Annotated in this window: 50 protein-coding genes and 2 pseudogenes (1 of these 52 only partly in view); 23 read left to right on the forward strand and 29 right to left on the reverse strand. The window is 66.4% G+C overall.

Annotation, left to right across the window (positions count from 1 at the left end; genetic code table 11):
- The first annotated feature begins 569 nt into the window (after nt 1-569).
- A complete protein-coding gene (locus tag ACSFBL_RS29940) occupies nt 570-1,553 on the forward strand; it encodes a DDE-type integrase/transposase/recombinase (RefSeq protein ID WP_435519454.1) in 984 nt (327 codons plus the stop codon).
- Between the two features lie 160 nt (nt 1,554-1,713).
- Nucleotides 1,714-2,734 (forward strand): annotated as a pseudogene (locus tag ACSFBL_RS29945) (IS5 family transposase); the annotation flags it as partial.
- A gap of 210 nt (nt 2,735-2,944) precedes the next feature.
- Here the strand turns inward: ACSFBL_RS29945 and ACSFBL_RS29950 are convergent.
- Nucleotides 2,945-3,451, reverse strand: a pseudogene (locus tag ACSFBL_RS29950) (GntR family transcriptional regulator); the annotation flags it as partial.
- A 528-nt stretch (nt 3,452-3,979) separates the two neighbouring features.
- The gene (locus ACSFBL_RS29955) at nt 3,980-4,564 is read right to left on the reverse strand and encodes a hypothetical protein (protein ID WP_435519455.1); all 585 of its coding nucleotides are present in this window, start codon (nt 4,562-4,564) and stop codon (nt 3,980-3,982) included.
- A gap of 196 nt (nt 4,565-4,760) precedes the next feature.
- Here ACSFBL_RS29955 and ACSFBL_RS29960 point away from each other — a divergent pair, with 196 nt between their 5' ends.
- Both ACSFBL_RS29960 and ACSFBL_RS29965 read left to right on the forward strand, forming a co-directional pair.
- Nucleotides 4,761-5,735 carry a tripartite tricarboxylate transporter substrate-binding protein gene (locus ACSFBL_RS29960; RefSeq protein WP_435519456.1) on the forward strand — a complete coding sequence of 325 codons (975 nt, stop codon included), beginning with the start codon at nt 4,761-4,763 and terminating at the stop codon, nt 5,733-5,735.
- Between the two features lie 203 nt (nt 5,736-5,938).
- A complete protein-coding gene (locus tag ACSFBL_RS29965) occupies nt 5,939-6,688 on the forward strand; it encodes an SIR2 family NAD-dependent protein deacylase (RefSeq protein ID WP_435519457.1) in 750 nt (249 codons plus the stop codon).
- Here ACSFBL_RS29965 and ACSFBL_RS29970 read toward each other — a convergent pair.
- A complete protein-coding gene (locus tag ACSFBL_RS29970; RefSeq protein ID WP_435519458.1) occupies nt 6,661-7,608 on the reverse strand; it encodes an acetamidase/formamidase family protein in 948 nt (315 codons plus the stop codon). The two genes, ACSFBL_RS29965 and ACSFBL_RS29970, sit on opposite strands and share 28 nt — an antisense overlap.
- An 11-nt stretch (nt 7,609-7,619) precedes the next feature.
- Entirely contained in the window at nt 7,620-8,375 is a 756-nt protein-coding gene (locus ACSFBL_RS29975) for an SDR family NAD(P)-dependent oxidoreductase (protein ID WP_435519459.1), read from the reverse strand.
- A 146-nt stretch (nt 8,376-8,521) separates the two neighbouring features.
- Between ACSFBL_RS29975 and ACSFBL_RS29980 the strand changes: the two genes are divergently transcribed.
- Nucleotides 8,522-8,962: a CBS domain-containing protein gene (locus ACSFBL_RS29980; protein WP_435519460.1), complete on the forward strand. Its 441-nt coding sequence runs from the start codon at nt 8,522-8,524 to the stop codon at nt 8,960-8,962.
- Here ACSFBL_RS29980 and ACSFBL_RS29985 read toward each other — a convergent pair.
- The 9 genes from ACSFBL_RS29985 to ACSFBL_RS30025 form a co-directional block, all read right to left on the reverse strand.
- Nucleotides 8,959-9,558 carry a ligand-gated ion channel gene (locus ACSFBL_RS29985; protein ID WP_435519461.1) on the reverse strand — a complete coding sequence of 200 codons (600 nt, stop codon included), beginning with the start codon at nt 9,556-9,558 and terminating at the stop codon, nt 8,959-8,961. The genes ACSFBL_RS29980 and ACSFBL_RS29985 overlap by 4 nt on opposite strands.
- A 102-nt stretch (nt 9,559-9,660) precedes the next feature.
- On the reverse strand, nt 9,661-10,995 hold the full coding sequence (locus ACSFBL_RS29990; protein ID WP_435519462.1) for a cytosine deaminase: 1,335 nt from the start codon (nt 10,993-10,995) through the stop codon (nt 9,661-9,663).
- A 68-nt stretch (nt 10,996-11,063) separates the two neighbouring features.
- Nucleotides 11,064-12,311 carry a phenylacetate--CoA ligase family protein gene (locus ACSFBL_RS29995; RefSeq protein ID WP_435519463.1) on the reverse strand — a complete coding sequence of 416 codons (1,248 nt, stop codon included), beginning with the start codon at nt 12,309-12,311 and terminating at the stop codon, nt 11,064-11,066.
- Between the two features lie 175 nt (nt 12,312-12,486).
- Nucleotides 12,487-13,299 (reverse strand): ABC transporter ATP-binding protein, encoded by an 813-nt coding sequence (locus ACSFBL_RS30000; protein WP_435519464.1) that lies wholly within the window; start codon nt 13,297-13,299, stop codon nt 12,487-12,489.
- A gap of 139 nt (nt 13,300-13,438) precedes the next feature.
- Nucleotides 13,439-14,767 (reverse strand): ABC transporter substrate-binding protein, encoded by a 1,329-nt coding sequence (locus ACSFBL_RS30005; protein ID WP_435519465.1) that lies wholly within the window; start codon nt 14,765-14,767, stop codon nt 13,439-13,441.
- A 43-nt stretch (nt 14,768-14,810) separates the two neighbouring features.
- A complete protein-coding gene (locus ACSFBL_RS30010; protein WP_435519466.1) occupies nt 14,811-15,875 on the reverse strand; it encodes a branched-chain amino acid ABC transporter permease in 1,065 nt (354 codons plus the stop codon).
- 132 nt (nt 15,876-16,007) lie between these two features.
- The gene (locus tag ACSFBL_RS30015; protein ID WP_435519467.1) at nt 16,008-16,937 is read right to left on the reverse strand and encodes a branched-chain amino acid ABC transporter permease; all 930 of its coding nucleotides are present in this window, start codon (nt 16,935-16,937) and stop codon (nt 16,008-16,010) included.
- Nucleotides 16,938-17,053: 116 nt separating this feature from the next.
- Nucleotides 17,054-17,836, reverse strand: coding sequence for an ABC transporter ATP-binding protein (locus ACSFBL_RS30020; protein WP_435519468.1), 783 nt, complete (start codon nt 17,834-17,836; stop codon nt 17,054-17,056).
- A 25-nt stretch (nt 17,837-17,861) separates the two neighbouring features.
- Nucleotides 17,862-19,823 carry an AMP-dependent synthetase/ligase gene (locus ACSFBL_RS30025; RefSeq protein WP_435519469.1) on the reverse strand — a complete coding sequence of 654 codons (1,962 nt, stop codon included), beginning with the start codon at nt 19,821-19,823 and terminating at the stop codon, nt 17,862-17,864.
- A gap of 84 nt (nt 19,824-19,907) precedes the next feature.
- Here ACSFBL_RS30025 and ACSFBL_RS30030 point away from each other — a divergent pair, with 84 nt between their 5' ends.
- Nucleotides 19,908-20,648 (forward strand): Crp/Fnr family transcriptional regulator, encoded by a 741-nt coding sequence (locus tag ACSFBL_RS30030; protein WP_435519470.1) that lies wholly within the window; start codon nt 19,908-19,910, stop codon nt 20,646-20,648.
- 3 nt (nt 20,649-20,651) lie between these two features.
- On the opposite strand, the gene ACSFBL_RS30035 is transcribed toward ACSFBL_RS30030, so the two are convergent.
- Complete coding sequence (locus tag ACSFBL_RS30035) at nt 20,652-21,266, reverse strand: SOS response-associated peptidase family protein (protein WP_435519471.1); 615 nt, start codon at nt 21,264-21,266, stop codon at nt 20,652-20,654.
- 101 nt (nt 21,267-21,367) lie between these two features.
- Here ACSFBL_RS30035 and ACSFBL_RS30040 point away from each other — a divergent pair, with 101 nt between their 5' ends.
- The gene (locus ACSFBL_RS30040; protein WP_435519472.1) at nt 21,368-22,129 is read left to right on the forward strand and encodes an SDR family NAD(P)-dependent oxidoreductase; all 762 of its coding nucleotides are present in this window, start codon (nt 21,368-21,370) and stop codon (nt 22,127-22,129) included.
- Nucleotide 22,130: 1 nt separating this feature from the next.
- Here the strand turns inward: ACSFBL_RS30040 and ACSFBL_RS30045 are convergent, their stop codons facing one another.
- The 3 genes from ACSFBL_RS30045 to ACSFBL_RS30055 form a co-directional block, all read right to left on the reverse strand.
- On the reverse strand, nt 22,131-23,132 hold the full coding sequence (locus tag ACSFBL_RS30045) for an MBL fold metallo-hydrolase (RefSeq protein ID WP_435519473.1): 1,002 nt from the start codon (nt 23,130-23,132) through the stop codon (nt 22,131-22,133).
- Between the two features lie 54 nt (nt 23,133-23,186).
- On the reverse strand, nt 23,187-24,152 hold the full coding sequence (locus ACSFBL_RS30050) for a Bug family tripartite tricarboxylate transporter substrate binding protein (protein ID WP_435519474.1): 966 nt from the start codon (nt 24,150-24,152) through the stop codon (nt 23,187-23,189).
- A gap of 93 nt (nt 24,153-24,245) precedes the next feature.
- Nucleotides 24,246-24,509 (reverse strand): hypothetical protein, encoded by a 264-nt coding sequence (locus tag ACSFBL_RS30055; protein ID WP_435519475.1) that lies wholly within the window; start codon nt 24,507-24,509, stop codon nt 24,246-24,248.
- A 358-nt stretch (nt 24,510-24,867) separates the two neighbouring features.
- Here ACSFBL_RS30055 and kdpF point away from each other — a divergent pair, with 358 nt between their 5' ends.
- The 7 genes from kdpF to kdpE all read left to right on the forward strand — a co-directional run bounded on the left by kdpF (nt 24,868) and on the right by kdpE (nt 33,430).
- The gene (gene kdpF, locus ACSFBL_RS30060; protein ID WP_435519476.1) at nt 24,868-24,966 is read left to right on the forward strand and encodes a K(+)-transporting ATPase subunit F; all 99 of its coding nucleotides are present in this window, start codon (nt 24,868-24,870) and stop codon (nt 24,964-24,966) included.
- Between the two features lies 1 nt (nt 24,967).
- On the forward strand, nt 24,968-26,770 hold the full coding sequence (gene kdpA, locus ACSFBL_RS30065; protein WP_435519477.1) for a potassium-transporting ATPase subunit KdpA: 1,803 nt from the start codon (nt 24,968-24,970) through the stop codon (nt 26,768-26,770).
- 5 nt (nt 26,771-26,775) lie between these two features.
- Nucleotides 26,776-28,869 (forward strand): potassium-transporting ATPase subunit KdpB, encoded by a 2,094-nt coding sequence (gene kdpB, locus ACSFBL_RS30070; RefSeq protein ID WP_435519478.1) that lies wholly within the window; start codon nt 26,776-26,778, stop codon nt 28,867-28,869.
- An 11-nt stretch (nt 28,870-28,880) separates the two neighbouring features.
- The gene (gene kdpC / locus ACSFBL_RS30075; RefSeq protein ID WP_435519479.1) at nt 28,881-29,462 is read left to right on the forward strand and encodes a potassium-transporting ATPase subunit KdpC; all 582 of its coding nucleotides are present in this window, start codon (nt 28,881-28,883) and stop codon (nt 29,460-29,462) included.
- 12 nt (nt 29,463-29,474) lie between these two features.
- Nucleotides 29,475-29,819, forward strand: a complete 345-nt coding sequence (locus ACSFBL_RS30080) for a hypothetical protein (RefSeq protein ID WP_435519480.1) — start codon at nt 29,475-29,477, stop codon at nt 29,817-29,819.
- 146 nt (nt 29,820-29,965) lie between these two features.
- Nucleotides 29,966-32,716, forward strand: coding sequence for a DUF4118 domain-containing protein (locus ACSFBL_RS30085; protein ID WP_435519481.1), 2,751 nt, complete (start codon nt 29,966-29,968; stop codon nt 32,714-32,716).
- Between the two features lie 21 nt (nt 32,717-32,737).
- The gene (kdpE, locus tag ACSFBL_RS30090; protein WP_435519482.1) at nt 32,738-33,430 is read left to right on the forward strand and encodes a two-component system response regulator KdpE; all 693 of its coding nucleotides are present in this window, start codon (nt 32,738-32,740) and stop codon (nt 33,428-33,430) included.
- On the opposite strand, the gene ACSFBL_RS30095 is transcribed toward kdpE, so the two are convergent.
- Nucleotides 33,412-34,260 (reverse strand): DMT family transporter, encoded by an 849-nt coding sequence (locus ACSFBL_RS30095; protein ID WP_435519483.1) that lies wholly within the window; start codon nt 34,258-34,260, stop codon nt 33,412-33,414. The two genes, kdpE and ACSFBL_RS30095, sit on opposite strands and share 19 nt — an antisense overlap.
- Nucleotides 34,261-34,351: 91 nt before the next feature.
- On the opposite strand from ACSFBL_RS30095, the gene ACSFBL_RS30100 reads away from it, so the two are divergent.
- The 5 genes from ACSFBL_RS30100 to ACSFBL_RS30120 all read left to right on the forward strand — a co-directional run bounded on the left by ACSFBL_RS30100 (nt 34,352) and on the right by ACSFBL_RS30120 (nt 39,246).
- Nucleotides 34,352-35,119: a pseudouridine synthase gene (locus ACSFBL_RS30100; protein WP_435519560.1), complete on the forward strand. Its 768-nt coding sequence runs from the start codon at nt 34,352-34,354 to the stop codon at nt 35,117-35,119.
- A gap of 590 nt (nt 35,120-35,709) precedes the next feature.
- Nucleotides 35,710-36,369 carry a response regulator gene (locus ACSFBL_RS30105; RefSeq protein ID WP_435519484.1) on the forward strand — a complete coding sequence of 220 codons (660 nt, stop codon included), beginning with the start codon at nt 35,710-35,712 and terminating at the stop codon, nt 36,367-36,369.
- Nucleotides 36,366-37,718 (forward strand): sensor histidine kinase, encoded by a 1,353-nt coding sequence (locus ACSFBL_RS30110; protein ID WP_435519485.1) that lies wholly within the window; start codon nt 36,366-36,368, stop codon nt 37,716-37,718. The genes ACSFBL_RS30105 and ACSFBL_RS30110 overlap by 4 nt, the downstream gene beginning before the upstream one ends.
- Nucleotides 37,719-37,789: 71 nt before the next feature.
- Nucleotides 37,790-38,128 carry a hypothetical protein gene (locus tag ACSFBL_RS30115; RefSeq protein ID WP_435519486.1) on the forward strand — a complete coding sequence of 113 codons (339 nt, stop codon included), beginning with the start codon at nt 37,790-37,792 and terminating at the stop codon, nt 38,126-38,128.
- A gap of 83 nt (nt 38,129-38,211) precedes the next feature.
- Nucleotides 38,212-39,246, forward strand: coding sequence for an ABC transporter substrate-binding protein (locus ACSFBL_RS30120; RefSeq protein WP_435519487.1), 1,035 nt, complete (start codon nt 38,212-38,214; stop codon nt 39,244-39,246).
- A 111-nt stretch (nt 39,247-39,357) separates the two neighbouring features.
- Here the strand turns inward: ACSFBL_RS30120 and ACSFBL_RS30125 are convergent, their stop codons facing one another.
- From ACSFBL_RS30125 to ACSFBL_RS30155, 7 genes are all read right to left on the reverse strand, one after another.
- Entirely contained in the window at nt 39,358-39,693 is a 336-nt protein-coding gene (locus ACSFBL_RS30125; protein ID WP_435519488.1) for a hypothetical protein, read from the reverse strand.
- Nucleotides 39,694-39,808: 115 nt separating this feature from the next.
- On the reverse strand, nt 39,809-41,887 hold the full coding sequence (locus tag ACSFBL_RS30130; RefSeq protein WP_435519489.1) for an SdrD B-like domain-containing protein: 2,079 nt from the start codon (nt 41,885-41,887) through the stop codon (nt 39,809-39,811).
- On the reverse strand, nt 41,884-42,657 hold the full coding sequence (locus ACSFBL_RS30135; RefSeq protein WP_435519490.1) for a COG1470 family protein: 774 nt from the start codon (nt 42,655-42,657) through the stop codon (nt 41,884-41,886). The genes ACSFBL_RS30130 and ACSFBL_RS30135 overlap by 4 nt, the downstream gene beginning before the upstream one ends.
- 38 nt (nt 42,658-42,695) lie before the next feature.
- Entirely contained in the window at nt 42,696-43,181 is a 486-nt protein-coding gene (locus tag ACSFBL_RS30140; RefSeq protein WP_435519491.1) for a hypothetical protein, read from the reverse strand.
- Nucleotides 43,181-43,831 carry a hypothetical protein gene (locus tag ACSFBL_RS30145; protein WP_435519492.1) on the reverse strand — a complete coding sequence of 217 codons (651 nt, stop codon included), beginning with the start codon at nt 43,829-43,831 and terminating at the stop codon, nt 43,181-43,183. Before ACSFBL_RS30145 ends, ACSFBL_RS30140 begins: the two co-directional genes overlap by 1 nt.
- 28 nt (nt 43,832-43,859) lie before the next feature.
- Entirely contained in the window at nt 43,860-44,498 is a 639-nt protein-coding gene (locus ACSFBL_RS30150; RefSeq protein ID WP_435519493.1) for a hypothetical protein, read from the reverse strand.
- Nucleotides 44,499-44,523: 25 nt separating this feature from the next.
- Nucleotides 44,524-45,177: a hypothetical protein gene (locus tag ACSFBL_RS30155; protein ID WP_435519494.1), complete on the reverse strand. Its 654-nt coding sequence runs from the start codon at nt 45,175-45,177 to the stop codon at nt 44,524-44,526.
- A gap of 282 nt (nt 45,178-45,459) precedes the next feature.
- Between ACSFBL_RS30155 and htpG the strand changes: the two genes are divergently transcribed.
- Nucleotides 45,460-47,502: a molecular chaperone HtpG gene (gene htpG / locus ACSFBL_RS30160; protein ID WP_435519495.1), complete on the forward strand. Its 2,043-nt coding sequence runs from the start codon at nt 45,460-45,462 to the stop codon at nt 47,500-47,502.
- Nucleotides 47,503-48,046: 544 nt separating this feature from the next.
- Here the strand turns inward: htpG and ACSFBL_RS30165 are convergent.
- Entirely contained in the window at nt 48,047-48,304 is a 258-nt protein-coding gene (locus ACSFBL_RS30165) for a hypothetical protein (RefSeq protein ID WP_435519496.1), read from the reverse strand.
- A 191-nt stretch (nt 48,305-48,495) separates the two neighbouring features.
- On the opposite strand from ACSFBL_RS30165, the gene ACSFBL_RS30170 reads away from it, so the two are divergent.
- Nucleotides 48,496-50,436: an integrin alpha gene (locus ACSFBL_RS30170; RefSeq protein ID WP_435519497.1), complete on the forward strand. Its 1,941-nt coding sequence runs from the start codon at nt 48,496-48,498 to the stop codon at nt 50,434-50,436.
- A 119-nt stretch (nt 50,437-50,555) separates the two neighbouring features.
- A complete protein-coding gene (locus ACSFBL_RS30175; RefSeq protein WP_435519498.1) occupies nt 50,556-51,515 on the forward strand; it encodes an OmpA family protein in 960 nt (319 codons plus the stop codon).
- 47 nt (nt 51,516-51,562) lie between these two features.
- Here ACSFBL_RS30175 and ACSFBL_RS30180 read toward each other — a convergent pair whose 3' ends face one another.
- From ACSFBL_RS30180 to ACSFBL_RS30190, 3 genes are read right to left on the reverse strand one after another with little or no spacing between them, the layout of a single operon-like run.
- The gene (locus ACSFBL_RS30180; RefSeq protein ID WP_435519499.1) at nt 51,563-52,702 is read right to left on the reverse strand and encodes a CaiB/BaiF CoA transferase family protein; all 1,140 of its coding nucleotides are present in this window, start codon (nt 52,700-52,702) and stop codon (nt 51,563-51,565) included.
- Between the two features lie 17 nt (nt 52,703-52,719).
- Nucleotides 52,720-53,706, reverse strand: coding sequence for a Bug family tripartite tricarboxylate transporter substrate binding protein (locus ACSFBL_RS30185; RefSeq protein ID WP_435519500.1), 987 nt, complete (start codon nt 53,704-53,706; stop codon nt 52,720-52,722).
- Between the two features lie 45 nt (nt 53,707-53,751).
- Complete coding sequence (locus tag ACSFBL_RS30190) at nt 53,752-55,476, reverse strand: acyl-CoA dehydrogenase family protein (RefSeq protein ID WP_435519501.1); 1,725 nt, start codon at nt 55,474-55,476, stop codon at nt 53,752-53,754.
- Nucleotides 55,477-55,582: 106 nt separating this feature from the next.
- Between ACSFBL_RS30190 and ACSFBL_RS30195 the strand changes: the two genes are divergently transcribed.
- Nucleotides 55,583-56,166, forward strand: partial view of a LysR family transcriptional regulator gene (locus ACSFBL_RS30195; RefSeq protein WP_435519502.1) — the 5' portion only. Its footprint extends 307 nt past the window's final position; the window shows 584 of its 891 coding nt (coding positions 1-584); its start codon is at nt 55,583-55,585; its stop codon lies off the right edge, out of view.

A 56,166-nucleotide genomic window follows, 5' to 3' on the forward strand; every position in this document is an offset into this window, starting at 1 on the left:
GAGGTACTTCAGCCCTTCAAATCAACCTCATCCCTACAATCTCTTCCGCGCAACCCAGCATCCGACCGACATCGGTCACGTTCCCGAAATCATCGGTCACGTTCGCCGAAATACGCAGTCCACCCGCAGATGAGCCTGAACAGGCCCTGCGGAAGCACGTTTCCAACCGATGGTGAGCCTGGCGCGGCGGCAATCATTGCCGCCGCCCGACCGCAGGCGCTTTTTGGGGGCGCTGATCATCAACCGATGGTCATCTGCATGGACGAATCAAGAATCCGCACCGTGGCGCAAATGCGCGAGGTGCTTAAAGGCACGTACCCACTGGAATTCACTGCCGCAGGCGATGCGGTTGCGCGATGCGAATGGATTGCCGTGGTTCTCAGGCGCGTGTACTACCTCTCCTTGAGCCGCGAGGAACGCGGTGTCGTCTTGCAGTACTTGCGCCACTTCTGCGGCTTCAGTCGGGCCCAGATCACCAGGATCGTTGGACGGGCCCTGACCGGGCAGGCATTACGTGCGCCGAGGGGGCGCCGTCCAACGCCTTTGCCAGGCGCTACACGCCCGAGGACTTGGACGCCTTGGCGGACGTCGAGCGCGAGTACGGCCGGCTCTCCGGCCCGGCCACCGTCGCGGTGCTGCGCCGCATGCATCAGGTCTACGGCGACCGCCGATACGTCCGGCTGCAGCACCTGTCTTCATCGCACCTCTACAACCTGCGCCGCTCGGCCGAGTACCGTGCCCGACACACCGTGCGCACCAAGACGCGCAGCGATCGCAAGGCGGGTGCCATCGCCGTTCGGCGCGCACCGATACCAGAGAACCGACCCGGCTTCATCCGCATCGACAGCGTCCACCAAGGCAACTTCAAGGGTCGCAATGGCATCTATCACGTCAATGCGGTTGACTGCATCACCCAGTGGCAAGTGGTGGCCACGGTGCCCAACCTGACGCGCGAACACATGCTGCCGGTGCTGCGCGACATGCTTGCGCAGTTCCCGTTCAAGATCCTCGGCTTCCACAGTGATGGCGGCTCGGAGTACGTCAACTACGAGGTCGCCAGGATGCTCGAGGAGGAGCGCATCGACTTCACCCGATCGCGTCCTCGCCAATGTAGTGACAACGCCCTGGCCGAGTCCAAGAACGGCAACGTCGTGCGCCGCCAGTTCGGCTACTCCTACGTCCCGGCCGAGCGCGCGATCCTGTTCAACGACTTCTGCAAGGCCCACCTCAACCCATTCCTGAACTTCCACCGGCCCTGCCTGTTCGGCACCGAGGTGCCCGACCTAAAGAAGCCCGGCCGGCTGCGTCGTATCCATCGCCATGAGGACGTCATGACCCCGCTGGAGAAGCTTGCCATCCTGCCGGACGCAAGCAACTTCCTGCGTGAAGGCATCACCATGGAAGGACTGCATCAACTCGCGTTGAGCCAGACCGACATCGAAGCAGCGCGGCAGGTCCGAGAGGCGCGCGAGGCGATGTTGCACCAGGTTGCTGTCGAGACCCGGCCGCTCTATGGCGATGTCTGGAGCTTCGCTGCGAGCTGCGCAGCCTGATCCACCGCGTGGCTGACAATCCGATCTTCTCTAACCGATCAGAACCTCCAAAAGAACCAGAGAATCGGCCCGCTCCAGGCTTATCTCGGAATCGGAAAGTTCTTGCAGCAGGTTGCTGAAATGCCTCGTTCAAAAGTCCGCCGTAAGTGGGCTTGGGGCGTTGTCTTTGCGGAGACGGCTGGACGACTTCGTTCCTGCCGACCATCCGCTGCGCCGCATCCGAGTGATGGTCAATGAGGCGCTGGCCAAGATGGACGAGTTGTTCTCTCAGATGTACGAGGCCGACGTCACGGTCGGCCCGCCCAAGCATCGCGTCTGAGAAGCTACTGCGCGCGATGCTGCTGCAGATCCTGTTCAGCATCGTTCGGAGCGCCAGCTCATGGAGCGGCAATACAACATGTTGTTTCGCTGGTTCATCGGCTTGGCAATGGACGACACGGTGTGGGTGCCGACGGTGTTCACGAAGAACCGCCAGCGCCTGATCGAGGACGACGCGGTGGTCGCCTTCTTCAACGAAGTGCTGGAGACGGCCGAGGACAAGGATTGGTTGTTGGGAGAGCACTTCAGCGTCGATGCCACGCTGATCCAGGCCTGGGCTGGACACAAGAGCTTCGTTCGCAAGGACGGTGACGACGACGGCGGCAGTGACGGGGACTTCAAAGGGCAGCGACGCAGCAACGACACGCACAAGCCGAAGACCGATCCCGATTCGAAGCTGTACCGCAAGGGCAAGACGGCCAGCGAGCTGCGCTACATGGGACACACGCTGAGCGACAACTGTCACCGCTTGATCGTCAATGCGATGGTCACGCAGGCCGACGATCTGGGACGCGCGTCAGGCAGCCGCGAGCGCGGATGCCGAGGTCAGACTTGGCGCCGACAAAGGTTACGACGCAGCCGAGTTCATCGAAGCGCTGCATCGCATGAAGGTCACGCGGCACGTTGCGCAGAACAAGTCGGGGCGTTGCTCGGAGGTGGCCGACCAGATCGCCCAGAGCGAAGGCTATGCAATCTCCCAGCGCAAGCGCAAGCTGCACCGAGCAGGGCTTTGGCTGGGCCAAGTTCGTCGGTCCATCCGGCAGGTGATGGTGCGCGGCATCAAGACGGTCGACCAACTGTTCGTGCTGACGATGGCCGCCTACAACCTCGTGCGCATGCGGACCTTGGCAGAAGTCCGTCCGGTGGCCCCGTTGGGGGGCAGCGAGAGCCCCAAACGAGCCTCAAAGCGGGGAAGACAGCGATTAAAGCCCACCCCGAACGTCGAGATCACACAAGCGCCGTCTTCAGTGCGCAGGATGACTTCCGCGCGCTTGGTACTTCAGCAGCCTGCTAGCTACTCCGCCGCGTTTCGAACCGTTGATAAGCCTGGCGCAGCCCAGCGCCAGGGCGCGTCAAGACTCCCGGTGGATGGCCAGATAGGCATCCCGCGAAGGCGCCAGGTGGTCACGACACAGGCGGACCAGATCCGCGCGCCGACCCTCCTTCAACGCCTCGATCATTTGCCAGTGCTCCATCCGAGCGCGCTCCCTATATGTCTCGGAGGCAAGCGAAGAGAACCGGATGGGGTGCGTCTGCCGGGCGTATTCGATGATGGCCTCGCGCAAGATTTCGTTGCCAGCCAAGTCGAACAGCGCCTTGTGAAATTCCAGATTGCTCCGGAAGACCTGACGCTTGTCCGCCTTCTTGACGGCCGCGTCATGCTGGCGCTGGATTGCGACAAGGACCTTTAGATCCGAGGCTGCGACGGGAAAGGGGATCAGCCGCGCGGCCTCCGCCTCAAGCAGCATGCGAACCTGATATAGCTCTTCGACCGTCTTCGTGTCGAATGACCGAACGAGCGCACCGACGTTCTTGCGCCGCTCCACCAGCCCGAGTCGTTCGAGCGCCGAGAGGACATCCCATCTTCGAGGGAATGATGGTCTGGCCCTTGGTCAGCCGGTCCTGCTCGTCGAACCAGTGCTGCGCGGCCTTGAGGGCGAAGCCGAACCGGTCCTTCTCGGCGAGGTGGTCGAGGGTGCCGAGCGCGAGGGCGATCTCCTTGCGGCCCTCCTGGCGCTTCGCGCTCCAGGTCCCGGCGGTGCCGGGCGTCATGTACCGGAATCCGACGAAGCGGTTCGTCAGGACCTTGTGAAAATAGGGCTTGCGGCGCGGCGCGAGCTTCGCGCGGCCGGCGGGGGTGTCGATCTTGTAGGTGGCCATGTTTCTTCCATCGGAAGGGTTGAACATGGCGCAGGCCGGTATCCGTAATAGTATCGGTAAAGCGGGATAAAAACGTGGAATCGGGTGCGCCTCATCGAGAACGAAAATCGAGGTTTTCATTGGGGAAACTCGAAAATCCGTTCTCATCGAAACGCACTTTAGACCGCTTCTCGGCCCCCGGCAGGGGGTAGGCGAAGCGACACGAAGTGCGCGAAGCCTGGGGAGAGTCAGGCCAGTTGTTTGATGTCGATCCAATGGATGGCGCCGCCGAACTGCCGCACCGCTTCCATCATGTGCTGCGCGCCACCCGGCCCATCGCCGCCCTCGCCGTTCCACACGCAGACGAAGGAAACCTTGTCGCCGGCCATCCGCTGTGCCTCGTCGAGCATCCAGAGGTTGGTCCGCTCGTACGGGTCCTCGCCCTCGGCCAATGCGCCCAGCACGTCGGGCGCAATGAGCACCTCGGCTTCCGCCGCAACGATCCTGTACCGCTCCGTCCAGCGCTCGCCGGCAAAGCTGACGGATTTCGCGAGAAAGGTCGGTTCGTCGAAAGGCAGGTAGATGCGCAACGGCACGCCGGCATCGAGCACCGTTTCCGCGAAGAGGATGTCGCCGCCGCAGGCGCCGCTGCAGATCGCCACGTCGCCGGGACTCGCCTGCAGCCGGTGCACTTCGCTCTCGATCGCCCGGGCCACGGCGGGCTCCAGCGAGGGCGGGAAGCGCGGCTCGGGGCGGTCGGGCGCGTCGATCATGTGCCCGCTGAAAAGAAGAGCCCGGCCCGCGGTATTTCGGGCGGATGGATCGGATGTCACTCGCTACTCCGGTTGTCGCAACGCCGCTGCGAAGGCGGAATTGTGAGCGCCATTGCCGGGGCTGTCGATGGCGCGCGGCGGCCCCGCCCGCGGGTCGAGCGCCGCTCCGCGTCTTTGCAATTCCTTTAGGGCAATCCGGGATTCGTCAGCTTCCGTTCAGCCGATAAGATCGCGGCCATTTCAATTCGGAGAGATCATGAAGAAACTGCTCGCTTTCACGGCCATCGCAGCGGCCGTCGTGGGCGTCCACGCACAGGACTACCCCAGCAAGCCCATCAACATCGTGGTGCCTTTCGCCGCCGGCGGACCGACCGACCGCGTGGCGCGCGACCTGGCCGAAGCCCTGCGCAAGCCCCTGGGTGGCGTGAGCATCGTGATCGACAACGTGCCCGGCGCCGGCAGCTCGATCGGCGCCGCCAAGGTGGCGCGCGCGGCCCCCGACGGCTACACGCTGCTGCTGAACCACATCGGCATGTCCACCATCCCGACGCTGGTGCGCAACGTGCCCTTTAAGGTCGAAACGGACTTCGAATACCTCGGCATCGTCAACGACGTGCCGATGACGCTGACCTCCAAGCCCAGCCTGCCGGCGAACAACTACAAGGAACTCAGCACCTGGATCGCGGCCAACAAGGGCAAGATCAACCTCGGCAACGCCGGCGTCGGCTCCGCATCGCACCTGTGCGGCCTGCTCTTCCAGACCGCCACGAAGACCGAGATGACGCCCGTTCCCTACAAGGGCACGGCACCCGCCATCACCGACCTGATCGGCGGCCAGATCGACCTGCTTTGCGACCAGACGACCAACACCTCGCCGCAGATCGAGGGCAAGAAGGTGAAGGCCTTCGCCGTCACCACCGACAAGCGGCTGACCACGCCCCTCCTGAAGGACCTGCCGACGCTCCAGGAATCGGGCCTGAAGGACTTCCAGGTCACGATCTGGCATGGCCTCTACGCGCCCAAGGGCACGCCGCCCGCCATCACCAAGAAGATCAACGACGCACTCAAGGTCGCGCTGAAGGATCCGGCCTTCGTCAAGAAAGAGGAAGACCTGGGCGCCGTCGTGGCCGCCGACGGCCGCATCGAGCCCGAAGGCCACAAGAAGTTCGTCGCCGCCGAGATCGCCAAATGGAGCCCCATCATCAAGGCTGCTGGCGTTTACGCAGACTAGCTGTTGCTCGCCCCCAGGCTTCGCGCACTTCGTGTCGCTTCGCCTACCCCCTGCCGGGGGCAATGCCGGCGGACCGGCAGAGCCGGTTCCGCGGCATTTCCCGACTTTGTCGCTCGCGGCCGGCGGCAGAAGCTGGGGCCGCCATTCACGGGGGGATGGAGCGAGAATTCGTGCTCCTCTGTAGCTCTCCGCGATTCCGATCGATGAATGAAAGTAACGCGCCGCTCGACACAGCCATCGAGTTGCTGCGCTCGGCCCGACGCATCGTCGTCTTCTCAGGCGCCGGCTTGTCCAAGGCCTCCGGCATACCGACCTACCGCGATGCCGATGGCCTGTGGATGAACCAGAACGCGGTCCAGTTCTCCCATGCCGACGACCTGGCGCGCGACCCGGCGGGCTTCACGAAGTTCTGGGCGCAGCGGCTGGCCGTCGTCGAGGCCGCCAAGCCCAACCCGGGCCATCTGGCACTGGCGCAACTGCAGCGCCTGCGCCCGTCCACGCGGCTTATCACGCAGAACGTGGATGGTCTCCTGACGCTGGCCGGCGGGATGGACGTGCTGGAACTCCACGGATCGCTGCGTCGCTGGCGCTGCGACCACTGCGGCAACCGGCGTGGCCCCTGGCTGCTGCATCGCTGCAAGCGCTGCGGCTCGCGCGCCCGGCCGGACGTCGTGATGTTCGGCGAAATGCTGAACCAGGGCGTGCTGATGGACGCACAGATGGCGGCCGAGGAGTCGGACGTCTTCGTCGTGGTCGGCAGCACCGCCGTGGTCCATCCGGCGGCCGACCTGCCGCTGCTGTCGCTGGCGCGCGGCGGGCGGCTCATCACGCTCAACATGGAAGCGCTGCACCTGGATGCCTCGGCGGCCGCGGTGCTGCGCGGCGCCTCGGAGGACCTGCTGCCGCGGCTGCTCGCGGGGATGGGCTATTCGAGCACCACCCTCGGGAAATAGAACGAGACCACCCAGTTGGGAACGTCGACGATCGAGCTGATGCGCAGGTCGGCGCACACGCTGCACAGCATGTAGGCATCGATCGGCTCGTAGCCATAGCGCCGGCTCAGGAGTTCGACCATCTCCGAGACTGCCATGCGCGCGCCGGCCATCAGGTCGGGGCCGATGCCGGTCGTCACTTCGTAGCCTTTCACGTCGAAATGCCGGCTGACGGGCCCCGGCGTCACGTAGCGCGGCGAGCGCAGGCGGGCGTCCTTGACCAGCTCGAACTTGAGGGCCACGTCGATCGGGCTTTCGATCGCGGTACCGCAGACCTCGCCATCGCCCTGCGCCGCGTGCGTGTCACCGACGGAGAAGATCGCACCGTCGACCTCGATCGGCAGGTACAGCTCCGTGCCCTCGGCGATGTCGCGCGCGTCCATGTTGCCGCCGACGTTGCGCGGCGGAATGATGCTGTGCAGTCCCGGCTCGGCCGGCGCGACGCCGATGGTGCCGGTGAAGGGCCGCAGCGGCACGCGTCCGCCCGGTCCGTACATCGCGGGCGTCGATCCTCCCGCGTCGTAGTTCCAGTGGTGCAGTCTCGCCTTGGGAAACTGGTCGGTCAGCAGGCCGAAGCCGGGGATGTTGCCGGTCCATCCCCAGCCCGAGGGCCGCAGCGACAGCACCGTCACCTTGAGCGCATCGCCCGGTTTCGCACCGTCGATGTAGACCGGGCCCGTCACCGGGTTCACGTGGGCAAGGTCGAGCTTCTCGAGGTCGGCGGCGGTCGAGGTGCGCGTGAGCTGGCCGGAGGACGCGTCGACCGTCTCGAACTGCACGCTCTCGCCGGGCGCGATCGTCAGGCACGGCGGGAAGGCGTTGTTCCAGCCGTGGTGGATGTGGTCCTTGTGGATCGTGTGACGGGTGCTGAGCTCGCTCATGGGGGCGACTCCTAGACCGCGACGGTGAGGGCGCCGTCGATCACCAGGTTCGTGCCGGAGATGCGGCTGGCGGCGGGGCTCGAAATGAACACAACGCCGCGCGCCACTTCATCCGGGGTACCGAACTTGCCGGTGGGATTGACCTTGAGCGTCGACGCATACAGGTCGGGAAGGTTCTTCTCGATGTTCTGCCAGATGCCGCCGTCGAAATAGGTGTTGCCGGGCGACACGCAATTCACCCGAATGCCCTTGCCGACGAGCTGCCGGCTCAGCCCCTTGGCGTAGTGGATCAGGGCGGCCTTGATCGCGCCGTAGGAGCCCGCGGCAAAGTCGACCTCGAAGCCGGAGACGCTCGATATCAGCACGATCGACGCGCTGTCGGACTTCTCCAGGAACGGCACGGCCGCCGCCACCGCATTGACGGTGTGCATCATGTCCGTACGGAAGGACTTGTCCCAGGAATCCGCCGTGTCGCCCACGGCCAGTGCGCTCACGTTGCAGACCAGCGCGTCGATGCCGCCCAGCACCTCGGCGCTCGATGTGATCCATGCGCTCAACGCCGCGCCGTCGGCCACATCCAGCGCGCGCCCGAAGGACTTGACGCCCTTGCCCAGCAACGCGGCGGCGGTCTCTGCCACCTCCGCTTCCTTGCGCGCGCAGATCGAAACGTCCGCGCCTTCGGCGGCAAAACACTCGGCGATGGCCCTGCCGATACCCCGGCTGCCGCCGGTGACGACAGCCCGCTTGCCCTTGAGTCCGAGATCCATGGCAACTCTCCTTCTTGAGGGGGGAGTGCATTCTGAGCGCGCGCGCAGGCGCTGTAAATGTCGTCACGCGCGTCATTGCATTGGCTTGTGGCACCCCTGCGCGCCGCGCAGAATGGCAACACAGCCGCTTCCTGGAGGAACAGACGATGAAAACCGTGGCGGAAATTCTCAGGGCCAAGGGCGATTCGACGGTCCATTCCATCGAGCCCTCGGCCTCGGTCTTCGACGCCGTCAAGCTGATGGCGCAGAAGAACATCGGCGCGCTGCTCGTGATGAAGCGCGACCGCATCGTCGGTGTGGTGACCGAACGCGACTACGCACGCAAGGTAGTGCTCATGGCGCGCTCGTCGAAGGACACGCCGCTGCGCGACGTGATGACCTCCGCCGTGATCTACGTGCGGCCGAGCCAGACCAGCGAGGAATGCATGGCGCTCATGACCGAGAACCGCGTGCGCCACCTGCCGGTCATGGACGGCGGCAAGCTGGTGGGATTGATCTCGATCGGCGACATCGTGAAGGGGATCATCTCCGAGCAGAACTTCATCATCGAGCAGTTGCAGCACTACATCGCGGGAGAGCCACGCTAGTCGGCCGCTTCGCCGCCGCGGTGCGGATCACCTGGTCCGCGCGCCAGCAGTTGGCGGAGCCGGTTGCGCAGACCCGGGATCGCCATCGGCTGCGGGGCGGGCGCCTCCCACTGCCGATAGATCTCGCGTTCCCGTTCCAGGCATTGGTGCAGGGCCGCCAGGTTGCGCTCGTTGTAGGCCCAGATGCCTTGCACGATGAAGTTGCCGGGCGTTTCCAGGTCAGGGCTCGGTGCGATCGTGACGGCTTCGGCGCCGATGTCGAGCAACAGGGCCGAGCGTGCCGATGCGACCTTCATGCCGTCGCCGTGCATCTCGATCTCCCGGGTGAGCGAGTAGCTGATGGTCTGGATGCCGTCGAACTGCTCGGCAAGGTAGGTGGTGACCTCGAGCAGGACGAGAGGGCCGAAATTCCGCTTCTGTTCCTTTACGAACTGGGAAGGCAGGAAGCGCTCGATGCGCACTTCCGTCCCGTCGCGGCTGACCCTCACGGGGTCGAGCGCGCCAAGGTGGACGCTGCCGTCGTGCACGTGCATCGGCTCGCCGAGTTCATAGCGTTCTCCATCGGGCCCGGTGATGCGAAGTCTCTCGAAAGTCATCGTTCGAGAATGCCACGCACCTCCTGACGCGATGCCGGGGCAGCGTGAGGCTATCTGCCGCCGACCACGAAGACCGCACGAAACGGGCGGAAATCTGCGCGCTCAGGCCGTCATGAGATCGTCGAGCAGCCGGTAGTCGGGCAGGGTGGTGTCGATGGCGCGGCCGGCGCGCAGCACCGTGCGGTCGAACTGGGTGCGCGCGAGCATCTCCGAGTAGTTGCGCGCCTTGAGCACCAGCAGATCGGCCGGCGTGCCGGCCGCGAGCACACCACGCTCGATGCCCATGATCGCGGCCGGTGTCTCGGTGGCGGCGCGGATCCAGTCGCCGAGGGGATGGTCCAGGTGCAGGATCTTCACCGCCTGCGTGAAGGTGTCGAGCATGTCGTGGTCGCCGTAGGCGTAGAACGGATCACGGCAGTTGTCGCCCGCGACAGCGACGCGCAGGCCCCGGGCCTTCATTTCGTGCAGCACCGTGACGCCGCGCCAGCGGGGCGTGCGCGCCGCCTGGCTTCGATCCTGCAGGTACATGTTGACCGTGGGCAGGCTCACGATGTCGATGCCTGCATCCTTGCAGGCCGCGATCGTTTCCTCGATGAACTCGTCGGTCTGGAGCGCCAGGGAAGTGACGTGGCCGCAGAGGATGCGCCCGGCGAAATCCTGCGCGACGGCGGTGCGTGCCACGCGGATGAGCGCGCGGGCGCGGGGATCGGTCGATTCGTCCACGTGCAGGTCGAGGTTCAGGCCGCGTTCCGCCGCGAGTTGGAACACGCGCACGAGCGCTTCGTCCAGGTCCGGCGGCATGGTCTCCGTCGGATGTCTGGCCGAGCGCGTCACGCAGCCGAGCTTGCCGCCGCTTTCGGCCACGATGTCGGCGAGTCGGCGGCCTTCGTCCGTCAGGAAGATGTCGAGCGGCGCGATGGAAGACACCTGCAGGTCGATGCGTCCGGCCCAGCGTTCGCGCATCTCGCGGAACACCGGGAACGAGATCGACGCCTGCGGTGCCAGAGAGTCCAGATGGGTGCTGATCGCGACCACGCCCTTGGCGTACGCGGTGGCGAGGCCGAATTCCATGCGGCGGCGCACGTCGTCCGCGTTCCAGCGTGCGGTGCGGTCGCGCATCGTCGCCATCGAGGCGCCCGCGCCGTCGCCCGTGGGGTTGGGCTGGCGAGGCCAGATGTGGCCCTTGTCCAGGTGGGTGTGGCAATCGACCATGCCCGGCAGCACCATCGAGGCGTCGAGGTCCGGCCCGAGTTCGGCGGGCATCGCGCCGGCGGCGTCGATGGCCGCGATGCGGCCGTCGTCCACCAGCAGGTCGATGGCGACCAGTTCGGCGCCGGCATCGGCCGGCAGATCGGCCCGCACGAGGCAGCGGGGCGCGCGGAGATTGCGCAGGGCGAAGCGGGAGGCGACCGGCGGCGAGAAAAAGGAGTGCGTCATCGAGGAAATCGTAGCGAGGCCGACCTCGACGCAAGGAGCATGCCGGTGGCCGCGGCCGCCGGCCACGTCTACCGGTAGCTGCGCGCGTCCTCGATCACCTTGCCGTCGTTCGGCAGGCTGCCGGGCGCGACGAACTCCACCGTGCCGCGCAGCTTGGTCACGTCGCGGATCGCCTCGCCGACGCGCTCCGCCAGACCCTCCGCCGCGGCAGGGCATTCGAGGCGCAGCGTCATGCGGTCGTCCGCCATTTCGCCTTCGACGACCAGCCGCGCCCGTTGCACTTCCGGAAAGCGCCGCGCGATTTCGGCGACCTGGCCCGGGTGCACGAACATACCGCGCACCTTGGTCGTCTGGTCCGCGCGGCCGAGCCAGCCCTTGATGCGCGCATTGGTCCGCCCCGTCGGGCAGTGGCCGGGCATGACGGCAGAGAGGTCGCCGGTTCCGAAGCGGATCAGCGGGTAGTCGGGATTCAGCGTGGTCACGACGATCTCGCCGACCTCGCCTTCGCGCACCGGGTCGCCGGTGCCCGGCCGCACGATCTCGACGATCACGCCCTCGTCCAGCACGAGCCCGTCGCGCGCATTGGTCTCGTAGGCGATCAGCCCCAGGTCCGCCGTGGCGTAACACTGCAGGCCGGTCACGCCACGCTCGGCGATCCAATCGCGCAGGCTGGGCGGAAAGGCCTCGCCCGACACCAGTGCCTTGGTGAGCGAGGGCAGCGGCACCTTCTTCTCCGCGGCCTTCTCGATGATGATCCTGAGGAAACTCGGCGTACCCGCGTACCCAGCCGGCCGCAGGTCGGCAATGGCATCCACCTGCTGCTCGGTCTGACCCGTGCCCCCCGCAAAGACGGTGCAACCCAGCGCACGCGCCCCGGTCTCCATGATGGAACCCGCCGGCGTCATGTGATAGCTGAAGCTGTTGTGCACCAACTCGCCACCACGAAACCCGGCCGCGTACAGCGCACGCGCCGTGCGCCAGTAGTCGCGCGCCTCACCCTCGGGCTCATAGATCGTGCCAGGGCTCGCGAACACACGCGTCATCCTCGACCCGACCCGAATCGCCGAGAAGCCCCCGAACGGATCGCTGGCACGCCGCTCCTTCTGCAGCGCGAGCAGTTCCGACTTGCGCGTCACAGGCAGCTTCGCCAGCGCATCGCGGCTCGTGATTTCGGAGGGCTTGACGCCGTCGAGGATCTTCGCAAACGCCGAAGTCGCCGTCTGCGCCTGCATGACCTGCCGAGGCAGCGCCGCCAGCAGATCCCGCTCGCGTTCGATGGGATCGCGTATTTCAAGATCGTCGTAGTAGTCACCCATCACCGTCGACTCCCTAAATCATTTCAGTTGCGCTGTCGTGAAATACCGCGGAACCGGCTCCGCCGGGCCGCCGGTATTGCCCCCGGCAGGGGGAAGGCGAAGCGACACGAAGTGCGCGCAGCCTGGGGGCGAGCCACATGCCACCGACACGAAGTGCGCGCAGCCTGGGGGAGAGTCAAGCTAGCCACCGCTTCCTCCGCTTGTAGCTCTTCACATCCCGAAAGCTCTTGCGATCCGCGCCGCCGACGCCGAGGTAGAACTCCTTCACGTCCTCGTTCTCCCGCAGGCTCTTCGCTTCGCCGTCCATCACGATGCGGCCGTTCTCGAGGATGTAGCCGTAGTCGGCAAAGCGCAGCGCCATGTTGGTGTTCTGCTCGGCGAGCAGGAAGGTCACGCGTTCCTTCTCGTTCAGGTCCTTCACGATGCCGAACACTTCCTCGACGATCTGCGGGGCGAGGCCCATCGAGGGCTCGTCCAGCAGCACCATGTTCGGGTTCGCCATCAAGGCACGGCCGATCGCGCACATCTGCTGCTCGCCGCCCGAGGTGTAGGCGGCCTGCGAGGAGCGCCGTGTCTTCAGGCGCGGAAAGTACGCATAGACCTTCTCCAGCGTCTGCGCGACCGCGGCCTTGCCGTCGGTGCGCGTGTAGGCGCCCGTCATCAGGTTGTCCTCGATGGTGAGGTGGGCGAAACAATGCCGCCCCTCCATCACCTGGATCAGCCCGCGCTTGACCAGTTCCGATGGCGACAGCGCCTCGATGCGCTCGCCACGCAACTCGATCGTTCCCTTCGTGACCGCGCCACGCTCCCCGGCCAGCAGGTTCGAGACGGCGCGCAGCGTGGTCGTCTTCCCCGCCCCATTGCCGCCCAGCAACGCCACGATGCCGCCCTCCGGCACCACGAGCGACACGCCCTTCAACACGAGGATCACGTGGTTGTAGATGACCTCGATGCCGTTGACGTTGAGAAGAATGTTGGGTTCGCTCATGTAATGCTCTTTCAAATCCCCGCGACGCTCGCACAAGCCTTCGTGAAACACCGCGGTCCGGCTCCGCCGGTCCGCAGGTGTTGCCCCCTGCAAGTGGGTAGGCGAAGCGACACGAAGTGCGCGCAGCCTGGGGGTGTGCCTAGCTACTACAGTCAGCCACGTCGCGGCGGGTAAGTTTCTTTTCCCCGGCGTACTTCTCGCCAGCCACCTTCACCATCGGCTTGATGATCTGCTCGTCGGCCTCGTACCACTCGGGCGCGATGTTCCACTTGCTGCCGTCCCAGGTCTCGATGCGCGCCCAGGTCGAACCCATGTGGTCCTGGCACGAGGTGCTGATCGGCCGCATCACGCCGGCGAAGCCCAGTGCGTCCAGCTTCTTCTGGTCGAGCGCCAGGTTCTCCAGGCCCCAGCGCACCTGTTCGCCGGTCATGACCTTGCCCTTGCCGAAGCGCTCCTGCGCGCGCCGCACGGCTTCGACGCCGAGCATCTGGATGATCACGCCGCGCGTGTAGAGCACCGAGCCGACCTCGTCCTTCGGGCCCGTGCCCTGGCCCTTGTCGTGGACGTTCTTGAGGATGTCCTGCATCACCTTGGGTTGCGTGCCCGACGAGTTGAGCGCCAGCGCGTTGTAGCCCTTGGCATTGGCGCCCACGTCCTTCACGTCGGGTTCCGCGCCGGCCCACCACACGCCGTACATCTTCTCGCGCGGGTAGCCGGTGGCGACGGCCTCCTTGAGCGCGGTCGAGTTCATCACGCCCCAGCCCCACAGCAGCACATAGTCGGGGCGCGACTGGCGCACCTGCAGCCAGGCCGATTTCTGTTCGATGCCGGGCGCGGCGACCGGGATCAGCGACAGCTCGAAGCCATTCATCTTCGCGCGCTCCTGCAGCAGCGGGATCGGTTCCTTGCCGAAGGGCGAGTCGTGATAGACCAGCGCGATCTTCTTGCCCTTGAGCTTGTCGGCGCCGCCTTCCTTCTTGGCGATGTGCTGGATGAGGATGTCCGCCGCGGTCCAGTAGCTGCCCATCAGCGGGAAGTTCCACTTGAACACGTTGCCGTCCTGCGAGGCCGAGAGGCCGTAGCCCAGCGTGATCAGCGGGATCTTGTCGACCGGCGCCTTGTCGGTCAGCGCGAAGGTGATGCCTGTCGCCTGCGGATCGATCAGCGTCGCGCCCTTGCCCTTCAGGCGCTCGTAGCATTCGACGCCCTTGTCGGTCGCGTAGCCGGTCTCGCATTCCTCGTAGCTGAGCTTCACGCCGTTGATGCCGCCGGTCGCATTGATGAGCTTGATGTAGTCCTGCTTGCCGTTGGCCCATGGCGTGCCGTTGGGCGCGTAGGGCCCGGTGCGATACACCAGCAGCGGGAAGAACTGCTCCTTGGCCTGCGCCTGCACGAGCGATGGCGCGAGCATCGCGCCGAGGGTGCTGGCCGCCAGGGCGGCGGTCACAGCGAGCGATTTCAGTTTCATGCCAGTCTCCTTTGGGGCACTGCGTGCCGGTTTGCTAACGAAATCAGTGTGGGAACGGCCAGAGGCGCAGCTTTTCCTTGGCGGTCGACCACAGTCTTGCGAGCCCATGCGGCTCGACGATGAGGAAGAACACGATGAGCGCGCCGAAGATCATGAATTCGAGGTGCGACGCCAGGGCCGTCGAGATCGAGATGCCGAACCATCCCGGAAGCTGGTTGAGCAGGATCGGCAGCAGCACGATGAAGGCGGCGCCGAAGAAGCTGCCCATGATCGAGCCGAGGCCGCCAATGATCACCATGAAGAGCAGCTGGAACGAGCGGTCGATGTTGAAGGCGGCGGGCTCCCAGGTGCCCAGGTGCACGAAGCCCCACAGCGCGCCGGCCACGCCGACGATGAACGAACTCACCGCGAAGGCGGAGAGCTTGGCGTACACGGGCCGGATGCCGATCACCGCGGCGGCGACGTCCATGTCGCGCATCGCCATCCATTCGCGGCCGATCGCGCTGCGCACGAGGTTCTTGGCGAGCACCGCGAACACCACCAGGAGCGTCAGGCACAGCAGGTATTTCTGCACCGCGGTCTCCACCGGAAAGCCGAACAGGTTCAGGCCCGAGGCGGTGACCGAACCCGACGACGAATTGTTGGTGAGCCAGTTGATCCGCAGGAAGGCCCAGTCGACGAAGAACTGCGCGGCCAGTGTCGCCACGGCCAGGTACAGCCCCTTGATGCGCAGGCTCGGGATGCCGAAGAGCACGCCGATCGCGGTCGAGCACAGCCCGCCGAGCAGCAGCGACAGGATCAGCGGCATGCCTTCGATGCGCACGTGGAAGTTGTACGCGGCGTACGCGCCCACCGCCATGAAGGCACCGGTGCCGAGCGAGATCTGCCCGCAGTAGCCCACCAGGATGTTGAGCCCCAGCGCCGCGAGCGCGAGGATCAGGAAGGGAATCAGGATGGCGCGGAACCAGTACTCCGGTGCGGTCATCGGCACCACGGCAAAGGCAAAGACCAGCAGGGCGAGCATCAGCACGCGGTCCTGCAGGATCGGGAAGATCTGTTGGTCGGCGCGGTACGTCGACTTGAACTGGCCGTTTTCGCGGTAGAACATCAATGACTCCGCTGTGGCGAGAGGGCCGTTCCAGGAATACCGCGGAACCGGCTCTGCCGGGCCGCGGGTATTGCCCCCTGGAAGGGGGTTGGCGGCCACACGAAGTGGGCAAGCCTGGGGAAGAGCTTCATGCTAGACCCGATCGATGATTTTTTCGCCGAACAGGCCCTGCGGCCTCACGAGGAGGAAGACAAGGGCCAGCACGTAGGCGAACCAGATCTCGATGCCGCCGCCCAGCATCGGGCCGAGGTAGATCTCCGACAGCTTCTCGCCGACGCCGATGAGCAGCCCGCCGAGGATCGCGCCCGGGATCGACGTCAGCCCGCCGAGGATCACCACCGGCAGCGCTTTCAAGGCCACGAGCGACAGCGAGAACTGCACGCCCAGCTTCGATCCCCAGATGATCCCGGCCACCAGCGCCGCGAAGCCGGCGACCGACCACACGATGACCCAGATGCGACTGAGCGGGATGCCGATCGACTGCGCGGCCTGGTGGTCGTCGGCCACCGCACGCAGCGCGCGGCCGGTCGACGTCTTCTGGAAGAAGAGCGCCAGCACCACGACCAGCGCCGCGGCGACCAACGCGGCGATCAGGTCTTCTTGGCTGAGCAGCAGGCCGCCCTGGAAGACGTTCTCCAGCACCATCAGCGGCTCCTTCGGCATGCCGACATCGATCTTGTAGATGTCGTTGCCAAAGAGTGTCTGGCCGAGTCCGTCGAGGAAGTAGGCGATGCCGAGCGTGGCCATCAGCAGGGTGATGCCTTCCTGGTTGACCAGCTTGCCGAGCACGAGCCGCTCGATCAGCCAGGCCACCACGATCATCACGCCCATGGCCGCGATGAAGGCCAGCACGTTGGCGAGCACCAGGCTCTCGAAGCCGAGCCACTTCGGCAGCCACTCCGCGAAGCGCGCCATTGCGAGCGCGGCGAAAAGCACCATCGCGCCCTGCGCGAAGTTGAAGACGCCGGAGGCCTTGTAGATGAGCACGAAGCCGATCGCGATCAGCGAATACAGCATGCCGACCATCAGGCCGCCGAAAAGAGTCTCAAGAAAAAATCCCATACCGGCTCTCTCCTAGATGAGGAATACCGCGGAACCGGCTCTGCCGGGCCGCTGGTATTGCCCCCGGCAGGGGGTTGGCGTAGCGACACGAAGTGCGCAAAGACTGGGGGCGAGTTTCATTTTTCCGTCCCGAGGTAGGCGCGGATCACGTCGGGGTTGTTCCGCACTTCATCCGGCGTTCCGTCGCCGATCTTCTTGCCGTAGTCGAGCACCACCACGCGGTCCGAGATGTCCATGACCACGCCCATGTCGTGCTCGATCAGCACGATGGTGGTCCCGAACTCGTCGTTCACGTCGAGGATGAAGCGGCTCATGTCCTGCTTCTCCTCGACGTTCATGCCGGCCATCGGCTCGTCGAGTAGCAGCACCTGCGGTTCCATGGCGAGTGCGCGGCCGAGGTCGACGCGCTTCTGCAGACCGTAGGGCAGGCGGCCCACCGGCGTCTTGCGGTGCAGCTGGATCTCGAGGAAATCGATGATGCGTTCGACGAACTCGCGGTGCGCAAGCTCCTCGCGTTCCGCGGGGCCCCAGCGCAGCGCCTGTGCGAGCAGGCCGCTCTTCATCTTGAGGTTGCGCCCCGTCATGATGTTGTCGAGCACGCTCATGCCCTTGAAGAGCGCCAGGTTCTGGAAGGTGCGTGCCACGCCCATCTCGGCCACCTGGCGCGAGTTCATGTGCTTGAACTGCCGGCCGCGAAAGGTGATGGAACCCTGCTGCGGCTGGTAGACGCCGTTGATGCAGTTGAGCATCGAGCTCTTGCCCGCGCCATTGGGGCCGATGATGGCGCGCACCTCGTGTTCCCGCACGTTGAAGCTGATGTCCGTCAGTGCCTTCACACCGCCGAAACTCAGCGAGATGTTCTGGACGTCGAGGATGACCTCGCCGATCTTGCGGTTCATCGCGGCCCCCGCGGCGCGGCGCTGGTCATGCGGCGGCCCTCATCGGCGCGAAGCGCTTCGATTCGACGATGCGGAGCGTCGCACTCACGACGCCCGTGCGCCCATCCTCGAACTTGACCTGCGTCTCGATGTACTGCTCGGACTTGCCGCCGTAGAGCGCATCGACCAGCACCGCGTACTTGCCGGCGATGAAGCCGCGCCGCACCTTGCGGGTGCGGGTGAGTTCGTCGTCATCCGGGTCGAGCTCCTTGTGCAGCACCATGAAGCGCGCGATCTGCGTGTCGCCCATACCTTCCTCCGCCGCGAGGTCGGCGTTGACCTTGGCGATGCAGTCGGCCACCAGCGCCAGCACCTCCGGCTTGCCGGCGAGGTCGACGTAGCCGCCGTAGGGCAGGCCGCGGCGTTCGGCCCAGTTGCCGACGGCCTCGTAGTCGATGTTGATGAAGGCGCAGACCTGGTCGCGCTCGTGGCCGAAGCACACGGCTTCCTTGATCTGCGGAAAGAACTTGAGCTTGTTCTCGATGTAATTGGGCGCGAACATGGCGCCGGCGGCGGCACCGACGGGTGCGGCCATGCGGCCCACGTCCTTGGCGCGGTCGATGATGCGAAGGTGGCCTTCCGCGTCGAGTACGCCGGCGTCGCCGGTGTGGAAGTAGCCGTCAGCGTCGAGCACCTCGGCGGTCGCGTCGGGCCGCTTGTAGTACTCCTTGAGCACCGAGACTCCGCGCACGAGCACCTCGCCATCCGGGGCGATCTTGAGCTCGATGCCGGGCGCCGCGCTGCCCACGGTCTGCAGCTTGACCTTGCCGTCCTGCTGCAGGCAAACGTAGGCACAGGTCTCGGTCTGGCCGTAGAACTGCTTGAGGTTGACGCCGATGGAGCGATAGAAGCGGAACAGATCGGGCCCGATCGCAGCGCCCGCCGTGTAGGCCACGCGGATGCGGCTCATGCCCAGCACGTTGCGCAGCGGCCCGTAGATCACGAGGTTGCCGATGGCGTACATCAGCCGGTCGCCCAGGCCGACCGGCGCGCCGTTGAGGATGTCGGCGCCCACGCGCCGCGCCAGGGCCATGAACTTCGCATACAGCCAGCGCTTGGGCGCGGCCGCGTCTTCCATGCGGATCGATACCGCGGTCAGCAGGCCTTCGAAGGTGCGCGGCGGGCCGAAGTAGTAGCTCGGGCCGATCTCGCGCATGTCGTTCATCACCGTCTCAGCCGATTCCGGACAGTTGAGCGTGAATCCGCCGACCAGCCATTGCGCCACCGAAAAGAGATGGTCGCCGACCCAGGCCATCGGCAGGTAGCTCATGATGTTGTCGCCGGGGCCGAGCTTGTCGGTTTCCACACCGCCGCGGCCCGCCGCGATGAAGCTCGCATGCGTCTGGCACACGCCCTTGGGCCGCCCCGTGGTGCCGGAGGTGTAGAGGATGACGGCGACGTCGCCAGGCTGGCCGGCCGCCACGCACTGGTCGAAGAAGCCGGGGTGCGCGGCGTCCCAGGCGCGGCCCAGCTCGCAGAGCTTCTCGTAGCTCAGGAGGCCCGGCTGGTCGTAGTGGCGCAGTCCGCGGGGGTCGTCATAGATGATGTGGCGCAGCGCCGGCCGCGTCTCGCGGCATTCGAGCAGCTTGTCGACCTGCTCCTGGTCCTCGACGATCACGAACTCGACCGAGGCGTCCTCCAGCATGAACACCATCTCGCCGGCAACGGCATCCTGGTAGAGCGGCACCGGCACGCCGCCCAGGCTTTGCGCCGCGACCACCGCCATATAGAGATGCGGGCGATTTGCACCGACGATCGCCAGGTTGTCGCCGGCCTTGAAGCCGAGGCTTGCCAGCCCGCAGGCAATCTCGCGAACGTCCCGGGCGACCGCCGACCAGCTCCAGGTCTGCCAGATGCCGAGATCCTTTTCGCGCACGGCGGGCGCGTCGGGCTGCTCCTTCGCATGGCTCAGCAGCAGGCGGGGAAAGGTGTTGGCGGTGGTCTGCACGATGGGCGGACTGTAGAACCAGCTTTGACGCCAACTTGTCGTTCCGACGACAATCCTAGGGACACTACTCCCGGGAGTTTCCCGATGCCCATCGGCAGTGACCGCGGCACCTCATCGATCCGCGACCGCGTGCGCCCGGCGAGTGCGGACGAACTCGACAACATTCCCTGGCTGCGCACGCTCTCGCCCGTCGAACGCCGTCGCGCCGAAGCGGCGGTGGTGGTCGGCGAGGCCGAGCCCGGCGACCTCGTATGCCGCATCGGCCGGCCGCCGACCTATTGGTTCGGCGTGGTCGAAGGCCTGCTCAAGATGAGCAACGACAACGCGGACGGCACCTCGATGACCTACAGCGGCCTGCCGCCCGGCGGCTGGTTCGGCGAGGGCACGGCGCTCAAGCGCGAGCCCTATCGCTACAACATCCAGGCGCTGCGCCGCAGCCTCGTGGCGGGGCTGCCGGTGGACGATTTCCACTGGCTTCTCGACCACTCGATCGGCTTCAACCGCTTCGTGATGAACCAGCTCAACGAGCGGCTCGGCCAGTTCATCGCCGCGCGCGAGGCCGACCGGCTCAACAACCCGGACGCGCGGGTGGCGCGCAACCTGGCGGCGCTTTTCAATCCGGTGCTGTTTCCCGGCGTGGGCGAGTTGCTGCGCATCACCCAGCAGGAGCTGGCCTATCTCATCGGGCTGTCGCGCCAGCGGGTCAACGAGGCCCTGCGGACCTTGCAGGCCCAGGGCGCGATCCGTGTCGAGTACGGTGGGCTGCGCGTCACCGACCTCGAGGCGCTGCGGGTCAACGGAATGTCGGGAAAGGGCGCGGGCTAGAAGCTACGCGTCGACCGGCAGGGCCTGGCGGAGCAGCTTGTCGTCGGCATAGGGCCGGAGGTAGGCCGCCGTCTCCTCGACCGGGCAATGCAGCCAGTCGTCGATCCAGGCGTCGCGCAGGATGACCGTGCGGCGACGCTCGGGCTGCTCGGGCACGCCAAAGGTCAGGAACGCAAAGCTCTCGACGCATTCGCCGGCGGGCGATCGCCAGCCGTTCCACAGGCCGGCCAGCGCGAGCGGCTGCCCATCGACACGCGAAACGCGGACGACCGAACCCTCGGTGTCGCCGGCCTGGAAAATGGCGTCCGCCAGGATCACGCAGCGGTGACCGCGCTTCCAGGGCTGGTAGAAATTGCGCTCGGCCGACGCGGTCTCTCCGCGTGCCTCGAAGGTGTCCTGCTCCTGGCCATCCTTCGAGAAAAGCGGGATCAGGCCCCAGCGGCCTGGAGCGATCTCGAAGCGCGCCAGCGCATCCTGGCTGGTGCGGTCCGCGCGGGGGCATCGAACGAACAGGCCCTGTTCTCCTGGCCGGACGACCGACCCGCCGGGCGGACATGCGATACCGAAGCGCTGGGCGAAATGGCCTGGCTCGCTCGCTGCTTGGTAGTGGGTTGGCATGGCCGCGAATGTAAGAAGTGCCGCCGATTTTAGTCAACACATCAGTACCATCGACGGCTCGCGGCGCCTCCGCCCGCACAACCTTTCTCACGAAACCGCTCATGACTTCATCCCACCTCACTGTCATCACCGGCGCATCCCGCGGCCTGGGACGCGCCATGGCCGAGCAGTTGCTGCAACCCGGCCAGCGCCTGCTGTGCATCTCGCGCCAGAGCGACGAGCAACTCGCCGCGCTCGCCCGTGACGCCGGCGCCGAACTGGCGCAATGGCAGCAGGACCTGTCCGATCCCGTTCCGGCCGCAGCGCGGCTGACGGCCTGGCTGCAGGGCTTCGATGCGCAGCAGTTCGAGAGCGCCACGCTCATCAATAACGCCGGCACCATCGGCCGCCCGCGCCCCCTGTCGCAAGCCGAGCCAGAGGAAGTGGCGCAGGCGCTGCGTGTGGGCCTGGAAGCGCCGATGCTCCTGACCTCTGCCTTCCTGGGCGCGACCAAAGGCTGGCGCGCCACCCGCAAGGTGCTCAACATCTCGTCCGGCCTGGGCCGCAATGCGATGGGCAGCCAGGCACCCTATTGCGCCTCCAAGGCCGGCATGGACCATTTCTCCCGCGCCGTGGCGCTCGAGGAGAAGGGCGAGGGCGCCGCGAGGATCGTCTCGCTCGCACCCGGCGTCATCGACACCGACATGCAGGTTCAACTGCGCGAAAGCGAACCCGCCCTGTTTCCGGACTACGCCCGCTTCAAGAAACTCAAGGCCGAAGGTCTCCTCGACTCCCCCGCCTCCGCCGCGGCCAAGATCCTCAAATACCTCGACCGCCCGGATTTCGGCAGCAACCCCGTGGCGGACATCCGCGACCCCGCCTGAGCTATTGCAGCGTGAAGCGGTCGCGCGTGGCACGCGCGCATTCGTTCATGACGGTCAGCCCGCGCAACACCGCTTCGTTGCCGATGACGAAGGGGTTGGGCTGCAGCCCGGGTTGCTGGCGAAGCGCCTCCAGCCGGGGCAGTGCGCTGTCGTAGCCGGAATGGTTCGACAGAAGCACGTCGACTTTCTGGTCCCGGGCCACCGTGCTCATGCGCTGGGTGGCCTGGATGTAACTGTCGAGCCGCGGAATGTCCTTGCCGAAATTGAAGGCCGTGCCGCCCCAGAGCATGGCGCGGTAAGTGCGGCCGCCCGACTTCACGTCGAACACCGGCGTGATCGTGCCCATCGTGTGCCCCGGCGTCAGGTAGAGCGTGACGGTGGTGTCGCCCAGCGTGATGCGGTCACCGTCGTTCACCGCCATGTCGCGTCGGGGCGGCGCGCCCCAGAGCGGCGTGGTGAACTCGAGCTGGGTCTCGGTCATCTTCCAGTCGACTTCGCTCATCACGATGCGCGGGTGGTATTTCTGCACGAGGTAGCGGGCGCCGCCATAGTGGTCGCCATGTCCGTGCGTGACGATGACGTACTTGATCTGTGACGGATCGAGCCCGAGCTTGCGCATCCCGCCGTCGATCAGCGCTGTCGCCTCGGCCTCGTTGTTGAGTGCGTCGATGAGGATGATGCCGTCCGAGGTCTTGATGGCCCAGGCGCTGACCCAGTCGGCCCCGACGTAGTACAGGTTGTCGAAAGCCTGTCCCGGAGGCGGTGGCGGCTTGTTGATGAGGGCCGCGATGCCCCTGTCCGCTTCCGCCTGCGGCGGCTTGGTCGCTGCGGCCGGCGCGCAGAGCACCAGCAGGGGCTTGAGGTCCGTGCCCGCCGCCTGCGTGGCAGCGGAAACATGCGCTGAAACCGTGGACTGCGACGCCGGCTGGGCGCAGGCCGAAAGCAGGGCGGCTGCGGCGAAGGCGGCGCCAAGGCGGCGCCGGGTGAGAAATCCGGTGTTCATTGGCGGTCTCCTTGCCGGTGCCCGGCTTGTCATGAGACCGCGATTCTGCGGCCTCTACTCGATCGTTGCACCCGAGGCTTGCACGATGCCGCGCCACTTCTGGTAGTCGGTCTTCAGCAGCGTGCCGAACTGTTCGGGCGTCATGCTCTGCGGCTCGGCACCCTGGGCGATGATCGCGGCCTTCATTTCAGGCGTCGCCAGCAGCTTGTTCACCTCGGCATTCACCGTCATCACGATCTCCTTCGGCGTGCCCGCCGGCATGAACAGGCCATACCAGGTGCTCACGTCGAAGTCCTTGTAGCCCAGTTCGGCCACGCTCGGCACGTCGGGCAGCGAGCTGCTGCGACGCAGCGAGGTCACCGCCAGCGGGCGCAGCTTGCCGGATTTGATCTGGGCCATGGCCGAGGGCAGCGAGGACACCATCAGGTCGACGTTGCCGGCCAGCACGTCCATCATCGCGGCGTTGGAGCCCTTGTAGGGCACGTGGCGCATCTTGATGTTCGCGGCGGTCTTGAAGATCTCGCCGGCCAGGTGGATGGTCGTGCCGTTGCCCGGCGAGCCGTAGGTGATCGAATCGGGCGCCGCGCGGGCGGCGTTCACCACGTCCGCCAGCGTCTTGAACTTCGACTCGGTGCGGGTGACGATCACCACGGGCGTGTAGGCCACGTGCGCCACGGCGGTCAGGTCTTTTGTCGGGTCGTAGCTGAGGTTCTTGTAGAGCCACGGTGCGACGACCATGTTGTCCTTCTGGCCCATCACCATGTCGTAGCCGGTCGGCGCGGAGCGCACGGCCTCGGCGATGCCGATGGTGCCGCCCGCGCCGGCGCGGTTGTCGGGCACCACCGTCCACTTGCTGGTTTCGGTGAGCTTGTTCGCGACGAGGCGCGAGAGGATGTCGGTGCCGCCGCCGGGCGGGAAGGGCACGATCAGGCGGATGGGCTTGGCGGGGTAGGGCTGGGCGTGGGCGGCGGCGGCAAATGCCAGCCCCAGGACGACGGAGGTGAGCAGCTTTCGGATCATGGGGTGATCAGTGTGCCGGAACGGGACAGCCCAAGCGTTCGCGATTCGAGATGCCCGCCGTATCGAACGACGACTTCCTCGTGCGCGCCGGGCTCAGTGGATGGTGGGCGGGCCCAGGTCTTCGGACGGGTCCACGAAAGCCGTCACGATCGGGGCATTGCTTGCGCCGGGTCCGCGGTCGTCGGCGCGACGCTGCAGCGCCGCGATGCCGGCCATCATGGCCGCGCCGTACGTGGGCATCGGCCCTGCGGCGGCGTCGATGGGGCGGCAGTCGCCGCCGTCCTGTTTCTGCAGAACCCAGTAGAAGTGGCCGGCGATCGGTTCGTCGACGACCAGTGCGATTGCTTCGGCGTCCATGTCATGTTCCCTTTGGTCACTTCGGATGTTGGGGTTGTACGCATCGCCCGGGCGATCGGATAGCAACGAATTCACGCGGGGACGGGCGCCATTGCAAAAGCGCCGCCATGTGTGCAATACGCACACTTCGCCGACGGCAAAAGGCGACGCGTCTGATGGCATTTACGCTTTCTTTACGGCCCCCCTCCGACTCTCTTCCCCCTTTTTACGCACGTCTGCCGAGACTGGAGCCCTTGTCTCGCATGCAGGAGTGATAAATGGACATCGTGTGGATTGCCGCCCTCGCGGCACTGTGGGTCGTGATGGCCGAGATGGTGGTCGGGCTTTTCAAGCTGGCCGGCCCCAGGGGAGAGCGGTCGTGATCAGCCTCGAGATCCTCTACGGATTCGGCGGCCTGATCGCCGTGATCCTTTTTGCGTACCTTGTGTTCGCGCTGATCTGCGCAGAGGAATTCTGAAGTGAACGCCTCTGCCTTGGGCCTGCTGGCCCTATACCTCGTCGTGCTCGGCGTTCTCGCCTGGCCGGTCGGGCGCTTCATCGCGGCCATGTGCGACGGGCGCCTGCCGCGCTGGATGCAGCGCGTCGAAGCGCCGGCCTACAAGCTTGCGGGTGTATCGCCCGAGGCTTCGATGCACTGGCGCACCTATGCCTTTGCGCTGCTCGCGTTCAATGCGATCGGCGCGCTGGTCGTCTACGGCCTGCAACGCCTGCAATCGTTGCTGCCGCTCAATCCGGCGGGCATGTCGGCGGTGTCGCCGGATTCGGCCTTCAACACCGCCGTGAGCTTCGTCTCCAACACCAACTGGCAGGGCTATGCCGGTGAATCGACGATGAGCTATCTCACGCAGATGCTCGGGCTGACGGTGCAGAACTTCCTGTCCGCGGCAACCGGCATCGCGGTCGCCTTCGCGCTGGCGCGCGGCTTCGCGGCACGCAGCACGGACGGCAAGGGCTTCGTCGGCAACTTCTGGGTGGATGTCACGCGCATCACCGTGTGGCTGCTGCTGCCGATCTCCTTCGTGCTCGCGATCTTCTTCGCCGGGCAGGGCGTGATCCAGAACTTCGACGCCTACAAGACCGTGACCACGGTGGAAGCCACGGCCTACCAGAACCCCAAGCTGGACGCCGCGGGCCAGCCGCTGAAGGACGCCCAGGGCAACCCGGTGACGGAAGACGCCACGACCACTACGCAGACGCTCGCCATGGGCCCGGTCGCTTCGCAGGAGGCGATCAAGATGCTCGGCACCAACGGCGGCGGCTTCTTCAACGCCAACTCGGCGCATCCCTACGAGAACCCGACTGCGCTCGCCAACTTCGTGCAGATGCTGGCGATCTTCCTGATCCCGGCCGCGTTGTGCTTCGCCTTCGGCCGTGTGGTGGGCGACATGCGCCAGGGCTGGGCGGTGCTGGCGGCGATGACGGTGCTCTTCGTCGCGGCGGTCGTCGTGGTCATTCCCGCGGAGCAGGCCGGCAATCCGCTGATCGGCGGGCTCGGCGTGGACCAGGTGGCCAGCGCGATGCAGGCCGGCGGCAACATGGAAGGCAAGGAAGTGCGCTTCGGCATCGCAGCGTCGGGCCTGTTCGCGGCGATCACGACCGCCGCATCCTGCGGTGCCGTCAACGCGATGCACGACTCGTTCACGCCGCTCGGCGGCATGGTGCCGATGGTGCTGATGCAGCTCGGCGAAGTCGTCTTCGGCGGCGTCGGCACGGGTCTCTACAGCATGCTGATCTTCGCGATCCTCGCGGTGTTCATCGCGGGGCTGATGATCGGCCGCACGCCGGAGTACCTCGGCAAGAAGATCGAGATCCACGAGATGAAGCTGACCTCGATCGCGATCCTGGTCACGCCGATCCTCGTCCTGGCCGGCACGGCCGTCGCCGTGATCGCGGATGGGGGCAAGGCGGGCATCGCCAACCAGGGTGCGCACGGCTTCTCGGAGATCCTCTACGCGCTGACTTCGGCCGGCAACAACAATGGCAGTGCCTTCGCGGGGCTTTCCGCCAACACGCCTTTCTACAACGTGCTGCTGGCGGTTGCGATGTGGTTCGGGCGCTTCGGCGTGATCGTGCCGGTGCTCGCTATCGCCGGCGCACTGGCCGCCAAGAAGCGTCTGCCGGTGACCGCGGGGACGATGCCCACGCACGGGCCGCTGTTTGTGACCCTGCTGATCGGCACCGTGCTCCTGGTGGGCTTGCTCAACTATGTGCCGGCGTTGGCTCTAGGCCCGGTTGTCGAGCACTTGATGCTCTGGAAGTGATCGTTATGCAAACCAAGATATCCCTGTCGCTGTTCGATGCGGCCCTTCTGCGCCCCGCGCTGTGGGCTTCAGTCACCAAGCTGAACCCGCGCGTGCAATGGCGCAATCCGGTGATGTTCATCGTCTACATCGGCAGCATCCTCACGACGCTGCTGTGGCTGCACGCCATGAGCTTCCCGGGCGATACCGGCATGCCGGCGCCCTTCGTGCTCGCGGTGTCGATCTGGCTGTGGTTCACCGTGCTCTTCGCCAACTTCGCGGAAGCCCTGGCGGAAGGCCGCAGCAAGGCGCAGGCGGCGTCGCTGCGCGGCCTGCGCAAGGACACCTGGGCCAAGAAGATGGAGCAGCCCTTCCACGGCGGCAAGTGGCTTCCGCTCCAGGCGCCCGACCTGCGCCGCGGCGACGTCGTGCTGGTCGAGGCGCATGACGTGATCCCGCTCGACGGCGAGGTCATCGAAGGCGTGGCCTCGGTCGACGAAAGCGCCATCACCGGCGAATCGGCGCCGGTGGTGCGCGAATCCGGCGGCGACTTCTCCGCCGTCACCGGCGGCACGCGGGTGCTGTCGGACTGGCTCGTGGTGCGCATCACCGTCAATCCGGGCGAGTCCTTCCTCGATCGCATGATCGGCATGGTCGAGGCCGCCAAGCGCCAGAAGACGCCGAACGAGATCGCGCTGACGATCCTGCTGGTGGCGCTCACGCTCGTGTTCCTGATCGTCACCGCGACGCTGCTGCCGTACTCGCTGTTCAGCGTCGGCGCGGCGGGCGTGGGCACGGTGGTGTCGCTCACGGCGCTGGTCGCGCTGCTCGTGTGCCTGATCCCGACCACCATCGGCGGACTGCTGTCCGCGGTCGGCGTGGCCGGCATGAGCCGCATGATGCAGGCCAACGTGATCGCGACGTCGGGCCGCGCCGTCGAGGCGGCGGGCGACGTCGACGTGCTGCTGCTCGACAAGACGGGCACCATCACGCATGGCAATCGGCAGGCCAGCACCTTCCTCACTGCGCCCGGCGTGCCGCAGGAGCGGCTGGCCCGTGCCGCGCTGCTCGCGTCGCTGGCCGACGAAACGCCCGAAGGCCGCAGCATCGTCGAGTTGGCCCGTCGCGGCGGCGCAGACGACAAGAGCGTCGAAGGTGCTCATTTCGTCGCCTTCACGGCCCAGACCCGCATGAGCGGCGTCGACCTGCCGGCGGCGCCCCACAGCCTCGACGCCGATGCGATCACGCTGCGCAAGGGCGCGGTGGATGCAGTGCGCCGCCACGTCGAGGCGCTCGGCGGCACCATGCCCGCCGAGGTGCTGCGCGCCGCCGACACCGTGGCGCGCCGCGGCAGCACGCCCCTGGCCGTGGCCGAGGGCCGGCGCGTGCTCGGCATCGTCGAATTGAAGGACATCGTCAAGAACGACATCAAGGAGCGCTTCGCCGAGCTGCGTCGCATGGGCATCAAGACCGTGATGATCACGGGCGACAACAAGCTCACGGCCGCCGCGATCGCGGCCGAGGCCGGCGTCGACGATTTCCTCGCCGAGGCCACGCCGGAGGACAAGCTGGCGCTGATCCGCCGCTACCAGGCCGACGGCCGTCTCGTCGCGATGACCGGCGACGGCACGAACGATGCACCCGCGCTCGCACAGGCCGATGTGGCGGTTGCGATGGGCAGCGGCACGCAGGCCGCGAAGGAGGCCGGCAACATGGTCGACCTCGACTCGAACCCGACCAAGCTGCTCGAAGTGGTCGAGACCGGCAAGGCGCTGCTGATGACGCGCGGCTCGCTGACCACCTTCTCGATCGCGAACGACGTCGCGAAGTACTTCGCGATCATTCCGGCGATCTTCGTGTCGACCTATCCGCAGCTGGGCGCGCTCAACGTGATGCGGCTTGCAAGTCCGTCGTCGGCCATCCTGTCGGCGGTGATCTTCAATGCGCTGGTGATCGTGTTCCTGATCCCGCTCGCGTTGAAGGGCGTGCGCTACCGGCCCGTCGGTGCCGCATCGCTGCTGCGCCGCAATCTCGCGATCTACGGCCTGGGTGGCCTCATCGTGCCCTTCGTCGGCATCAAGTTGATCGACTGGCTGCTCGTTGCGGTCGGTCTGGTCTGAGGAGTTTCATCATGAACAACATTCTTCGTCCCGCCCTGGTGCTCTTCGTGCTGCTCAGCGCGATCACGGGCATCGTCTATCCGCTGGCCGTCACCGGTGCCGCGAAATCCGTCTTCCCGGCACAGGCGGCTGGCAGCCTGGTCGTGCGCGACGGCGTGACGGTCGGCTCCACGCTCATCGGGCAGAACTTCACCGACCCGAAGCACTTCTGGGGACGGCCGTCGGCGACGGCGCCCATGCCCTACAACGGCGCTGCCTCGGGCGGCGCCAACCAGGGTCCGCTGAATCCGGCGCTGGTCGATGCGGTCAAGGGCCGCATCGAAGCCCTGCGCGCAGCGGACCCGGGCAACACCGTGGCGGTGCCGGTCGACCTCGTCACCGCTTCGGCCAGCGGCCTCGACCCGGACATCAGCCCGGCCGCGGCCCACTACCAGGCGGCACGCATCGCGCGCTTGCGCCAGCTGCCGATCGATCAGGTCGAGCAACTGATCGACGCCCATACCCAGGCGCCGCTCTGGGGCCTGTTCGGCGAGGCACGCGTCAACGTGCTGGCGCTCAACCTGGCGCTCGACGCGCAACAACCTTCGCCTTGAACCGGAGCCTCCATGGCCTACGCCGCCTACCGTGAACACCCCGGCGTGACGCGCACCCGCAGCTCGACGCTGTGGCAGGTGCTCGACGTCACCGTCACCTGTGCCGATGCCCAGCGCGTGCGCCTGGCCATCGCGCGTTGCCCTGATGCCGGGGTCGTGCGCTGCGAGCCGCTGCTGCACGACGGCGGCTCGCAGGAGAGCGCCGCGCCACGCGTGCGTCTCATGGTGCGCCTCCCGCTCGACGGCTACGCGCAGGTGCTGCACACCTTGATCGAGGCAGTGCCGTGCGGCGAGATCGGGCGCCTCGTCAGTTGGCGAGATCATCTGACGCGTTGCGGGCTCCGCTATGGCCGGTGATGTGCTCCACGCCCTGTGCGCGCTCGTCGCCCTCTTCATCCCGATGGGCTTCGTGTGGTGGGTGGTCTCCCGGACGGCGCGGCGGCACCACCGTGCCGGCCGGCGCAAGGACCGGCCGATGAGATAACCTGCGTCGCCTTGCTCCGATGAACGACGACGCCCGACCCGACCCCGACGTCCTGCTCGCCCAGTTGCGCGCGGAGGAGCAACGCTCGCAGCGCGGCAAGCTGCGCATCTATTTCGGCGCCAGCGCGGGCGTCGGCAAGACCTGGGCGATGCTGAGCGCCGCGCAGCGCGAACGGGCCGCGGGGCGCGACGTGCTGATCGGCGTGGTCGAGACGCACGGCCGCAGCGAGACCGCGGCGTTGCTCGCCGGCCTGGACACGCTGCCCTTGCGTGAGGTGGCCTACCGCGGCCACAAGCTCGCTGAATTCGATCTCGACGCCGCACTCGCGCGCAAGCCGGCCGTGCTGCTGGTCGACGAACTGGCGCATTCGAACGCACCCGGGTCCCGCCATGCCAAGCGGTGGCAGGACGTGCAGGAGCTGCTCGCCGCAGGGATCGAGGTCTGGTCCGCGCTCAACGTGCAGCATCTGGAGAGCCTCAACGGCACGGTCGGGGCGATCACCGGTGTGCGGGTGCATGAGACCGTGCCGGACACCGTGCTCGACGAGGCCGACGAAGTGGTGCTGGTCGACGTCACGCCCGACGAGCTCACCTCGCGTCTCGCGGCGGGCAAGGTCTACCTGCCCCAGCAGGCCGAGCGCGCGGCGCAGAACTTCTTTCGCAAGGGCAACCTCATCGCGCTGCGGGAGATCGCGCTGCGCCGCACCGCCGAGCATGTGGAAGACGACGTGCGCGGCTGGCGCGTGGAACAGTCGGGTCCCCAGGGTGATGCCGGGCCGCCGGCGTGGAACACCTCCGGCGCCATCCTGGCCTGCGTGGGGCCACACGAAGGCGCGGGGCAGACGGTGCGGACGGCAGCCCGGCTGGCCGCACAGCTCAATGTGCGCTGGCATGCCGCCTACGTCGAGACGCCGCGGCTGCAACGCCTCGATGCGGCAGAGCGTGACCGTATCCTGGCCGTGCTCAAGCTGGCCGAGGAACTGGGCGCCGAGACGGCGGTGCTGACGGGCGTCGATGTCGCCGCGGAACTCGCCGCCCAGGCCCAGCGCCTCAATTGCGCCACGCTGGTCGTGGGGCGCGCCGAGCCGGCCGGCGCCTGGGCGCGCTGGTGGCCTTCACGCGGGCTGACACGCGAACTGGCGCAGCGTGCGCCTGGCGTGGACATCGTCGAGGTCGCGCGGGCCGACAGTTCGCGCCGGCTCGCGCACGGCCGACCCGGCGGGCGGCGCGGCGACGCGGAAGTGGAAGACGCCGACCGTCCGCCTGCCCGCTGGCCCGGCTATGCCTGGGCGGGCGCCACCAGCGTCGCGATCACGCTGCTCGCCATGCCGCTGGTCGGGGTGCTGGAGCTTGCCAATATCGTCATGCTGTTCCTGCTTGGTGTCGTCGGCGTGGCGATGCGTTTCGGGCGTGGCCCGGCGGCGTTCGCCGCCATGCTCAACGTGGCCGCCTTCGACTTCTTCTTCGTGACGCCGCGGCTTTCCTTCGCGGTCAGCGACGTGCAGTACCTGGTGACCTTTGGGGTGATGCTCGTCGTCGGCCTGTTGGTGGGCCAACTGACGGCGGGGCTGCGTTTCGCCGCGGGTGTGTCGTCGAGCCGCGAGAGGCGGGCGCAGTCGCTGTTCGAACTCACGCGGGAGCTGTCGGCCGCGCTCGAAAGCGCGCAGGTCGTGGCGCTCGGTGCGGCGGCCGTGCAGGGGCACTTCGGCGGACCGGCCGTGGTGCTCGTGACGGACGCCAACGACCGCCTCGTCATGCCCGAGCCGCCGCCGGGTTTCGACCCCAGCGTGGCCGACTGGACCTTCCGGCAGGGACAGCCGGCGGGCCTCGCGACGGCCACGCTGGCGGCGCAGCCCTGGCACTACATCCCGCTGAAGGCCCCGATGCGCGTGCGCGGCGTGCTCGCGCTGAAGCCGGCGCATCCCCGCTGGCTGCTGATCCCCGAACAGGCCCGCCAGCTCGACACGCTGGCCCGCCAGATCGCGATCGCGCTGGAGCGCGTGCACTACGTGGACGTGGCGCAGCAGGCCGTGGTCGAGATGGAATCGGAACGTCTGCGCAATGCACTGCTCGGCGCCATCTCGCACGATGTGCGCACACCGCTGACCGCGCTGATCGCCCTGGCCGAGTCGCTGCAGACGCTGCCCGAATCCACCGGCGCGCAGCGCGACGCGGCGCGCGCGATCGTCGCGCAGGCGCATCAGCTCCACGCGCTGGTGAACAACCTGCTGGACATGGCCCGACTCGAAAGCGGCATCGCCGGCGGCGCCGTGAACCTGCGGCGCGACTGGCAGTCCGTGGAGGAAGTGGTCGGCTCGGCCATTCGTGCCGCGCGCCCGGCGCTGGGCAGCATGACCGTGCAGACCGTGCTGCCGCCCGACCTGCCGCTGGTCGAGTTCGACGCGGTGCTGATCGAGCGCGTGCTGGTCAACCTGCTGGAGAACGCCGGCAAGTACGGCGCGCCGCCCATCGTGGTCGGCGCGCGTGCGACCGATCGTGCACTGGTGCTGAGCGTGCGCGACCATGGACCGGGCCTGCCGCCAGCGCTTCGGGGCCGCGAGCAGATCCTGTTCGACAAGTTCACGCGCGGTCAGGCCGAATCGGCGACGCCCGGGGTGGGCCTGGGCCTGGCGATCTGCAAGGCAGTGGTCAGCGCCCACGGCGGCGAGATCACTGCCGCGAATGCGGCGGGTGGCGGGGCAGAATTCACGGTCACGCTTCCGCGTCGAGAGCCGCCCGAGCCCGCGGAGTCGACTGCCATTTCCGCCTGAACTTCCGATCGAGAATCCGCCATGCCCAGCCCCACAGCCATCGTGATCGAGGACGAGCCGCAGATCCGCCGCTTCGTGCGCGGCGCGCTCGAGGCCGAGGGCTGGCAGGTGCACGAGGCCGGTACGCTGCGCGACGGACTGGCCGCGGCAGGCACGCGTCAACCCGACCTGCTGGTGCTCGACCTCGGCCTGCCGGACGGCGACGGTGTCTCGCTGATTCGCGACGTGCGGGGCTGGTCGGGCGTGCCGATCATCGTGCTCTCGGCGCGCACCGACGAGGCCGACAAGATCGCCGCCCTCGACGCCGGCGCGGACGACTACCTGACCAAGCCCTTCGGCACCGGCGAATTGCTGGCCCGCGTGCGCGCGAACCTGCGACGTCCGCGGACGGCGAGCGGTGGCGAAGAGCCCGAGCCCGTGTTCCGTTTCGGCGAGGTCGAAGTGGACCGCACCGCACGGGTGGTGCGACGCACGGGCGCCGAGGTGCATCTCACGCCGACCGAGTACCGGCTGCTGTCGGTGCTGATCGCCAACGCCGGGCGCGTGATCACCCAACGCCAGCTGCTGCGGGAGGTGTGGGGTCCGTCGCACGGCGAGCAAAGCCACTACCTGCGCATCTACATGGGCCATCTGCGGCAGAAGCTCGAAGCCGACCCCGCGCAGCCTCGGCACCTGCTCACCGAGACGGCGGTCGGCTATCGGCTGGTGGCGTGAGCGCGCGCGAGCAGCACGACAGCCACGCCGCCGAGCACCGCGACCGATGCAATGACCAGCCGCAGGCTGACGGATTCGCCGAGAAAGAGGACGCCGCCGAAGGCCGCGATCACGGGCACGCTGAGCTGAACCGTGGCGGCGCTCGTCATGCGCAGTTCGCGCAGCGCCGCGTACCAGATCACGTAGCCGATGCCGGAGCTCAACACGCCCGAGGCAAGCCCGTAGCCGATGCCTGCCGGGTCCCATTTCATCGCAGGAAGCATGGCGGCACTGACGGCCAGTACCAGCGGCGCGGCGCGCATGAAGTTCCCGGCCGTCACGCGCGTGGGGTCGCCTGCGCCCTTGGCGCGCAGCGAGTAGACGGCCCAGGCCACGCCGGCCGCGGCCATCAGCAGGGCGCCATGCAAGGGCGGCGCCGACAGGCCGGGCAGCAGCAGGTAGACCAGCCCGCCGATGGCCAGCACGAAGCCGGTGATCTGCCAGGGGGTGAGGCGTTCACCCCGGTACAGGCCCCAGCCGATCATGCTGATCTGGACCGCCGCGAAAAGCAGCAGCGCACCCGTGCCGGCCGAGAGGCTGAGGTACGCAAAGGAAAAGGCCTCTGCGTAGACGAACAGGGCGAGGGCCGAGAGCCAGCCGCCTTCGAGGCTCTTCGTGCCGGGACCGCTGCGCTGCGCGGCAATGAGCCACAGCACCAGGGCGCCGGACACGAGCCGCACGGAGGTAAAGGTCGCCGCATCGATGCCCGTGTGAAGCAGTGCCAGCCGGCAAAGCAGCGAGTTGCCGGCAAAGGCCAGCATGGCGAGCGCGGTGAGGACGACGAGTTTCATCGGGGGGGGCTGGAGGTCGCGGCACGATTGGAACACCACCGGTCGAATGGCGGAGAATCATCGGCCACCCGAACCCCCTCCCAGCGATTTCATGCCCGATACGCCAGCTCTCTCCCGCCTGAACAAACGCATGGCCGAACTGGGCCTGTGCTCGCGTCGCGAAGCGGACGACTGGATTGCCCAGGGGTGGGTCAAGGTGAACGGCCAAGTCGCCGAGATGGGCGTGAAGGTGACGCCCGCCGATCGCATCGAGGTCGACAGGAAGGCGCAGAACCAGCAGCAGCAACAGGTCACGATCCTGCTGCACAAGCCGATGGGCTATGTGAGCGGGCAGGCCGAGGACGGTCATGAGCCGGCGGTGGTGCTGATCAATCCGCGTACGCATTGGCGCGAGGATCCGAGTCGCAACCGCTTCTCGCCGCCGCAGTTGCGCGGCCTGGCGCCGGCCGGCCGGCTGGACATCGATTCGGTCGGGCTGCTGGTGTTGACGCAGGATGGACGCGTTGCGCGTCAGCTGATCGGTGAGGACTCGGGTATGGAGAAGGAATACCTGGTGCGGGTCTCCTATGGGCCTGTCGCACAGAACTCGCAGGCAGCGTTTCCGCGAGAACAACTCGCGAAGTTGCGCCATGGGCTGAGCCTGGATGGCCAGCCGCTGAAGCCTGCCAAGGTCGAATGGCAGAACCCTGAGCAGTTGCGCTTTGTGCTGACCGAGGGGAAGAAGCGGCAGATTCGGCGCATGTGCGAGTTGGTGGGGCTCAAGGTGGTGGGGTTGAAGCGCATCCGGATCGGGAATGTGGTGCTTGGGAATTTGCCGGTGGGGCAATGGAGGTATTTGGGGTTGCACGAGCGGTTCTAGTGCTGGGGTGGCGTCGTCGGGCGGTGTGCCCTGTGCCGGCCGACGTCACCGGCCGCTTCGCGGCTTCCCTGCGCTGCTCGCGACAGGCGGGGTCCGCGCAAACTCGCTCCACTTCGTTCCGCTCAGACACGCGCGGCCCTTATCCGCCTGTCGCTGCGCTGCTCGGCGGTGCCTCAACGGCCGGCACAGGGCACACCGCCCGACGACGCTGGGACGTTGTGGTTGAACTGTCCGCCTCACACCGTGTGATTGGCGCGCAGGCTGGCAACCTTCGAAACGCCCACAACCGTTGCACCTTTGACAGAGCCCGGTAGGCGGTGCGGGCCGGTTGACCCCTCTGCGCCGCCGAAGCGCGCAGCTTCAGGCGGAAAAAGGGCCGCGCGTGTTTGAGCGGAACGAAGTGGAGCGAGTTTGCGCGGACCCCGCCTGAAGCGAGCACTGCAGGGAAGCCCGAAGGGCCGGCGCAGCGGGGTCAGCCGGCCCGCACCGCCTACCGGGCGCCCCCCAGAGGAAAACAAAAAGACCTCATGCGCAACTAAGAAATCAGGCGTAGCCTCTCTGGAACTCTGTGCCTCACTAAAGGAGAGCCCGTGCGCGCATTGCTGGTGGAAGATGACGAGATGATCGGCCGCAGCCTCATGCATGCGCTCGACAACGCAGGCTGGTCGGTCGACTGGGTCCGCGATGGCGCACTGGCCCACAGCGCGTTGGCGGACGGCGGCTACACCTGCGTCCTGCTCGACCTGGGCCTCCCCAAGACCGACGGCACCGAGGTCCTCCGGCGTGCCCGCAAACGCGGCGATGCCACGCCCGTGCTGGTGCTCACCGCTCGCGACGGCCTCGACGACCGCGTCCAGACCCTCGACCTCGGCGCCGACGACTACCTGATGAAGCCCTTCGAGCTGCGTGAACTCCTGGCACGCATGCGCGCCGTGGTGAGGCGCCGCGACGGCGCCGCGCACTCCGTCATCGGCACCGCCGCCCTCCAGCTCGACCTCACCACCCGCGACGTGATCGTCAACGGCGTGCGTGAAGTCCTCACCGCGCGCGAGTTCGCCTTGCTGCATGCACTGCTGGAGCGGCCCGGCGCCATCTTGTCGCGCGAGCAGCTTGAAGAACGCATCTACGGCTGGGGCGAGGAAGTCACCAGCAACGCCATCGACGTCCTGATCCACGGCATGCGGCGCAAGCTCGGCGCGGAGGCGATTCGCAACGTGCGCGGGCTCGGGTGGCGGGTCGTGCCGGCGTGACCATCGCGGGACTGCGACCCCGTTCGCTGCGCGGACGACTGCTGCTGTGGCTCGTCGCGCTGCACCTGATCGCCATCGCCACGACCGCCTGGCTGTCCTACGTCGCCTATGGACGCCTCGTCAACAACTTCATGGACGACCAGATGCGCCTGGTGGCCGAGTCCCACGCGACGCGCCACCGCCTGCCGTCGCTGCAGCCGGCGACCGACGACGACGTGCTCCGCCGCGGCACCTTCGTCGTCCAGATCTTCGAGAACGACGGAAACACGCTGCTCGCGAGTTCATGGCCCGAACTTTCGCTGCCGCTGCAGTCGGAGCCGGGCTTCAGCGACCTGCGTCTCGGCACGCGGGACAGCGACACATGGCGTGTCTACACCGCCGAGACAACGCTGGCCGACATGCCCCGGGTGCAGGTCGTCCAGAACGACAGCTTCCGGCGCAACCGCATCGTGCGGCGCGCCTTGCTGGAGAGCCTCCCGATCCTGGTGCTGCTGCCGGTGACGCTTTTGATCCTGCTGCTGATCGTGTCGGCCGCATCGCGCTCGCTGCGCGCCGTGGCGAATGAAGTGGCGACACAGGAGGTCGGCAGCCCGGCGGAGTTGTCGGTCACGCGCGTGCCGGAGGAAATCGCGCCGCTCGTCACCGCCTTCAACAGCCTGCTTGCTCGCCTGCGCAATGCCTTGTCGACGCAACGCCGGTTCATGCAGGACGCGGCGCACGAGTTGCGCACGCCCATGACTGCAATCGGCCTCCAGATCGAGAACCTCCGGGCCCACGTGCCGCCGGGCGATGCGACGGAGCGTTTCGCGCAACTCGAAGGCGGCGTGAAGCGCGCCCAGCATCTCATCGAACAGCTACTGCGCTTGTCGCGGCAGGACGCGCCGACGGCCGCCGCGCGCGGGCCGGTCGATGTCTCCGCGCTCCTTCGCGACAGCGTCGGGCAACTCCTCGTGCTGGCCGACCAGCGCGGCGTGGACGTGGGCTTCGAGGGGCGCATCGCGCCGCTGGTGTCAGCGCCCGCCGCCGAGCTGCGCAGCGTGTTCGACAACCTGATCGACAACGCCGTGCGCTATGCGCCCGAAGGCGGCGTGGTCGATGTGCGGATGCACGAGGTCGACGGGCATGCGGTGGTCGATGTGACGGACAACGGGCCCGGAATACCGATGGAGCAGATCGAGCGCGTCTTCGACCGGTTCTTCCGGGTGGCAGGCGCTCCACCGGGCGGCAGCGGACTCGGCCTCGCGATCGCGCAGACAGCTGCCGTGCGAAATGGCCTGCGGATCGTGCTGTCCAACCGGACGGACAGTCGCGGGCTGCGCGCACGCGTCTACCTGCCTCGCTCATCCTGAGCTAAGTCTTCGCTCATTCCGGCCTCATTCTGGCCGCCTAGAGTGGGCAACACCCATTCCAGGAGACCCTTATGCATGCTTCGCTCAAAGTCCTCGCCGCCGGTACCTTCGCAACGCTCGCTGCATTCGCTTCGATGAGCGCTGTCGCGCAATCCGATGGCTCGGACTATCACCCGATGCAGACGAACAACACGATGTCGAGCGCGGAAGTGAGCGTCGGCGCGATGGCGGCCGCGCGTCCGACCGGCACCGAGTCCATCGGCCAGTCGACTGCGGCGCCGATGGGCACGTCGCAGCTCACGCGCGAAGAGGTCCGCAAGGGCGCGGTCGAAGCTGCGCATCCCCTTCAGACCGAGTCGCTCGGCCAGTCGACCGGCATGGCCGGGATCACCTCGGGCACGCCGCACTGAGCGTTGTCGTCCCCGATTGACTGCGCGGCGCCGCGCAGTCAGGCGCTATCCTGCGGTTTCCACAACGAAACCCGGGATACGTCATGCGCCTGGTCGCCTCCAGATCCATTGCCGTTGCCGCCGCATTGCTCGGTCTGACGGCGGCAATGAACGCCGACGCCCAGGGCACGGTCAACGCACTCTGCAGCACCGATGCGGGATGGTGCGAAGCGGCGGCCGCCGAGTTCACCCGGACCACCGGCATCCGCGTTCTCCAGGCGCACAAGGGCACGGGAGAGATCGGCGCCCAGTTGCGTGCGGAAGCAGCCAATCCGAAAACCGACATCTGGTGGGGCGGAACCGGCGATCCCTTCCTGCAGGCCGCGGAGCAGGGCCTGCTCGAACCCTATCGGCCCGCCTACATCAATGACCTGTACGACTGGTCGGTGCGGCAGTACGCCATGTCCGGGAACATGGTCGGTGGCTTCTACACGAGCGCGATGGGCTTCGGCTTCAACACCGATGTGCTGAAGAAAAAGAAACTGCCCGAGCCTCGCTGCTGGGCCGACCTGAACAAGCTTGAATACAAGGGGGAGGTCGAGATGTCCCACCCGGGCACCAGCGGCACCGGCTACACGATCGTCGCCGGCCTGGTGCAGTTGATGGGCGAGGAGCAGGCCTTCGACTATCTGAAGAAACTCCACAGCAACACCATTGCCTACACGCGCAGCGGCCAGGCGCAGGCGCCCGACGTCGCAAAGGGCGAGGTCGCGATCGGCGTGAGTTTCATCTTCGGTTTCGACAAGTGGCGCTTCGACAAGTACCCGGTGAAGGCGGTGGCGCCCTGCGAGGGCACGGGGTACGAAATCGGTGGCATCGCGCTGGTGAAGGGTGCGCGCAACAAGGCCAATGCCATCCGCTACTACGACTGGCTGATGAGCCCGGCGGGGCAGTCGATCGGCGCCAAGGCGGGCAGCCTGCAGTCGCCGGCCAACAAGACCTTCAAGCCCGACCCGCGCATCCCGTCGATGGCCGATGTGCGACTCATCAAGTACGACTTCGAGAAGTACGGCAAGGCGGCCGAGCGCACGCGGCTGATCGACCGCTGGACGCGGGAAGTGGAGTCCAAAGCAAAATGAGGCGCTCCCCCAGGCTGCGCGCACTTCGTGTCGCTTCGCCTACCCCCTCGCCGGGGGCAACACCGGCGGACCGGCTGAGCCGGATCCGTGGTGTTTCTGGGCTTTGACCGCTTAGAGGCCGTGGACTACGAAGACGCCTGCGGGGGGGGCTGGGATGGTCAACTGGGTCTCGCCTACGCGGGTGAAGCGGTATTCGATGCCATTGAGCAGTATCGACGGGACGTTGGTCCAGACGCGGTACTGGTAGCCCTCCTTGACGGGGGTGACCTGCAGAACGCGGAAAACCGGGGGAATCACCACCCTGAACGAGAGATGGCTGGAGGCGCTCGTCGAGCCCAGGGTGGATTCTGCGATGCAGAACGATGGCACGAGCAGCAACGTGAGCAGCATGCTCCTCGCCTCGCGCGCGCGGATGCGGCGACTCCCATCGATCCATCTTCCCGACATGACACGCCACCCTTTCAGTTCTGGGTGTCGGCATCCCGGCGACGCCGACATCGGGATATCGGCAGTGTGGTCCCGAATTGAAGGGCGGTCCAGCGTCGCGAAGGGCGGCGGGAGGTCAGCGATCGCGCTGGATCGGGAAGTCGGCGGTGGCGGTGTCGCGCACGAAGACTTCGATGCGGCGCGTGGCCGGGCCCGGGTTGCTCCAGGGCAGGGGAAGGTTATCGGGGACCAGTTCGATGTCGTGTTTTCCGGCGGCCACCGACGGGAAGCTGTAGAAGCCCTGCGCGTCCGTGCGGGCGACGAAGCGGCCATTGAGCACGACCGTGACGCCCGGGACGCCGCCCTCGTTGGCTTCGCGCAGGCCGTTGCCGTTCTGGTCGAAGAACACGTGGCCTTCCAGTCGGCCCGAGCCGACGCCTGGCGCGCCACCGATCGGCGCCGTCGTGTTCCCGGCGCGCGCCTCGTAGCGCACGGCGAACAGCAAGGTGCGGCTGGACGGAACGACGAAGACGGGCGGCAGCGTCGCGGCGGTCAGGGCCGACACCACCGCCGGATTGAGCGACTCCTGGCCGTTGGCGGCGCTGTACTGCACGTAGAAGGACCAGCCAGCGCCCAGCGCCCAGCTCACGCGCGCATTGGCATTGAGGAAGCGCGATGCGTTGCCGCTAAAGCCGTTGCTGCCGCGCACGCTCAGGTCGAGCCGGCCGCTGGCGAGGAAGGGCAGGCTGCCTAGCGCGCCCCAGATGACGGACCGCGCCGTGACGCCGAACTGCTCGGATTGCTCGACGGCCAGGGTGGTCGAGAGCGAGCTTGTTTCCGCCACCGCCCAGGCCTGGTCGAGACCGAATCGCACCACCTGCTGGTCGCGGCCGTGGGCGACGTCGGCGCGCCATTGGCTCTGGCCCCACACCGGCGAGATGTGCTCCCAGGTCAGCTGCACCGATTGCGCGGCCTGGTTGCCGGTGCGCGCGGCAACGGTGCTGGAAAGCGCGTCGCGCGAGTCGAAGCGGTAGCGGCCGAACAGGTTGCCGAAGAGCGAGCGCGCCTGCAGGCCGCTGACGCTTTCGCTCAGTTCGACGTTGCCGCCGAGTTGCCACTGCCGGGTCGACACGTCTGCCCGCCAGCTTGCACCCTGAAGGTCGCCGGCGATGGGGTTGCTGCCCCAGCGCAGGGCGGGATCGAAATAGAAGACGCTGGCGCCCTGGCGCGCCCAGTCGCTGCGCCAGTCCGCGTCGACCCAGAAGCCGTTGGCTGAATCGGTCGGCGCGAGCGAGCCGATGTCGGAGGGCTTTCCGGCGCTGTGCGCGTAGTTGGCCTGCACGCGGAGCCCGCCGGGCCGCTCGGTGATGGGGCCGATGCCGGGGCCGATCGAGTCGGCCCAGGGCGCCACGCCCTGCCAGGAGGTCGCGCCCCAGAACGATGTGGTGTCCTGCGCGTAGCCCGTCAGGCCGTTGAGGTTGACGTTGCGCGCATCCACCCATTGGAAGGCGGCGTCGGTGCGCCCGATGCCGAGCGGTGTGTCGTCCCCCGTGAGCTGCTGCTGCGCGCCGAAGGTGCTGGCAGTGCCGCGGCCGATGGTGAAGCCTTGCGAGCTGATCCCGTCGAAGAAGCCCAGACGTCCGCTGGAGGCATTGAGGCTGGTCCGGCCGGGTCTCTCGACGGTCGTTGCGAAGCCTTCGATGGGCAGCGATGGCAGGAAGACGCGACCGAGGCCGCGCGACAGCGGCGTTGCGGCGGTGTTGATGTAGCCGAGGCTGTTGTTGGCAAACCAGCCGTTGTTGAAGGGCATGGCGCGCTGGTCGATGCGTCCGGTGTTGCCGCTTTGGTAGGACAGGTTGTAGAGGTTGCCGTTCTGTCCCGAGATGTCGAAGGCCGGGAGGGTGTTGCGATAGCGGTTGAGGCTGAGGTCGGCCGAGAAGGCGCCGTAGTTCGGCGTGTCGAGGAAGCCGGTGAACTGCAGGGTCTGGTTGCGCTGTTCGGTCAATGCGGTCTGGCGCTGCGTCTGCAGTTCGACGCTGCCGCCGCGCGGCCAGCCGGTGGAGGGTGCTTCCTCTGCGGTCTCGTCGATCTGCGCCTGGGGAGCGCTGTCGAGGACGCGGTCTTCATAAGCGGGCGCCGGCTCTTCGGCACGGCTGACCAGCGCAGTACCCGCGCTGAGCATGCCGAGCGCGAGCCAGGCCAGCCAACGCCTCATGGAGCGAAGCGCTGGTCGATTTCCGTCGATCCCGAATTACCCCATTCAAGCTTGCCGCGGACCGTGACCGGGTAGCTGATCTGCGCGATCGCATCGGTATTGCCGGGACGCGTGGCGGTCAATGCGATGTCGCGCGTCTCACCGGGCAGGATCGGAAGGGAGCTGGCGGTGAACTCGAGTGCGGTGCCGCTCGCGTCCTTTCCGTTGAGGAAGCCGCCGAGGCGGCCGTGCGCCGTGCCGTCGTTGCGCACCTTGAGCACCGGCACCTTCTGGCCGTTGACCGTCTGCACTGCGCTGCCCACCACGCTGAGGGCGGGTTTCACGTCGCCGACGGCCACGTAGACGATGACCCCGACCCGCGCCGAGAGCCCGATCGGCATGTTGGGGCTGGCGGCCTGTTCCTTGCCTTCGATCAGGATCGCAAAGCGGCACTCCATCGGCGGCGTGTCGGCGGGCGGCGTGACTTCGAACCGGAAGCGGTAAGGGCGACCCGGCGTGACCACCACTTCCTTGCGCTCGATGGCGACCCAGGGGCGGCAACTGCCCGGCGCGAGTGCGTCGATGAAGTCCACGGTCGCGTCCGGCTTGAAGGTCCAGTCGGCGGTGCGGATGTTGTAGGTGCCGGGGCTCGCGTCGACTTGCGACATTTCGATGATTTCGCGGACGGGCGCACCCGGCTTGGCGTTCAACTCGAAGCGCGGCGGCGACACGGCCAACGCGAACTGTGCCAGGGCGGCCTGCGACAGCGCGCCAAGGCCCAGGGTGGCCAATGCAAACGTCCGAAGGTTCCGAAGAGCGGTCAAGCGGTTCAAGGCGATACCTCGATCTCGAAATAGAACTGGAGACGCTGCGTGCGCGTCAACAGGCGGCCATCGGCCAGCAGGTTGAGCTGGATGGTTTCAACCAGGAATGGGTCGTGCACGACGCCGTCGAACACCAGTGTGCGACTGCCGCCTTGGACCGACCCGGGCAGCAGGCGGCCCTGGGTCCGCCAGGTGGCGGTGAGTTGTTCGCCTTCGGTCGGCGCGAGCGCCATGAAGATGCGGGCCGGCCGGTTGACCCAGTTCGTGAGGTTGAGCCGCAGGGCCACGTTGAGCTGGCCTTCGACGGCGTTGTCGCCGGTGCGCGAAGGAACCACCTGACGCCATTTCATCGGGGTGACGGGCTGGCTCACCAGGGTGCCTGAGTCGTCGACGCGAAAGGTGGCGGCGTGGGCCGGAGCGACGGCTGTCGCAAGCTGGACAGCGCCCAACAGGAGCGCGAGGGCCTTCGGAAGACGGCGGGAGGAGATCATCACGGCGCAACCAGTTCGAAGGTGGCTCGACCGGTGAAGGTGCCGGCCGGTGCCAGTTGCGCATTCGAGTAGCTGAAAGTCAGGCAGCTTTCGAACCAGTTGTTGCGCGTGACCGTGAGAAGCGACTGTCTCGCGCCGGTGAATGTGCCGCTGGGAATCGTCGCCGAAGTGTCACCGTTGCCGCCCGAGACCCATGAAATCGTGCTGATCGGAATGGTGTCGCCGGTGGCGTTGATCAGCGTGGCGGGGGCTGTCACGGTCAAGGTCGCGTTCGCGCTGGCATTGGTCGACCGGAAGAATCCGCCGACGTAGACCTGTCCGCTGCCGGGCGTGCAGAACGCATAGTTGTCGTAGGGACTGTTGGCAGTCGTGCTGTTGGTCGACATCGGCTGCGGGCCCGTGCCAAGGGCGCTGGCGGGCACCGTGGCGCTCACCGAGTTGACCGTCGTGTTGTTGCCCGGCGTACCGCCGCCCTGGTAGGTGCCGGAAAAGGTGCCGATGCCGACCTGCAGATAAATTGCACGTGCCCCGGGCGTGATGCTGACCAGGTAGGCCTGCGCGCCACTGCCGAGGGTCAGGCCTGCGAGGGCAAGCATCCCGCACGCAGCGGCGCGTGCGGCGTGGGAGGAGGGCGGGGCAAGGCGCTTCACGAGGGGCATTGTCGCGGTCTCCCGGAGGTCAGGGCATGGTGGCCGTGTAGGTGACTCGGCCATTGTTGACGCCAGCGCCGCCATAGGTGCCTGCGGCGACCACCTGGTTGTTGGCGTAGCTGTAGGTCCACTTGCCTTCCTGCCGCACCATCTTGTTGGTGGACGGCAGCAGCACGGAGGTGCCAGGGCCGCCGGTGGCGTTGAAGCCGGGATGGGTGATGCTGCCGTTGTTGAAGCTGGCCGTGGTCGCGTTCAGTGCGGCACTTGCCACGCTGATCTGGTCCCAGCCGATCTGCTGGCTGGCGGTGCCGTTGTTCAACGGGCCGGTGGTGGTGGAGTTGAGCGTGATGTCGCCGCCGTTGCCCATCACCCGCACCGTGACTGCGCCGCCACTCAGGTCGCCGCCCGTGCCGGCCACCGGCACGCCCTTGCCGATGGAGGCGGCCGGCACGGCGAAGTTGATCATGTCGACCGTGCTGGCGTTGGCGTACTCGGTGCCGGTGCCGATGCGCAGGTACAGGACGCGGGGAATCGTGACCGAGATGTCCAGGCGCGCAGTGGCCGTCAGCGATCCGCTGTCGCCACTGACGAATTTCGATTCGGCGTGGACCGGGGCGAGCGCAGCGGCAAGCCCGGCCAGCAGCGCCAGCCGCGCCCAGGTCCGCATGATGAAGATCTAGAAGTCCGCGCGCTCAGGGCATCGTGGCGGTGTACGTCACGGTGCCGTTGTTCGTGTTGTTGGCGCCGCCGTACGTGCCTGCGGCGACCACGTTCTGGTTCTTGTAGCCATAGGTCCACTTGCCTTCCTGGCGAACCAGGCCGCTGACCGCTTGCAGGGTGGTCGCGGTGCCGGCGCCGCCGCTGGCCGTGTTGGTGCTGAAGGCCGGGTGCGTGATGGCGCCGTTGGTGTAGCCCGGCGTCGTGGCGCTCAAGGTGCCCGTGGCGACCGAGATCTGATCCCAGCCGATGGTGGCGCCGGCGCCGTTGTTCATCGAGCCGGTCGTCGCGGAGTTCAATTGCACGTTGCTCGCGCCGTTGGCCAGCACACGGACCGTCACGGCGCCGTCCTTCTGGTCACCGCTGCCGTTGGTGGCCGCCACGGCAGTGCCGCTGCCGATACCGGTCGCGGGCACCTGGAAGTCCATCAGGTCGACCGTGGTGCCGGCGGCCATGACGGCGCCGGTACCGACTTGCAAGAAGAGCACACGCGGGACCGTGATCTTGAAGTCGACGCGGGCGGAGGCCGTACCGTTGGCTCCCGTGTTCAGATTCACGTTGGACTCGGCCAGTGCGGCCAGCGGCGAGATGAGAGCCGCAGCGATCGGGACCAGGAGAAACTTATTCATGGGAACCTTCTGCAAAGAAAAACAGAAAAAATCTGTGGGGTGGATGGGATGGCTCGAACTGTAGGAGGTCGACTACAAAAGCCGGAGGACATAGTTCTCAGAAAACTCTCAATGAGTACTTTTTGTTAAAAAATTACGGCGTAAAACTTTGCAACTGTCCTCGTCCCGCGACGTCAGCGGTCTGTTGCGTGAACTCCTTCACGATGGCTCTGCCAGCGCGCGTCTTGTAAAGTTCTCTGTTCGCCGATCGCGGCGTTTTCCTCTTCGATTGCTCTCAGCGTCATGACCATCTCAAAGACCAAACTCCCCTTCCAGGCCGAAGTCGCGCAACTGCTCTACCTCGTCACGCACTCGCTCTACTCCAACAAGGAAATCTTCCTCAGAGAGCTGATCTCGAATGCGTCGGATGCGTGCGACAAGCTGCGCTTCGAGGCCATCGACCAGCCCGCGCTGTACGAGGACCAGCCCAACCTGGACGTGCGCGTCTCCTTCGACAAGGACGCCAAGACGCTCACCATCACCGACAGCGGCATCGGTCTGAGCCAGCAGGAGGCCATCGACAACCTCGGCACCATCGCCAAGAGCGGTACCAAGGAGTTCATGAGCAAGCTCTCGGGCGACCAGAAAGCCGACGCGCAGCTCATCGGTCAGTTCGGCGTGGGCTTCTACTCGGGCTTCATCGTGGCCGACAAGATCACCGTCGAATCGCGTCGCGCGGGCCTGCCCGCGGAAGAGGGCGTTCGCTGGATCAGCAGCGGCGCCGGCGATTTCGAGGTCGACACCATCACGCGGACGCAGCGTGGCACCAGCGTCGTCCTCCATCTTCGCGACGACGCTGACGAGTACCTCAACGCCTGGAAGCTCAAGTCCATCATCGGCAAGTACTCCGACCACATCTCCCTGCCCATCCTCATGGAGAAGGAAGAGTGGAAGGAAGGCGAGGACAACAAGGGCGGCGCGATGGTCAAGACCGGCGAATGGGAGCCGGTCAATCAGGCGAACGCACTCTGGAGCCGCGCCAAGAAGGACATCAGCGAAGAACAGTACGTCGGGTTCTACAAGAACATCAGCCACGACTACGAAGCGCCGCTGGCCTGGAGCCACAACCGCGTCGAAGGCAATACCGAGTACACGCAGCTCCTCTACATCCCGTCCAAGGCGCCGATGGACCTGTGGAACCGCGACAAGGGCGCAGGCGTCAAGCTCTACGTCAAGCGCGTCTTCATCATGGACGATGCAGAGGCGCTGCTGCCGAGCTACCTGCGCTTCGTGAAGGGCGTCATCGATTCCGCCGATCTGCCGCTCAACGTGAGCCGAGAGCTCCTGCAGGAAAGCCGCGACGTGAAGGCGATCCGCGAAGGGAGCACAAAGCGTGTACTGAGCATGCTGGAAGACCTCGCGAAGAAGCAGAAGACCGGCAGCGAGAGCAGCGAAGGCAAGATCGACGTGGGCTCGGGCGAATCCGTGCCCACGCCAGAGCCGACCGAAGGCGTGACGGACGTCGTCGACAAGAAGGCCGCGGACTCCACGCCCGCGGCCGAAGCCGCAGCCGGCTACACCGACGAATCCGGCAAGTACGCCAAGTTCTATGCCGAGTTCGGCGCCGTGCTCAAGGAAGGCCTGGGCGAGGACTTCGGCAACCGCGATCGCATCGCGAAGCTGCTGCGTTTTGCATCGAGCACCAGCGACACCGTCAGCGTGAGCTTCGCAGACTACAAGTCGCGCATGAAGGAGGGCCAGGACGCGATCTACTACATCACGGCCGACACCCTCGCTGCAGCGAAGAACAGCCCTCAGCTCGAAATCTTCAGGAAGAAGGGCATCGAAGTCCTGCTGATGACGGACCGCGTCGATGAATGGGCACTCAACTACCTGACCGAATTGGACGGCACACCGCTGCAGAGCGTGGCCAAGGGTGCCGTCGATCTCGGCAAGCTTCAGGACGAAGCGGAGAAGAAGGCGGCCGAGGAAGCGGCGGAGTCGTTCAAGCCGCTGCTGGAGCGGCTCAAGGAGGCGCTCAAGGACAAGGCCGAGGATGTTCGCGTGACCACGCGCCTTGTCGATTCCCCCGCCTGCCTCGTGGTGCAGGACGGCGGCATGAGTACCCAACTCGCGCGGATGCTGAAGCAGGCCGGCCAGCCGGCGCCGGATGTGAAGCCGGTGCTGGAGGTGAACGCCGAACATCCGCTGGTCAAGAAGCTGGAAGGTTCGGAACACTTCGACGATCTGGCGAACATCCTGTTCGACCAGGCCTTGCTGGCAGAAGGCGGCCTGCCGGCTGATCCGGCCGCCTATGTGCGTCGGGTCAACGCCCTGCTTGTGTGAGATGAGCCCCGCCTGGACTGCCGCATCCGCCTGAGCTGTCGGTTGCACAGGCTGGGCGAAGATTTCCGAACGACCGCCTATCGTCGCGTCGCGTGAAGCGACACGGGCGCGGCGATTGCCCAGGGCGTCACGACAAGGCGCTCTACATACCCGCTTTCAACTCCCACGAGCGCAGCCGGGTGGCACCCACGCGCTGTGTGGACACGGCGCTTTAAGGGCGCCGCCGACGGACTTCGTCCTCAGCGATTCGCCGCGGCTTTGTCGCGACAAGTCTTGCACGACTCGAAGATTTCGGTCGGCAACTCCTTACTCCCTTGCGGATACCTGCAAGCTCCGAGCTTGCCGGCCGAGTCCTGAGGTTGTTGGACGCTCCCTGCGCGTTGCCGCAGGCAGCTTCGAACACTCGCCAGCCACGCGTATTCACGCGCGAAATGCTTGATGCACTGAATTGTCGACGGTGCCTGCAATCTTCTGCTTCCGCTGCGGACATCAATTTGGCGGGGTCATTGCACTTCGAGGTTCGGCCGGCGCAAATATTCGTAATTTAATGAAATTGCCGCGGAATTTTCTCAAGGTGTTCGCTCGCATTTCGGAGTTTGAGATTTTTCTCATGTTTGGTTTGCGCCATTTTTGATATCGGCGTGTCAATGGTGTGCCGAAATTCGATAGGCCTTGTGCTCATGGCGTCGATCTTGGCTTTGTCGCCGAGTGCGCGGTACAGCAACCGGCGCTCCCCTCGATGGCAGCCTATGGTCGACTGAGAATTTTCTTGATCACTTCCCATTTTCTTGAGCTCCTCCACGTTCTCCGAACTTTCTCATGTCCACTTTTTGCCTCTTTCAATAAAGTTACTGGGTGCTTGTTAATTGGAATGCGTACCGGGGTGATCAGGCTCCCGATCTGTGCGATTCCTGTTTGAGTTGCGCGGCTGTGGGCCCTGTTGCCTGGTAGTTCGAGCTGTGCCCATTTTTTTTATTTATATAGAGGTGCTTTATGGCTAAGAAGACTGTGGTTTCCATCAATAAGAACGGCAACAACGTGGGCGACGCGATCGCTCTCGACGGCGTCAAGCCGGTGAAGATCAAGGCCCAAGCGGGTGTCAAGTACATGCTCAAGGACGCGGGCGACGTCGCTCCTGAAAACGCCACGCTGACGCGCGTCGGCGACGACCTGCACGTGACCCTCGAGGGCGAAAGTTCTCCTGCCCTTGTGCTCGAAGGCTATTTCGGCTTGGCGGAGCCGGCGGGCATCTATGGGATGGCCGAGGACGGCCAGCTCTATGCCTACGGCCGTACTGATGGAGGCGACATCTTCTCGCTGGCCGAGGGCGAGTCGTCGGCGATTGCCCTGGCTGGCGATCCGATTGCACGCGGCTCGGATGACCAGGACGACAACTTCGTGTTCTGGCCCCTGCTGCTTGCCGGTGGCCTGGCAGCGGCCGGCATCTCGGCCACGGCCCACAGCGGCGGCTCGAAGAATTTCGCGGTTCCCGAAGCCAATGTGCTTCCCGAAGCCAAGGACGCTGCCCTGCCTGCAAAGTCCTGGATCAGCAACAGCGTCAAAGGCACCCTCGACGACGTCGGCGCTGTGACCGGTCCGATCGCCCCGGGCGGCGAGACCGACGACACGCGCCCCGAATTCAACGGTATCGGCGAAGCCGACTCCACGATCATCATCTTGGACAACGGCCAGCCCATCGGCACGGCCAAGGTGGACAAGGACGGCAACTGGTCGTTCACCCCTGAAGAAGACCTGGGCGAAGGCGATCATTCGATCGTCATCATCGAGACCGACAAGGACGGCAACAAGAGCGAGCCTTCGGATCCGTACGAGTTCACCGTCGACACGACTGCTCCCAACAAGCCGGAGCTCGGCGAGGGCGCTATCGACGACGTCGGCGCCGTGACCGGTCCGATCGCCGCTGGCGGCACGACCGATGACGCGCGTCCGGAACTCAAGGGCGACGGCGAACCCGACTCCACGATCATCATCGTGGACAACGGCCAGCCCATCGGCACGGCCAAGGTGGACAAGGACGGCAACTGGTCGTTCACCCCTGAAGAAGACCTGGGCGAAGGCGATCATTCGATCGTCATCATCGAGACCGACATCAACACGGGCGCCAATGCCAATACATCCTTTGGTGACCATCTGAACTCGGTGGGCGACGTCAATGGCGACGGCTACGAGGACTTCCTGCTCACCTATCCGTTGGACGAGGTCGACGGCATGGCCAATGCGGGGAGTGCTTACCTGGTGTTCGGCCAGCAGGGTGGCTTTCCCACCACGATGTCGATCGAGGACTACGCCCAGTTCGGCGTCAAGATCAGCGGCACCGAGAATTATGAGAATCTCGGCGACGTCATTCTTGACTGGGGCAACAACGCTCACGGCGATGCATATTTCGGCTCCAGCAACACGGTGTCATCGATCGGCGACATCAACGGCGACGGCATCGGCGATTTCATCATCGGCTCGCCAGGGTGGGGTGACGGAGCGGAAGACGGATTGTCGCCGGGCCGCGCCTATGTCGTATTCGGCAAGAAGGAGGGTTGGACTCCCGACCTCAGCCTGAAGGACCTGAATGGCACGAACGGCTTTGTGCTCAGCGCCAGCGGTACGGGCACGAATGCCCTGTTGGGCAACGGCGTGCGCGCGTTCGGCGACGTCAACGGGGATGGTATCGATGACTTCATGATTGGTGCGCCCAATGCCGACACGGACGGAAAGACCGACAACGGTGCCGTGTACCTGCTGGCCGACGGCAAGGTGCAGATGCAGGTCAACGGCGCCAACGGCGAAGTGGACCTCCAAGGCTCCGAGTGGACGCGCAGTGACGCCACGGTGGGTAGCGTTCACTACAACGTCTACACGAACCTCGGCGGCACCGTCGAACTGCTGGTCGAGGACAAGGTCCACGTCACCATCCTGTAAACCCTCTCTCATCGGACGCGGCGGCCGCATGGCTGCCGCGTCCGACAGAGTCGTCCCTCAAGAATTCATTTTTTAGATCAATAGAACGACGCCCCTGGCGGGGCGTTGGGAGAATATTCATGCAATCGTTCAAATTCCTTTCTCTCGCCCAGCGCACGCGCGTCGGCCAAGGCGTCGCTGCCGCTGCCCTGTCGGTACTGTGTCTGCTGAGTGCGCCATCGGCGTTCGCGCAGCGCGCGTCGCAGCCTCAAGGCGCTGCCTACAGCCCGGTGCCGCCGGTGGTGTCGCAGCAGGCACAGGTGGTTTTCTTCAGGAAGCCCGCCAGCGGTGCCGCTGTCGCGACCGACCCCGCTCACGTGTACATCAATGGCGTGTTCCACACTGCACTCAAGTCGGACATGTTCACGCGCTTCTGCGTGCCCACGGGCAACTACTCGATCGAGGCCCATATCGGCGACGCGCCGAAATTCGTGGGCAAGGCCCGGCAGGCCACGCGGGTCGACCTGGAAGGCGGCAAGACCTACTTCGTGGCGGTGTCGGAGAACCGCACCGGTGAACCCACGCCGGTGCGCCGCGCAGAGGCCGAGGAGCTCCTTCAGCGCGCGGTCGAGCAGCGCCATTTCGTCAACCGCTCGGGCGCCATCGTGGCCTGCCAAGAGGCACCCCAGCCGGCGAAATCGGAGCCCGTCAGCTTCACGCTCAACGCCGACGTGCTGTTCGACTTCGCGCGCAGCGACTATGCGTCGATCACCTCGCGCGGACGCGAGGAACTGAGGAAGGTCGCGCAGCAGGTTCGCGAGCGTTCGCCGAACGCGGTGAGCCGCGTCACTGTGCGTGGCCACGCCGACCCGATCGGTTCGGCCCAGAGCAACATGGTTCTGTCCGAGCAACGCGCTCGCACCGTTGCTCGCGTGCTGTCGGAAGAAGGCCTCGCCGCCGAACGCATCAGCATCGAAGGCGCCGGCAGCGAGGAGCCGGTTGTGTCCTGCTCGATGAGCGGCTCCAGGCAGGCGCGGGTGGACTGCAATGCGCCGAATCGTCGCGTTGAAATCGTCGTCGCTGGAAGCGCGGCAGCGTAGTCAGCAGCGTTAGCGATCACCTTGGCGCGCCGTTGAGGCCGGGACCATCAAGGCGCTTCGTCGGTTTCGGCGAAGCCCTTGCCCGGCGTCAACGGCGCGTGCCTGTAGCTGGCCGGCGTGCGGCTGAGCTTGATCGGCGATGCGACCCCCCGGTAGCCGCCTTCGAGCTCGACCACCATGCCGCGATGGGCCGTGTGGGGATGCTCCAGCGCCGCATCCACCGAAAGCACCGGTGCAGCGGGCACACCGGCGGCCATCAAGGTCTCGACCAGTGTCCGGCCGTCGAATTCCGCCAGAGCGGCCTCGAGCCTTTGCTTGAGCCCCGAACGATGAATCGATCGCGCACCCGCCGTGCGGTAGAGCGGATCGTCCGCCAGCAATGGCTGCCCGATGCAGGTGCAGAAGCTGGCGAACTGCCGATCGTTGCCCACGGCGACGAAGATCGGATCGGTGCCCGTGGCCAGCGCGTCGTAAGGATAGATGTTGGGGTGCGCATTGCCGGTACGTCTGGGCATCGCACCATCCATGAACCAGTTCGCAGCGTGCGGGTGGAGCAGGGACAGGCCGCTGTCATACAGGGCCGCCTCGACGAACTGCCCGCGGCCGCTGCGCGTACGCTCCTGCAGCGCGAGCAGTACGCCGATCACGGCATTCAGGCCGGTGACCATGTCGACCACCGGCAGGCCGACGCGCAACGGCCCGCCATCGGCCTCGCCGTTGACGCTCATGATGCCCGTCATCGCCTGCACCGCGGCGTCGTAGCCAGGTAGCGCACCCAGCGGCCCATCGGCACCGAAGCCCGACACGCGGCACCAGACGAGGCGCGGGAAGCGCTTCGACAGCTCGTCGTAGCCGATGCCCCAACGTTCCATGGTGCCGGTCTTGAAGTTCTCGATCAGCACGTCGGCCTCGGCCACCAGTGCCAGCAGCGCGTCGCGCCCTTCGGCACTTCCGAGGTCGAGTGCCATCGTCCGCTTGTTGCGGTTGAGGCCGTGATAGTAGGAAGCCACGCCTTCCTTGAAGGGCGGCCCCCAGGTTCGTGTGTCGTCGCCCTGCGGCGGTTCGACCTTGAGGACATCGGCGCCATGGTCCCCGAGGATCTGGCCGCAGTAGGGGCCGCCGAGGATGCGGGAAATGTCGAGTACGCGGATGCCGGCGAGCGCGCCGGTGTTGACAGTGGCAGTCATGGCTTTTTCTGGATGCTTCAGTCGAGCTGCGCGCCGGATTTCTTCACCACGTCCTTCCACTTGGCGGTCTCCGAAACGATGAAGCGGCCGAGCTGCTGCGGCGAACCGTCTGGCGCAGGCTCCAGGCCTTGCGACGCGAAGAGAGCCTTCACCTTCGGCGTGGCGAGCGCATCGGCAAAGGCCTTGTTGAGCTTGGCGACCGTGGCCGGCGGTGTGCCGGCCGGCGCGACGATTCCGAAGAACACGCTCACGTCATAGCCCGTGACCCCTTGCTCGGCGAGCGTCGGCAGATCGGGCATCGCCTGCGAGCGCTCCGCGGTGGCGATGCCGAGCGCGCGCAGCTTGCCGGCCTTGACGTAGCGCAGGGCGGTCAGCACGTCGGTGAAGCTCATCGACACCTGGCCGCCCAGCAGGTCATTGAGCGCCGGGCCCGTGCCCTTGTACGGTATGTGCTGCAGATCCGTGCCGGCGATGCCGTTGAAGAGCACGCCCGCCAGGTGCGATGAAGCGCCGTTGCCCGACGAGGCATAGCTCAGCTTGCCCGGATTGGCCTTGGCGTAGACGATGAGCTCGCGCACGTTCTTCGCGGGCACCGTCGGGTTCACGACCAGGATGTTGGGCAGATGCCCGATCTGGATGACCGGCGTGAAGCTCTTCACCGGGTCGTAGCCGATCTTGCGATAGAGGCTGGCGTTGATCGCCAGCGGCCCCGAGGTTCCGAACATCAACGTGTGCCCGTCGGCCTCGGCGCGGGCGACATAGTCCGCGCCGATGTTGCCGCCGGCGCCCGCGCGGTTCTCCACGATCACGGGCTGGCCCAGTTGGTCCTTGACCTCCGCCGCGAGCGTGCGCGCCATGGCGTCGGTGGGGCCGCCGGGCGGGAAGGGGACGACCAGCATGATGGGCTTGGTCGGGAATGCCTGGGCGTGCGATGCCGACAGGGCGGTCAGCGCCGGTGCCGCCGCGATGCAGGTGGCAAGGACGAGGGTCTTTAGCAGTTTCATGTTTGTCTCCGGGATGTGTGTCTTGTGAGTGGCCTTCGCCAGGCGTCAGGCCGCGGTGGGCGCCTGAATAGGTTCCGCGGCGAGGCGCCATAGGGCGGGAATGGCGTCCGCAGCCAGCGGATCGCGCGGCAGCACGCGGTGCAGCAGCACCAGTTGCGCCCACTCGACGCGCTGCGCCGAGCCGGTGCGAGCACCTTCCCAGGCCATCGCGATCGCGCTGCAGGTGTGATACAGCGCCGATGCGGCCTGTCGGGCGATGACATCGCCGTCTTTCGCGGCGTCCGAGGCGTGAGCCGCCAGTGCGCCGGCCCTGTCGAGCGCGCCACGCAGTGCCTTCGAGAAGGCCGGCGCCAGCGGCACGTCGTCGAGCAGCGCGCCGAAGTGCGCCTGCAGTGCGGGCAGCGAGTTCTCGCGCGTCACCGCGCGGATCACGTCGAGCGCCACGATGTTGCTGGTGCCTTCCCAGATCGATCCCAGGTGCGCATCCCGCACCAGGCGCGGGTCGGCCCATTCCTCGATGTAGCCGCAACCGCCGCGGACTTCCATCGCATCACCGGTCACCTTGCGGGCATCGCGGCAGGCGCGGAACTTGATGAGCGGTGTGAGGATGCGCAGCAGCGGGTAGGCCGCCGTGTCGCCGCCGTCCGATCGCGCCAGCGCCAGCGCGGTCTGGAAAACCATGGTGCGCGCCTGCTCGGCCGGCAGCCGCAGCTTCTGCACCTGGCGCTGCATCAGCGGCATGTCGGCGAGGCGCTTGCCGAATGCGCGGCGCTCGCTCGCGATGTATTCGGCCTCCGCGACCGCACGACGCATGAGTCCGGCGGCGCGCACGCCGTTCGACAGGCGCGAGTTGTTCACCATGTCTGCCATCTGCTGGAACCCGCGACCGGCCTCGCCGACGAGGTAAGCCACCGCGCCTTCGAGACGGATCTCGCCGCTGGCCATCGAGCGCGTGCCCATCTTGTCCTTGAGACGGAGGATGCGGTAGTGGTTGGCGCTCCCGTCGTCGAGTCGCTTCGGGAGCAGGAAGAGCGACACGCCCTTCATCCCCGCAGGTGCGTCGTCGGCGCGCGCCAGCACCATCGCAAAGTCGGCGTCGGGGTTGGAGCAGAACCACTTGTCGCCGCTGAGGCGCCAATGACCGGCATCGTCCAGCGAAGCGCGCGTGACGGTCGCCGCAATGTCGGAGCCTGCCGCCTGCTCGGTCATGAACATCGCGCCCTGCGCCAGCGTGTCGAAGTCCAGCGACTGGAAGCGTGGAAGAAAACGCTCCACGAGTTCAGGACTGCCGAACTTCTTGAGCGTGCGCGCCAGCGAATCGGTCATCGACACCGGGCAGCACAAACCGAACTCCGCCTGCACGAACAGGTAGGTCAGCACGTACTTGACGATCGGCGGCATCTTGCCTTTCCACCCCAGCGTCTCGTCACGGTGCGACATCGCCGCTAGGCCGAATTCGCTCAGCGCCAAGCGCTCCATCTCGACGTAGGCCGGATGCTTGACGACCTTCTGGTCATCGATGCCGGTGCGGGTACGCAGCTTCAGCGTCGGCGGATTCTGGTCGGCGGTGTGCGCAAGCTCGTCGAGCGGACCGCCGGCCAGCGCGCCGAGCCGCTCGAAGTGAGGCCGCATGTGCCGTAGCAGGTCGGGCAGCAGGTACAGCGCGAGCAGCTTGTGCAGCTCGATGTCGGCGGTGAAGAGGTTCTGACCGTGACGGTCGGGCACGGGATGGTCGGCTGTGTTGCCAGTCGGCGCTGCGGTTTGGGCCATGTCTCGTTCTCCTTGTCAGCCGCATCTTTGAGCGCGCGACGATCCTTGTCCAATATCGATTGCGTCTCGATTGATCTGATCTGACTATCGTGGAACACTGCCTTGCATGGAACTGCGTCACCTTCGCTATTTCGTCGTGCTCGCCGAGGAACTGCATTTCGGCCGAGCCGCACGCCGGCTTTCGATTTCGCAGCCACCGTTGAGCGTTGCCATCCGCCAGCTCGAGGAATCGGTCGGCGCGCGACTCTTCGAGCGCAACAGCAAGGAGGTACGGCTCACGCCCGCCGGCGAGGCCTTGCAGTCGTCAGCGCAACGGCTGCTGCGGCAGGCCGAAGAGGCCGCCCTGGAAGCGCGCGATGTGTCCCAGGGCTCCGCCGGCCGGCTGCGGATCGGCTTTGTGGGCGCCATGCTCTATCGCGGGTTGCCTCAGGCGCTGCGCAAGTTCCGGGCGAAGCACCCCGCAGTGCGCATCACGCTGGCCGAACTCAATTCGGGCGAGCAGATCACCGAACTGCTCCAGGATCGGCTGGACTTCGGCTTCGTGCACACCAGCCGGATGCCGGCGGAACTGCAGCACGCGTTGCTCGTGTCGGAGCCCTTCGTGGCCTGCCTGCCCGCCGGGCACCGGCTGACGCGCCGGCGCTCGGTGGCTATGGCGAGCCTGCGCGACGAGCCCTTCGTGCTGTTCTC

It is taken from the genome of Variovorax glacialis, from assembly GCF_051216375.1.
Lineage (GTDB): Bacteria > Pseudomonadota > Gammaproteobacteria > Burkholderiales > Burkholderiaceae_C > Variovorax.

Coding starts and splice junctions, on each gene's coding strand:
- ACSFBL_RS30175 (WP_435519498.1), top strand. CDS start 50,556: ATGCAATCGTTCAAATTCCTTTCTCTCGCCCAGCGCACGCGCGTCGGC.
- ACSFBL_RS29980 (WP_435519460.1), top strand. CDS start 8,522: ATGAAAACCGTGGCGGAAATTCTCAGGGCCAAGGGCGATTCGACGGTC.
- ACSFBL_RS30130 (WP_435519489.1), bottom strand. CDS start 41,887: ATGAGGCGTTGGCTGGCCTGGCTCGCGCTCGGCATGCTCAGCGCGGGT.
- ACSFBL_RS30080 (WP_435519480.1), top strand. CDS start 29,475: ATGGCCTACGCCGCCTACCGTGAACACCCCGGCGTGACGCGCACCCGC.
- ACSFBL_RS30170 (WP_435519497.1), top strand. CDS start 48,496: ATGGCTAAGAAGACTGTGGTTTCCATCAATAAGAACGGCAACAACGTG.
- ACSFBL_RS30085 (WP_435519481.1), top strand. CDS start 29,966: ATGAACGACGACGCCCGACCCGACCCCGACGTCCTGCTCGCCCAGTTG.
- kdpE (WP_435519482.1), top strand. CDS start 32,738: ATGCCCAGCCCCACAGCCATCGTGATCGAGGACGAGCCGCAGATCCGC.
- ACSFBL_RS29965 (WP_435519457.1), top strand. CDS start 5,939: ATGAATGAAAGTAACGCGCCGCTCGACACAGCCATCGAGTTGCTGCGC.
- ACSFBL_RS30005 (WP_435519465.1), bottom strand. CDS start 14,767: ATGAAACTGAAATCGCTCGCTGTGACCGCCGCCCTGGCGGCCAGCACC.
- ACSFBL_RS30100 (WP_435519560.1), top strand. CDS start 34,352: ATGCCCGATACGCCAGCTCTCTCCCGCCTGAACAAACGCATGGCCGAA.
- ACSFBL_RS30035 (WP_435519471.1), bottom strand. CDS start 21,266: ATGCCAACCCACTACCAAGCAGCGAGCGAGCCAGGCCATTTCGCCCAG.
- ACSFBL_RS30050 (WP_435519474.1), bottom strand. CDS start 24,152: ATGATCCGAAAGCTGCTCACCTCCGTCGTCCTGGGGCTGGCATTTGCC.
- ACSFBL_RS30155 (WP_435519494.1), bottom strand. CDS start 45,177: ATGAATAAGTTTCTCCTGGTCCCGATCGCTGCGGCTCTCATCTCGCCG.
- ACSFBL_RS30030 (WP_435519470.1), top strand. CDS start 19,908: ATGCCCATCGGCAGTGACCGCGGCACCTCATCGATCCGCGACCGCGTG.
- ACSFBL_RS30115 (WP_435519486.1), top strand. CDS start 37,790: ATGCATGCTTCGCTCAAAGTCCTCGCCGCCGGTACCTTCGCAACGCTC.
- ACSFBL_RS30190 (WP_435519501.1), bottom strand. CDS start 55,476: ATGGCCCAAACCGCAGCGCCGACTGGCAACACAGCCGACCATCCCGTG.
- ACSFBL_RS30125 (WP_435519488.1), bottom strand. CDS start 39,693: ATGTCGGGAAGATGGATCGATGGGAGTCGCCGCATCCGCGCGCGCGAG.
- ACSFBL_RS29985 (WP_435519461.1), bottom strand. CDS start 9,558: ATGACTTTCGAGAGACTTCGCATCACCGGGCCCGATGGAGAACGCTAT.
- ACSFBL_RS30185 (WP_435519500.1), bottom strand. CDS start 53,706: ATGAAACTGCTAAAGACCCTCGTCCTTGCCACCTGCATCGCGGCGGCA.
- ACSFBL_RS30120 (WP_435519487.1), top strand. CDS start 38,212: ATGCGCCTGGTCGCCTCCAGATCCATTGCCGTTGCCGCCGCATTGCTC.
- ACSFBL_RS30040 (WP_435519472.1), top strand. CDS start 21,368: ATGACTTCATCCCACCTCACTGTCATCACCGGCGCATCCCGCGGCCTG.
- ACSFBL_RS29975 (WP_435519459.1), bottom strand. CDS start 8,375: ATGGATCTCGGACTCAAGGGCAAGCGGGCTGTCGTCACCGGCGGCAGC.
- ACSFBL_RS30020 (WP_435519468.1), bottom strand. CDS start 17,836: ATGAACCGCAAGATCGGCGAGGTCATCCTCGACGTCCAGAACATCTCG.
- ACSFBL_RS30055 (WP_435519475.1), bottom strand. CDS start 24,509: ATGGACGCCGAAGCAATCGCACTGGTCGTCGACGAACCGATCGCCGGC.
- ACSFBL_RS30140 (WP_435519491.1), bottom strand. CDS start 43,181: ATGATCTCCTCCCGCCGTCTTCCGAAGGCCCTCGCGCTCCTGTTGGGC.
- ACSFBL_RS30045 (WP_435519473.1), bottom strand. CDS start 23,132: ATGAACACCGGATTTCTCACCCGGCGCCGCCTTGGCGCCGCCTTCGCC.
- ACSFBL_RS30095 (WP_435519483.1), bottom strand. CDS start 34,260: ATGAAACTCGTCGTCCTCACCGCGCTCGCCATGCTGGCCTTTGCCGGC.
- ACSFBL_RS30000 (WP_435519464.1), bottom strand. CDS start 13,299: ATGAGCGAACCCAACATTCTTCTCAACGTCAACGGCATCGAGGTCATC.
- htpG (WP_435519495.1), top strand. CDS start 45,460: ATGACCATCTCAAAGACCAAACTCCCCTTCCAGGCCGAAGTCGCGCAA.
- ACSFBL_RS30015 (WP_435519467.1), bottom strand. CDS start 16,937: ATGGGATTTTTTCTTGAGACTCTTTTCGGCGGCCTGATGGTCGGCATG.
- ACSFBL_RS29970 (WP_435519458.1), bottom strand. CDS start 7,608: ATGAGCGAGCTCAGCACCCGTCACACGATCCACAAGGACCACATCCAC.
- ACSFBL_RS29990 (WP_435519462.1), bottom strand. CDS start 10,995: ATGACGCACTCCTTTTTCTCGCCGCCGGTCGCCTCCCGCTTCGCCCTG.
- ACSFBL_RS30010 (WP_435519466.1), bottom strand. CDS start 15,875: ATGTTCTACCGCGAAAACGGCCAGTTCAAGTCGACGTACCGCGCCGAC.
- kdpB (WP_435519478.1), top strand. CDS start 26,776: ATGCAAACCAAGATATCCCTGTCGCTGTTCGATGCGGCCCTTCTGCGC.
- ACSFBL_RS30150 (WP_435519493.1), bottom strand. CDS start 44,498: ATGCGGACCTGGGCGCGGCTGGCGCTGCTGGCCGGGCTTGCCGCTGCG.
- ACSFBL_RS29995 (WP_435519463.1), bottom strand. CDS start 12,311: ATGGGTGACTACTACGACGATCTTGAAATACGCGATCCCATCGAACGC.
- ACSFBL_RS29960 (WP_435519456.1), top strand. CDS start 4,761: ATGAAGAAACTGCTCGCTTTCACGGCCATCGCAGCGGCCGTCGTGGGC.
- ACSFBL_RS30180 (WP_435519499.1), bottom strand. CDS start 52,702: ATGACTGCCACTGTCAACACCGGCGCGCTCGCCGGCATCCGCGTACTC.
- kdpC (WP_435519479.1), top strand. CDS start 28,881: ATGAACAACATTCTTCGTCCCGCCCTGGTGCTCTTCGTGCTGCTCAGC.